Source organism: Neisseria animaloris (genome assembly GCF_900637855.1).
Lineage (GTDB): Bacteria > Pseudomonadota > Gammaproteobacteria > Burkholderiales > Neisseriaceae > Neisseria > Neisseria animaloris.
The window spans coordinates 1663927-1721597 of record NZ_LR134440.1 but is presented as its reverse complement, the minus strand read 5'-3'; the positions used below and the strand labels follow the sequence as shown (position 1 = coordinate 1721597).

The 57671-nt window shown below is 48.7% G+C and carries 51 protein-coding genes, 4 tRNA genes and 1 pseudogene (2 of these 56 only partly in view); 13 read left to right on the top strand and 43 right to left on the bottom strand.

What is annotated here, in order from left to right:
- A protein-coding gene (locus tag EL216_RS08050; protein WP_085390814.1) for an MFS transporter crosses the window boundary here: on the top strand, positions 1–1065 show its 3' portion. Its footprint begins 312 nt before the window's first position; only the last 1065 of its 1377 coding nucleotides appear in the window; its start codon lies beyond the left edge, outside the window; it ends in the stop codon at positions 1063–1065.
- 85 nt (positions 1066–1150) lie between these two features.
- Here the strand turns inward: EL216_RS08050 and EL216_RS08045 are convergent, their stop codons facing one another.
- A complete protein-coding gene (locus EL216_RS08045) occupies positions 1151–1822 on the bottom strand; it encodes a helix-turn-helix transcriptional regulator (RefSeq protein ID WP_164713861.1) in 672 nt (223 codons plus the stop codon).
- Between the two features lie 449 nt (positions 1823–2271).
- Complete coding sequence (locus EL216_RS08040) at positions 2272–2577, bottom strand: porin (RefSeq protein WP_085390812.1); 306 nt, start codon at positions 2575–2577, stop codon at positions 2272–2274.
- Between the two features lie 119 nt (positions 2578–2696).
- Between EL216_RS08040 and EL216_RS08035 the strand changes: the two genes are divergently transcribed.
- Positions 2697–3500, top strand: a complete 804-nt coding sequence (locus EL216_RS08035; protein ID WP_085390811.1) for a carbon-nitrogen hydrolase family protein — start codon at positions 2697–2699, stop codon at positions 3498–3500.
- Positions 3501–3584: 84 nt separating this feature from the next.
- On the opposite strand, the gene glnE is transcribed toward EL216_RS08035, so the two are convergent.
- Positions 3585–6278 (bottom strand): bifunctional [glutamate--ammonia ligase]-adenylyl-L-tyrosine phosphorylase/[glutamate--ammonia-ligase] adenylyltransferase, encoded by a 2694-nt coding sequence (gene glnE, locus EL216_RS08030; protein ID WP_085390810.1) that lies wholly within the window; start codon positions 6276–6278, stop codon positions 3585–3587.
- A gap of 161 nt (positions 6279–6439) precedes the next feature.
- Positions 6440–6898 carry a c-type cytochrome gene (locus EL216_RS08025; protein WP_085390849.1) on the bottom strand — a complete coding sequence of 153 codons (459 nt, stop codon included), beginning with the start codon at positions 6896–6898 and terminating at the stop codon, positions 6440–6442.
- 151 nt (positions 6899–7049) lie between these two features.
- On the opposite strand from EL216_RS08025, the gene EL216_RS08020 reads away from it, so the two are divergent.
- Positions 7050–7880, top strand: coding sequence for an SDR family oxidoreductase (locus EL216_RS08020; protein ID WP_085390809.1), 831 nt, complete (start codon positions 7050–7052; stop codon positions 7878–7880).
- A 103-nt stretch (positions 7881–7983) separates the two neighbouring features.
- Here the strand turns inward: EL216_RS08020 and EL216_RS08015 are convergent, their stop codons facing one another.
- Positions 7984–9039 (bottom strand): metallophosphoesterase, encoded by a 1056-nt coding sequence (locus tag EL216_RS08015; RefSeq protein WP_085390848.1) that lies wholly within the window; start codon positions 9037–9039, stop codon positions 7984–7986.
- A 262-nt stretch (positions 9040–9301) separates the two neighbouring features.
- Here EL216_RS08015 and EL216_RS11085 point away from each other — a divergent pair, with 262 nt between their 5' ends.
- Positions 9302–9667, top strand: a complete 366-nt coding sequence (locus tag EL216_RS11085; RefSeq protein WP_126305037.1) for a glycine zipper domain-containing protein — start codon at positions 9302–9304, stop codon at positions 9665–9667.
- Between the two features lie 114 nt (positions 9668–9781).
- On the opposite strand, the gene rlmH is transcribed toward EL216_RS11085, so the two are convergent.
- The 4 genes from rlmH to EL216_RS07990 all read right to left on the bottom strand — a co-directional run bounded on the left by rlmH (position 9782) and on the right by EL216_RS07990 (position 13026).
- Complete coding sequence (rlmH, locus tag EL216_RS08005; protein WP_085360044.1) at positions 9782–10252, bottom strand: 23S rRNA (pseudouridine(1915)-N(3))-methyltransferase RlmH; 471 nt, start codon at positions 10250–10252, stop codon at positions 9782–9784.
- Between the two features lie 83 nt (positions 10253–10335).
- Positions 10336–10551: a SlyX family protein gene (locus EL216_RS08000; protein ID WP_085390807.1), complete on the bottom strand. Its 216-nt coding sequence runs from the start codon at positions 10549–10551 to the stop codon at positions 10336–10338.
- Positions 10551–11897, bottom strand: a complete 1347-nt coding sequence (locus tag EL216_RS07995) for a Na+/H+ antiporter family protein (RefSeq protein WP_085390806.1) — start codon at positions 11895–11897, stop codon at positions 10551–10553. The genes EL216_RS08000 and EL216_RS07995 overlap by 1 nt, the downstream gene beginning before the upstream one ends.
- Positions 11898–12150: 253 nt before the next feature.
- Entirely contained in the window at positions 12151–13026 is an 876-nt protein-coding gene (locus tag EL216_RS07990; RefSeq protein ID WP_085390805.1) for an NUDIX hydrolase, read from the bottom strand.
- A gap of 194 nt (positions 13027–13220) precedes the next feature.
- Here EL216_RS07990 and parC point away from each other — a divergent pair, with 194 nt between their 5' ends.
- The 7 genes from parC (at position 13221) to rsfS (ending at position 21668) form a co-directional block, all read left to right on the top strand.
- Positions 13221–15530, top strand: a complete 2310-nt coding sequence (gene parC / locus EL216_RS07985) for a DNA topoisomerase IV subunit A (protein WP_085390804.1) — start codon at positions 13221–13223, stop codon at positions 15528–15530.
- Between the two features lie 151 nt (positions 15531–15681).
- Positions 15682–17277, top strand: a complete 1596-nt coding sequence (locus EL216_RS07980) for a two-component system sensor histidine kinase NtrB (RefSeq protein WP_085390803.1) — start codon at positions 15682–15684, stop codon at positions 17275–17277.
- Positions 17264–18952, top strand: a complete 1689-nt coding sequence (locus EL216_RS07975) for a sigma-54-dependent transcriptional regulator (protein ID WP_085390802.1) — start codon at positions 17264–17266, stop codon at positions 18950–18952. Before EL216_RS07980 ends, EL216_RS07975 begins: the two co-directional genes overlap by 14 nt.
- A gap of 113 nt (positions 18953–19065) precedes the next feature.
- A complete protein-coding gene (locus tag EL216_RS07970; RefSeq protein ID WP_085390801.1) occupies positions 19066–19845 on the top strand; it encodes a class I SAM-dependent methyltransferase in 780 nt (259 codons plus the stop codon).
- Between the two features lie 133 nt (positions 19846–19978).
- Complete coding sequence (locus EL216_RS07965; RefSeq protein WP_085390800.1) at positions 19979–20557, top strand: beta-class carbonic anhydrase; 579 nt, start codon at positions 19979–19981, stop codon at positions 20555–20557.
- A gap of 22 nt (positions 20558–20579) precedes the next feature.
- Entirely contained in the window at positions 20580–21191 is a 612-nt protein-coding gene (nadD, locus tag EL216_RS07960) for a nicotinate-nucleotide adenylyltransferase (protein WP_085390799.1), read from the top strand.
- An 81-nt stretch (positions 21192–21272) separates the two neighbouring features.
- A complete protein-coding gene (gene rsfS, locus EL216_RS07955; RefSeq protein WP_085390798.1) occupies positions 21273–21668 on the top strand; it encodes a ribosome silencing factor in 396 nt (131 codons plus the stop codon).
- Positions 21669–21880: 212 nt separating this feature from the next.
- Here the strand turns inward: rsfS and lysA are convergent, their stop codons facing one another.
- Positions 21881–23101, bottom strand: a complete 1221-nt coding sequence (lysA, locus tag EL216_RS07950; RefSeq protein ID WP_085390797.1) for a diaminopimelate decarboxylase — start codon at positions 23099–23101, stop codon at positions 21881–21883.
- 6 nt (positions 23102–23107) lie between these two features.
- Positions 23108–23269, bottom strand: coding sequence for an LPS translocon maturation chaperone LptM (gene lptM / locus EL216_RS07945; RefSeq protein WP_085390796.1), 162 nt, complete (start codon positions 23267–23269; stop codon positions 23108–23110).
- A 74-nt stretch (positions 23270–23343) separates the two neighbouring features.
- On the opposite strand from lptM, the gene cyaY reads away from it, so the two are divergent.
- Entirely contained in the window at positions 23344–23667 is a 324-nt protein-coding gene (gene cyaY, locus EL216_RS07940) for an iron donor protein CyaY (RefSeq protein ID WP_107929242.1), read from the top strand.
- Positions 23668–24179: 512 nt separating this feature from the next.
- On the opposite strand, the gene dnaJ is transcribed toward cyaY, so the two are convergent.
- The 11 genes from dnaJ to EL216_RS07885 form a co-directional block, all read right to left on the bottom strand.
- The gene (gene dnaJ / locus EL216_RS07935) at positions 24180–25307 is read right to left on the bottom strand and encodes a molecular chaperone DnaJ (RefSeq protein ID WP_085390795.1); all 1128 of its coding nucleotides are present in this window, start codon (positions 25305–25307) and stop codon (positions 24180–24182) included.
- Positions 25308–25636: 329 nt separating this feature from the next.
- Complete coding sequence (locus tag EL216_RS07930) at positions 25637–26062, bottom strand: F0F1 ATP synthase subunit epsilon (RefSeq protein WP_085390794.1); 426 nt, start codon at positions 26060–26062, stop codon at positions 25637–25639.
- 10 nt (positions 26063–26072) lie between these two features.
- Positions 26073–27470, bottom strand: a complete 1398-nt coding sequence (gene atpD / locus EL216_RS07925; protein WP_085390793.1) for a F0F1 ATP synthase subunit beta — start codon at positions 27468–27470, stop codon at positions 26073–26075.
- 36 nt (positions 27471–27506) lie between these two features.
- Positions 27507–28382: a F0F1 ATP synthase subunit gamma gene (gene atpG / locus EL216_RS07920; RefSeq protein WP_085390792.1), complete on the bottom strand. Its 876-nt coding sequence runs from the start codon at positions 28380–28382 to the stop codon at positions 27507–27509.
- A gap of 23 nt (positions 28383–28405) precedes the next feature.
- Positions 28406–29953 carry a F0F1 ATP synthase subunit alpha gene (gene atpA / locus EL216_RS07915; protein WP_085390791.1) on the bottom strand — a complete coding sequence of 516 codons (1548 nt, stop codon included), beginning with the start codon at positions 29951–29953 and terminating at the stop codon, positions 28406–28408.
- A gap of 10 nt (positions 29954–29963) precedes the next feature.
- Positions 29964–30497, bottom strand: a complete 534-nt coding sequence (locus tag EL216_RS07910; protein WP_085390790.1) for a F0F1 ATP synthase subunit delta — start codon at positions 30495–30497, stop codon at positions 29964–29966.
- A gap of 4 nt (positions 30498–30501) precedes the next feature.
- Entirely contained in the window at positions 30502–30972 is a 471-nt protein-coding gene (locus EL216_RS07905; RefSeq protein WP_085390789.1) for a F0F1 ATP synthase subunit B, read from the bottom strand.
- 73 nt (positions 30973–31045) lie between these two features.
- Positions 31046–31279, bottom strand: a complete 234-nt coding sequence (atpE, locus tag EL216_RS07900; protein WP_004284425.1) for a F0F1 ATP synthase subunit C — start codon at positions 31277–31279, stop codon at positions 31046–31048.
- 74 nt (positions 31280–31353) lie between these two features.
- Positions 31354–32220: a F0F1 ATP synthase subunit A gene (gene atpB / locus EL216_RS07895; protein WP_085390788.1), complete on the bottom strand. Its 867-nt coding sequence runs from the start codon at positions 32218–32220 to the stop codon at positions 31354–31356.
- Complete coding sequence (locus tag EL216_RS07890; RefSeq protein ID WP_085390787.1) at positions 32210–32563, bottom strand: ATP synthase subunit I; 354 nt, start codon at positions 32561–32563, stop codon at positions 32210–32212. Before EL216_RS07890 ends, atpB begins: the two co-directional genes overlap by 11 nt.
- 294 nt (positions 32564–32857) lie before the next feature.
- Positions 32858–33718 carry a ParB/RepB/Spo0J family partition protein gene (locus EL216_RS07885; protein WP_085390786.1) on the bottom strand — a complete coding sequence of 287 codons (861 nt, stop codon included), beginning with the start codon at positions 33716–33718 and terminating at the stop codon, positions 32858–32860.
- 115 nt (positions 33719–33833) lie between these two features.
- Between EL216_RS07885 and EL216_RS07880 the strand changes: the two genes are divergently transcribed.
- The gene (locus tag EL216_RS07880) at positions 33834–35087 is read left to right on the top strand and encodes a BaiN/RdsA family NAD(P)/FAD-dependent oxidoreductase (RefSeq protein ID WP_085390846.1); all 1254 of its coding nucleotides are present in this window, start codon (positions 33834–33836) and stop codon (positions 35085–35087) included.
- A 74-nt stretch (positions 35088–35161) separates the two neighbouring features.
- Here the strand turns inward: EL216_RS07880 and rpoC are convergent, their stop codons facing one another.
- From rpoC to def, 21 genes and pseudogenes are all read right to left on the bottom strand, one after another.
- Positions 35162–39340, bottom strand: a complete 4179-nt coding sequence (gene rpoC / locus EL216_RS07875; protein ID WP_085390785.1) for a DNA-directed RNA polymerase subunit beta' — start codon at positions 39338–39340, stop codon at positions 35162–35164.
- 119 nt (positions 39341–39459) lie between these two features.
- Positions 39460–43638, bottom strand: coding sequence for a DNA-directed RNA polymerase subunit beta (rpoB, locus tag EL216_RS07870; RefSeq protein ID WP_126300855.1), 4179 nt, complete (start codon positions 43636–43638; stop codon positions 39460–39462).
- Positions 43639–43851: 213 nt separating this feature from the next.
- Positions 43852–44226, bottom strand: coding sequence for a 50S ribosomal protein L7/L12 (rplL, locus tag EL216_RS07865; RefSeq protein WP_085390783.1), 375 nt, complete (start codon positions 44224–44226; stop codon positions 43852–43854).
- 63 nt (positions 44227–44289) lie between these two features.
- The gene (rplJ, locus tag EL216_RS07860; protein ID WP_085390782.1) at positions 44290–44790 is read right to left on the bottom strand and encodes a 50S ribosomal protein L10; all 501 of its coding nucleotides are present in this window, start codon (positions 44788–44790) and stop codon (positions 44290–44292) included.
- 244 nt (positions 44791–45034) lie between these two features.
- Complete coding sequence (rplA, locus tag EL216_RS07855; RefSeq protein WP_085390781.1) at positions 45035–45730, bottom strand: 50S ribosomal protein L1; 696 nt, start codon at positions 45728–45730, stop codon at positions 45035–45037.
- Positions 45730–46161, bottom strand: a complete 432-nt coding sequence (gene rplK, locus EL216_RS07850) for a 50S ribosomal protein L11 (protein WP_085390779.1) — start codon at positions 46159–46161, stop codon at positions 45730–45732. The genes rplA and rplK overlap by 1 nt, the downstream gene beginning before the upstream one ends.
- 139 nt (positions 46162–46300) lie before the next feature.
- Positions 46301–46834, bottom strand: a complete 534-nt coding sequence (nusG, locus tag EL216_RS07845; protein WP_085390777.1) for a transcription termination/antitermination protein NusG — start codon at positions 46832–46834, stop codon at positions 46301–46303.
- Positions 46835–46836: 2 nt separating this feature from the next.
- A pseudogene (secE, locus tag EL216_RS11325) lies at positions 46837–46998 on the bottom strand (preprotein translocase subunit SecE); the annotation flags it as partial.
- A 449-nt stretch (positions 46999–47447) separates the two neighbouring features.
- Positions 47448–47523 (bottom strand) — tRNA-Trp (locus EL216_RS07835).
- Between the two features lie 7 nt (positions 47524–47530).
- A complete protein-coding gene (tuf, locus tag EL216_RS07830) occupies positions 47531–48715 on the bottom strand; it encodes an elongation factor Tu (RefSeq protein ID WP_085390775.1) in 1185 nt (394 codons plus the stop codon).
- A 50-nt stretch (positions 48716–48765) separates the two neighbouring features.
- Positions 48766–48840: transfer RNA gene (locus EL216_RS07825), tRNA-Thr, on the bottom strand.
- 12 nt (positions 48841–48852) lie between these two features.
- A tRNA-Gly gene (locus EL216_RS07820) sits at positions 48853–48926 on the bottom strand.
- Positions 48927–48964: 38 nt separating this feature from the next.
- Positions 48965–49048 (bottom strand) — tRNA-Tyr (locus EL216_RS07815).
- A gap of 98 nt (positions 49049–49146) precedes the next feature.
- Positions 49147–49398 carry a YfhL family 4Fe-4S dicluster ferredoxin gene (locus EL216_RS07810; protein WP_085390773.1) on the bottom strand — a complete coding sequence of 84 codons (252 nt, stop codon included), beginning with the start codon at positions 49396–49398 and terminating at the stop codon, positions 49147–49149.
- A 179-nt stretch (positions 49399–49577) separates the two neighbouring features.
- Positions 49578–50984, bottom strand: a complete 1407-nt coding sequence (locus EL216_RS07805) for an OmpP1/FadL family transporter (RefSeq protein ID WP_085390771.1) — start codon at positions 50982–50984, stop codon at positions 49578–49580.
- 269 nt (positions 50985–51253) lie between these two features.
- Entirely contained in the window at positions 51254–52546 is a 1293-nt protein-coding gene (locus EL216_RS07800; protein WP_085390769.1) for a sigma-54-dependent transcriptional regulator, read from the bottom strand.
- Positions 52536–54662, bottom strand: a complete 2127-nt coding sequence (locus tag EL216_RS07795; protein WP_085390767.1) for a sensor histidine kinase — start codon at positions 54660–54662, stop codon at positions 52536–52538. The genes EL216_RS07800 and EL216_RS07795 overlap by 11 nt, the downstream gene beginning before the upstream one ends.
- A 5-nt stretch (positions 54663–54667) precedes the next feature.
- Positions 54668–55261: a DUF4390 domain-containing protein gene (locus EL216_RS07790; protein WP_085390765.1), complete on the bottom strand. Its 594-nt coding sequence runs from the start codon at positions 55259–55261 to the stop codon at positions 54668–54670.
- Entirely contained in the window at positions 55227–56486 is a 1260-nt protein-coding gene (rsmB, locus tag EL216_RS07785; protein WP_085390763.1) for a 16S rRNA (cytosine(967)-C(5))-methyltransferase RsmB, read from the bottom strand. Before rsmB ends, EL216_RS07790 begins: the two co-directional genes overlap by 35 nt.
- On the bottom strand, positions 56483–57406 hold the full coding sequence (gene fmt, locus EL216_RS07780; RefSeq protein ID WP_085390761.1) for a methionyl-tRNA formyltransferase: 924 nt from the start codon (positions 57404–57406) through the stop codon (positions 56483–56485). The genes rsmB and fmt overlap by 4 nt, the downstream gene beginning before the upstream one ends.
- 26 nt (positions 57407–57432) lie before the next feature.
- A protein-coding gene (gene def / locus EL216_RS07775) for a peptide deformylase (protein ID WP_085390760.1) crosses the window boundary here: on the bottom strand, positions 57433–57671 show its 3' end. The gene runs 265 nt beyond the window's last position; 239 of the gene's 504 nt are visible here — the last part of the coding sequence; its start codon lies beyond the right edge, outside the window — the gene reads right to left on this strand; it ends in the stop codon at positions 57433–57435.

Here is a 57671-nt window from a genome sequence, read left to right as displayed (position 1 = left end):
TCGGCTGCAACCTTCTGTATCGCTTTTCTGCCGACTTACGAACAAGTCGGATTCGTTGCTCCCTTGTTGCTGTTGATCATCCGTTTTGTACAAGGCTTCTCCGCATCGGGAGAATATGCAGGAGCTGCGGCATTTCTTGCCGAATACGCACCGCCGCATCAACGCGGGCTTTATACCAGTTTGGTTCCCGCCAGCACGGCCAGCGGCTTATTGCTCGGCTCTTTGCTGGTTGCTTTACTGTATGCCATTTTAAGTGATGAACAACTGCATAGCTGGGGGTGGCGTTTGCCGTTTTTATTGGCCGCACCTTTCGGCTTGGTCGGACGGTATATCCGTCTGCACCTTGAAGACACTCCAGTGTTCCGTGAAATGGAAGAGCGCCTCGGACACCGCCAACAACGGCGTTTGCCGATTTACCGTTTGGTTATCGGTTACCGCCGCCAAATCCTCATCGCTTGCGGTGTCGTAGCTTTGAACGCCGTTGCTTTTTATACCACTTTAAGCTACATGCCCACTTATCTGAGCGCCGAATTGCATATGAGCGAAACTTCTTCGTTTATCGCTTCCAGCGTATCACTTTTAACTTATATCGGTTTTATTTTCATGATGGGGCATTTATCCGACCTTTACGGACGGAAAACCATGCTGACTTGCGCCTGTGTTGCCTTCATCGTGTTATCCGTGCCGCTGTTTATGTTGTTAGAAACGGGAAGTTTTATTTTGACTTTGGTGGTTATGGTGGTGTTTGGTGCCATATTGGCCATGAACGACGGTACTTTGCCCGGTTTCTTAACCGAAATCTTCCCCACTTCATTACGTTTCAGCGGTTTTGCTTTGTGCTTCAACCTCGGTAACGCCTTGCTCGGCGGTACGGCACCTTTGGTTGCCACAACATTGATTTACGAAACCGGCAACCAACTTGCGCCTGCATGGTATTTGGCGGGTATTGCAGTCATTGCACTCATAGCGATTATGTTCAGTAAAGAAACCGCCAATGATGAATTATTGGGAGAGGAAGTGGAAATAGACGATGAAACCGGCAAGGTGATTAACGCACCCGAATAAACCTTAATAATAAAAGACAGACAAATCACGAACAAGGCGGCAGGCTTTTTTGCCTGCCGCCTGTTTTTATAAATACATAAACGAATCAGTTTTTCAACCGCATCGCCTGAGTACGGTAGGCTCCCGGAGTTGTTTGACGGTGCTGCTTGAAAATAACGGTAAAGTGGGAGGGGGAATTGAAATTCAACTCTTCCGCAATTTCGGCCACCGTCATCGACGTGGTCGATAACAGGTTGCAGGCCAAATGAATCTTTTGTTTTAACAAATAGCTATGAAACGACTCTTTGAAATGCTGGCGGAATTTCTGATGGAAACTGGATACCGACATATGCGATTGTTTGGCTATTTCACTGACCATGCCTTTGCAATTCAAGTGTGAATAAATATATTCGTTGGCAGTTTGGCAAAAATGCAAATTGTTCTGATGAATATCGCACAGCTTATCCACGATGCTGTTTTGCGGCATACAGGTCGTCATATGGTCTAAAAGCTCAATGATTTTAGACAAATTTTTAAGGTCGAATCCATTTTCGATTTCATCATAAACCCGATAAATAAAATCGGATTTGTCTTCAGGATAATGCAGGCCCGATTTACCGCTTTCCAAAAGTCCGCGGACATTTTCCCAGAAAGGAGATGCGGTAACATTCAAACCGAAAGAGCAGAGATTAAGTAATAAACTGTCGGTTTTTTCCCGGCGGGGCAAGATGCTGTAGAGCATATAAGGTGATAAAAACAAAACGGTTTTGGGCGGCAAAGTAAATTCGTTATCCCCGCCGACCGTTACCGGCAAAGAGCTGTTTCCCGAAAAAATCAGCCGGCTATAAGGATGGAACCGGTTCTGCAACCCTTTGGCCGGTATTCCTTCCTTATGAAAAAGTATAAATTCATTTCCCATATCATAGACATGCCGGTATTGCTGTTTGGCGTGATAATCTCTCATGCGCAATACTCCCATTTTTTGTTTTATTAGAATTAATCTGATGGGATTACACGGTAAAAGTTTCGGTTTGGCAAACTAACTTTACGTTCAAAAAATCTAATAATCTTTGTTTTTACAATATCTTAAAAAATCTATAGGTATATTTTTATGCGCAACGATTGAGTCTGTATCAGCCCGAAGCCTTAACAGGATTGCCCGCAGATACAATCGAGGCCGTCTGAAATCCCTTTTCAGACGGCCTCTTAACCATTACACACCCGCATTCAATTCCGCGTCCGCAGCACGCTGTTTTTCTTTTTCTCACGGAAATATTCCCGCAACGAACCGCTTTTACCCACCGGCGTATCCTGTTCAAACTGCCAGATCACATTATTGCCGCCGCCAATCGGATGCGAACCTTTGAAACCGATGTAGCTGCCGAAATCATCAACCGACGTGCGTGTGTAGCGTTGGGTATCCGTTTTCACCTGCGACACGCTCACTCCGCTGCGGATGTTGCCGTAAAGCTCGACATCCGCCAGCGCAAACACCGGTAATGCCGTCACCAGAATCAGAATGGATTTTTTCATGGTTGCATATCCCCTCTCGATAAATTGAAAAAGTGTAACAGAATTGCCGTAAATAAATCATAATAAAAGCAAAAGATGAACGTGAAGCCGTCAGGCCGTCTGAAAAAAAGGAGAAAACCATGCATACCGTTCGTATTGCCGCCGTTCAAATGGTTTCGGTTACCCGCCCCGAAGAGAATCTGCAAACCATGCGCCGTTTGGTATCCGAAGCCGCCGCACGCGGGGCGGCATGGGTGCTGCTGCCCGAATACTGGCCCCTGATGGGCATAAAAGACACAGACAAACTCGCTTTTGCCGAGCCTTTGGGCAACGGTGTTTTTCAGACGGCCTTAAGCGAAGCCGCCCGACAAAACGGCATCGTGCTGTTCGGCGGCACCATACCGCTGCAAAGCCCGGATAAAAGCAAAGTATTCAACACCATGCAGGTTTACGACCGCAACGGCGAATGCATCGGTGCCTACAACAAAATGCACCTGTTCGGCTATTCCGGCTTGGGCGAAAGCTATGCCGAAGCCGACACCATCGCAGCAGGTTCCAACGCGCCCGAACTGTCTGCCGATGGCATCCGTTTGGCGGCAGGCATTTGCTACGACATACGCTTTCCTGAATTTTTCCGTGCCCAACTGCCGTTCGACGTGCTGCTGTTGCCCGCCGCTTTCACCTACACCACCGGACAGGCACATTGGGAACTGTTGTTGCGTGCCCGTGCGGTGGAAAACCAATGCTATGTCATTGCCGCGGCACAAGGCGGTTTGCATGAAAGCGGGCGACGCACATTCGGACACAGCATGATTATCGACCCGTGGGGTGAAGTGCTCGACGTGCTGCCCGAAGGCGAAGGCATGGTGATGGCCGAGTTGGAAGCCGCACGGTTGCAAAGCGTCCGCAACCGTTTGCCCGCACTGAAACACCGCTGCATGTAAACAGGGCGGGCACTTCTGCCCGCCGCTTATCTGCACGTGCAAAATTATGCGGCAGGCAGCAATGCCAGCCCTGCCGTCGGGTTTTCAGACGGCCCCAAACCTGACCTCTTCGCCAAACACCTGTTCCCACAGTTTTTTCACGCTGCCGTAATACGCCTGAACCTGTTCGTTGACTGCCAATTTGCCGACATCGCGCAGCTTGGCGTTGTGTTGCTGTTGGCGGTAGAAACGGTAGGCGGTTTGCGATTGTTCGGCCAGCGTTTTATCTATCAAACCGGCATCGGCGGCGATGTTGAGCAAGGCGATGTTGCCGTAGTTGTCGAGCAGTTGCGGATGTTTGCCCGCATAAGCCAGTATCAGGTATTGCACGATAAATTCCACATCGACCACGCCGCCGCGGGCGTATTTGACGTTGCTGTCTTCGGGCGGGTGGGTGGCGAACATTTTTTCGCGCATGGCGATGATTTCGCGGGCAAGTTCGGCTTGGTTGCGCGGACGGGTGAGGATTTCGGTGCGCAGTCGGTCGAAGGATGCGCCGGTTTCGGGCAGGCCGCAGATGAAGCGGGCGCGGGTGAGCGATTGGTGTTCCCATGTCCACGCGTTTTCGCGCTGGTATTTTTCAAACGCGGCGATGCTGTGGGTAAGGAAGCCGCTGTCGCCGTTCGGCCGCAAGCGCAAATCGACTTCGTAGAGCGTGCCTGCGCCGGTGGCGGCGGAAAGCCAGTTGGTGAGGCGGCGGGCGAAGCGGGCGTATACGTCGGGTGCGTCGGGGTGCGGATCGTCGTACACATACACCAAATCCAAATCGGAGGTGTAGCCCAACTCTTTGCCGCCAAGTTTGCCGTAGCCGATGATGCCGATGCGCGGGGCATCAGTATGGGTTTTGGGGGTATCTGCCCATACGGCGGGCAGGGCGGCGGCGAGGATGGTGTCGGCGAGTGCGGAAAGTTCGTCGGACAGCGATTCGACCGTCCATAATCCGGCCAAGTCCTGCACGGCGAGGCGGAACACTTGGGCGTGTTGGAAGCGGCGCAATACGTCCATTTGCGCTTCGGTGTCGCCCGCTGCATTGTTGAGGCCGTCTGAAAGCTCGGCGGCGAGTTTCGGCCAATCGTTGCCGGTGTCCATCAATTGTGCGCTGAGCAACTCGTCGAGCAGAATCGGGTGCTTCGTCAGGTAGCCGGACACCCACGAGCTTTGCCCCATGATGTCGGCCAGCCGTTGCAGGGCTTGCGGGTGCTCGTGCAGAAAGGCGAGATACGACGAGCGGCGGCTGATGTTTTCGAGAAAATCCAACAGGCGCAGCAGGGTTACGGTGCGGTTGGGTTGGGATGCGGCGGCCTGTATCAGCAGCGGAATCACGGCATCGAAACGCGGCTGGGCTTGGGCGGAAAGGTGGCGGTATTTGCCGCTGTTGCGGAGCTGGTCGAGCCGGCGTGCAATCGGTGCTGCGTCGAAACCGTGTTCCGCCAAGCGGTTGAAACGGGCTTCTTCATCGGCGTTTTCCTGCCAGATGTCTTGCCAGCCGTCGGCGTGCGCTTGGGGTTGCCCGTCCGGTTCGGCAAGGATTTGGTTAAACACGGTGTTCACTTGGCTGCGGTATCGGTTGAGGCCGTCTGAAAAGGCGGCGTAGTCGGCAAAACCCATGCTTTCGGCCAGCCGCTGTTGCTGTTCGGGGTTGTCGGGCAGGGTTTGGGTTTGTTGGTCGTCCCAATATTGCAGGCGGTGTTCGACATCGCGCAAAAAGCGGTAGGCTTCGAGCAGCATGTTAACGGTTTCGTGCGGGAGTATGCCCAGTTCGGCAAGTTTGAGCAGGGTTTCCTGCGTGCCTTTCAGTTGCAGCGCACGCACTTGGCCGCCGCGTATCAGCTGGAAAATCTGGGCGATGAATTCGATTTCGCGGATACCGCCCGCGCCGAGCTTCACGTTGTCGGCCATACCCTTGCGGCTGACTTCGCTGCGGATTTGCCGGTGCAGCCCGCGCATGCCTTCGTAGGCGTTGAAATCGAGGTATTTGCGGAACACAAACGGCCGCACCAATGCGCTGATTCCGTTGGCGTGCGGCGTAACCACGCGGCCTTTGCACCATGCGTAACGCTCCCACTCGCGCCCCTGCTGGATCAGGTATTGTTCCAACGCGGTTTCGCTCAACACCAGCGCACCGCTGTCGCCGTCGGGGCGCAAACGCATGTCGATGCGGAACACCTGTCCGTCTGCGGTAATGTCGTTCAACAGCGCAATCAGCTTTTGGCCGACTTTGGTAAAAAATTCCTGATTGCTGCGCTCGCGCCTGCCGTCGGTGTCGCCCGATTCGGGATAAATAAAAATCAGATCAAGGTCGGACGACACGTTCAATTCGTAACCGCCCGCCTTGCCCATCGCCACCACGCTCAGAAACTGCGGCTCGTTGCTGTAACGGCCGATCGGCGTGCCGTACATATCCCGATAATAAGCATGGGCGAAATCCAACGCGGTGTTGACGGCAAAATCGGCAAACAGCGTAATCGTGCGGGTAACTTCGGCCAAATCGCTGATGCGGTTGATGTCGCGCACGATAATCTGCGCCATCACATAGCGGCGCAAACGGCGCAGCTGGTGGGCGAGTTCGGCTTCTTTTTCCTCGGCTTGGATTTGCCCCCAATCGGCGAAGGCTGCGAAATCGGCGGTTTCCAGCACTTTTTCCAGCATCGGGTTGAGAATGTTCGGGTTCAGGTTGCCGTTGTCGAGATGACGGGCGAGATATTGGGAATGGCGGCGGGCGTTTTCGATAGGGTTCATGACGGGCGCAAACAGGTTTCAGACGGCCTATCATAGCAATGTTTGAGGCCATCTGAAAGCGTGGCTGCAGTGGGGAAACGGCCTGATGAAAGTATGCAAAGAGGCCGTCTGAAAAACGGTTTTCAGACGGCCTCGGGCATCATTCAAGATTCAGCACATCGTTATTTAGGACGGCGGAAGGTGTCATGGCAGGATTTACAGTTGGCTCCCACTTCGCCGTAAGCCACTTTGATTTCTTCCAGATTGCCGCCTTGGGCTTTGGTGTTCAACTCAGCCACCGCCGCATGGAATTTCTCTTCGGCAGCTTTGAACTCTTCGGGTTTTTCCCAAGTTACCGGCAGCGTATCGCCGTCGCCCTGTTCGTCTTTTTGGAAATGTTCAAACGGCTTTTTACTCTCTTCCAAAAAAGCAGCGGCAGCCGTTTTGAATTTTTCCACATCATAAGCCTCTTCGCCCTTAACCATTTTGCCCATCGTGCTGAAATTCGGCATCATAGACTTAAATGCAGTGGTACGCGCTTCGGAAATCGGACCTTTGGCAACGCCCGATTCGGCAGAGCCGCCGCATGCGGACAGTGCCAACACGGCAACGGAAGCTGCGGCCAGCAGAGTGGTTTTGATTTTCATGATAGTGTTCCTTTTCATTGTGGTAATATTGTTTGAATTGTTCAAACATCATACCTGAAACCTGTAGCGGGGACTACACCGGCAATTTATTTTCGATTTGCAGTGTGAAAAATAAACAATCCGCATTCTTGAAGGAGTGAACCAAATGGCGATCTTGATTACCGGCGCATCAGCCGGATTCGGCGAAGCAATGTGCCGCGCTTTTGTAGCGGCCGGTTACAACGTTATCGGCGCGGCACGCCGCATCGACAAGCTGGAAGCATTGCGGGTCGAGCTGGGCGAACGGTTTTTGCCGCTGGAAATGGACATGACTTCCACCGCGTCGATCGACAACGCCTTGCAAGACATGCCCGAGCCTTTCGACAAAATCGACTGCCTCATCAACAACGCCGGCCTCGCCCTCGGGTTGGACAGTGCCGACAAAGCCGATTTCGGCGACTGGCAAACCATGATCCAAACCAATATCGTCGGCCTCACCTACCTCACCCGCAAAGTGCTGCCGCAGATGACCGAACACAAAAACGGTTACATCATCAATATCGGCTCGATTGCCGGTACCTACCCCTACCCCGGCGGCAATGTTTACGGTGCCACCAAAGCCTACGTGCGCCAATTCAGCCTCAACCTGCGGGCTGACTTGGCCGGCACCGGCGTGCGCGTGAGCAACATCGAACCGGGCTTGTGCGGCGACACCGAATTTTCCAACGTGCGCTTCAAAGGCGACGAAGAACGGGTGGCCAAGCTGTATGAAAACGTGCAGTTCATCCGCCCGCAAGATATTGCCAACACCGCTTTATGGCTCTACCAACGCCCCGTGCACATGAACGTGAACAGTATCGAAATCATGCCGGTGGCGCAAAGTTTCGGCGCGCTGCCGGTACACCGCGAAGCCGCCGTGCCCGCCGCCATGGTGGAAAACGGCTTCGACAGACAAAGTATGTCGCTGTTTCAAAAAATCAAATCTTGGTTCAAATAAGCCGTCTGAAAAACCTGAAAGGCCGTCTGAAATGTTTTCAGACGGCCTTTGTTTATCTAGGTCGATAAACACAGTAGGGCGGGCATCCCTGCCCGCCCTACTGTTAACCCTGCACCGTGGGCGCCGTTTCCCCGTTATCGAAGACCAGCACCCGTTCCGGCCAGCGCAAAGCTGCAAGGCGGAATTCGGAACGCTCGGGCGGCGTGCCGTTTTTACGGTCGCGCCAGCGTGCGCCGACGGAAAAGTCGATACAAAACACATTATGCCGCGCCCCGTGCCATGCCGCGCCTTCTGCGGGCAACAGGTTTTCGCGGTGCGGCGACGGCGGTTGCGGCAGCCACGAACGCCAATAATGGCCCACAACCACCGGCACATCGTCGCGATAATTGTTCCACCACGCGCAACGGGCGGTAAAACGCCAACGCCCGCTCGCATAAAACGGTGCGGGGGCGATCTGCTCCACGCCGCTGGTCAACGCCCGTATCGGGTGCATACGGCTGCGGTTGAGTTCGTATTGCGCCGTGGCGGGCATAGGCGGCGGCGGGAAATGCGGGTTTTCGACAACTTCGGCGTAACGCTGCTGTTCGTCGAGATAGTCGGCATACCAAGAGGCCGTCTGAAGATGCCGTTTCAGCCTGCCATCAAAGCGGCGGTATTGTTCGACCAATCTTTCGCCGGCGGCGGCTTCCAGCGCGGCAAACTGCTGCGGCAACCATGCGGCGTGTACCACGCGCAGATCGGGGCGTTCCAAAATCAGCGGCTGCTCCGCCAACCAGCTTTCCAGCATAGGTTTTTCAGCTTCGGGCAACACGTTCCACGGCGCGTATTGAACGGCATCTTTGGCTTCCCGTTCGGGAAAAAGCCAGCCGGAGCCGTCTTTCGGGTCGCGCACGAGCGCATTCAACTCGTGGTTGCCCAGCACCATGAAAGCATGGCCCGCATCGTAAGCCTGTTTGAACCACGCCAGCACCGCAGGGCTGTTTTGCCCGCGGTCGCACAAATCGCCGACAAACACCAACCTCCGCCCCTGCGGATGCGCTCCGTTATCCCGATAGCCGAGATGGTGCAGCAGCGATTGCAGGGCTTCGAGTTCGCCGTGCACGTCGCCCACGATATCCAATGCAGTATCGGGCAGGGTTTGGCGGTAGGAATAAGTCATAACGGGCTTTCGATGTTCCGAATTCAAAATACGGCGGCAACGCGGCAACGGCATTTTGCAGGGCGGCCGCGCAACTTCGGGGCGGTTGCAGAATATTACATTATCCTCAAAAACCTTTAACCGTTTTACCGCTCTCAGCATTATGGCGGTTGCTGCAACAGCCAAGTGTTTGCAGCAACCGTGTTTCCGAATATTGCCACATCTTTCGCGGTTGTGTGGTAAAAGGCGAATTATTCTTCCTGATATAACTCGGAGACTTCTGATGAACACCATCCGTAAAACCCTGATTGCCGTGCTGGCGGCAGTGGCGCTCTCGTTCGGCACCACCGCCCAAGCACGCATGACCGACCGCACGGAAGCGACGATTGTGGGCGCAGCCGTCGGCGGCGTTATCGGCAAAGTGGCCGGCAACAATATGGAAAGCACGCTTATCGGCGCGGCCATCGGCGGCACCGCCGGCAACCTGTATGCCAAGCGCAACCAGAAAAAAGAAGCGGCCGAACAAGCCCGCCATCATCATGCTTCGGGCAAACACTGCAAAAAAAGCTGTTATTGCGACCATTACCGCAAGGGCAAGAAATACCGCTGTAAAAAATACCGCGAAGATGATGATGACGATGACGATTAATACCCGTTTCGCCCTCTACACGATATGAAAGATGCACCGAGGCCGTCTGAAACTGTTTTCAGACGGCCTCGGTGTTTTGTTTTGATGCCTTAGTGATTTTTAAAGTATAAACCGCTACTCCCGATGGTAAGGATGGTTGTGCAAAATCGACACGGCGCGGTAAAGCTGTTCGGTAAGCAACACGCGCACCATGCCGTGCGGTAAAGTGAGGCTGGATAGGCGCAGCATCAGCCGTGCCTGCTGTTTGAGGCGGTCGGTCATGCCGTCCGCCCCGCCGATCACAAAGCAGACGTGTTCGCCGTTTTGCTGCCAGTTTTTCAGGTGCTCCGCCAGTTCCACCGAAGTGGGCGCTTTGCCGCGTTCGTCCAACACCACTAAAAATGCACCTTGCGGCACCGCTTCGAGAATGCGTTTTTCTTCCGCCGCCATGCCCTGCGCGGCATTCACGCCTGCGCCACGTTTTTCGGGCTTGATTTCTTTGAGAGTGTAGTTCACGTCGCGCCCGAAACGCTTGGCGTATTCGTTTACGGCTTCGTCCACCCAGCGCGGCATTTTGGTGCCGACGGCTAAAACGGTAATATTCATGGCTCTTTCTCTTGCGGAAAATCCGCTGTGATAATGATGAGGCCGTCTGAAAACTTTTTTTTCAGACGGCCTCATCATTAAGGTTAATAATGCGGCGGTATCTCATCAAGCAGGCTGTACGGCTCGCCGTCGCCGCTGCTTTTTTCCTGCATCCGCTGATACAGCAAGCGCAACTGCCCCTGCTGTAAATCAAGCGTTTGCTGCATCTTGGCAATGGTGTCGTTCAAGCTGGCAATCAAGTCTTCCTGTAAGGCCGTCTGAATTTCCAACTCGGTAACGCGCGCTTCCAAATCATTCATCACAACACCATCGCGGCAATCCAGCCGGAAACCATCAGCGGCAGGTTATAGTGCAGGAAGGTGGGAATCACCGTATCGCGCACATGGTCGTGCTGGCCGTCCACATTCAAACCGGCGGTGGGGCCTAAAGTGGAATCGGATGCTGGCGAACCGGCATCGCCCAATGCGCCTGCCGTACCGATTAACGCCAAAGTAGCCATCGGTGAGAAGCCCATGCTGATGCACAGCGGCACATAAATGGTGGCGATAATCGGCAAGGTGGAAAACGAGCTGCCTATGCCCATCGTAACCAGCAAACCCACCAACAGCATAATCAATGCCGCCATGCCTTTGTTGCCGGCAAACATTTCGGCCGAAGCTTTCACCAGCGGCTCAATCTGGCCGGTGGCTTTCATCACTTCGGCAAAACCTTGCGCGGCAATCATGATAAAGCCGATCATCGCCATCATTTTCACGCCGTTGTTAAACACCGTATCCGCTTCGCCCCAGCGCACCACGCCCGCCGCCATAAACACGGCAAAACCGACCATCGCGCCCAGCAGCAGCGAACCCGCCCATAACTGCACCACAAAAGAAATCACAATCGCCAGCAAAGCCACTATGCTGCGGTAGGTAGAAATTTTCGGCTGTGCCGCGGCCTGGTGGTTAGCTTCCACATCTGCTGCAGTATTTTGATAAATACGGGGACGGCGGTAGCTGACGAACACCGCAACCAACAAGCCCGCAACCATGCCCAAAGCGGGAATAGTCATGGCTTGAACCACATTGATATTGTCAACATTCAAACCGGCCTTATTGATGTTGCCGACCAAAATCTGTTTCAAGAAAATTTCGCCGAAACCCACCGGCAGCCACATATAAGTGGTAACCAAACCGAAAGTCATCACACAGGCCAGCAAGCGGCGGTCGAGTCGGATGCGGTTGAATACCAGCAGCAGCGGCGGAATAATCAGCGGAATAAACGCGATGTGGATGGGAATCAGGTTTTGACTCATCACGCTCATGGCAAGCAAGGCCAGCAGCAGCCCCCATTTCACCACGTTGACGCTGCCCGGCACATTGTCGCGCACGTGGCTGTTATCCAAACGGCGGATAACGGCATTGGCCAGCGTTTGCGGCAAACCCGAATGGGCAATGGCCACGGCAAACGCCCCCAGCATGGCGTAGGAAAGCGCAATCTGCGCACCGTTGGCCAAACCGGTTTGAAATACTTCCATGGTTTTCGCCAGCCCCAAACCACTGGTCAAACCGCCCGCCAGCGCGCCCAGTAGCAGGCTCAACACCACATGCACCCGCGCCAACGACAATATCAGCATCACGGCAACGGCAATCACAACGGCATTCATCCCTACTCTCCATAAAAATCACGGCCTTGAGGCCGTCTGAAATATCATAACCTGACATGATTTTACATGTGAGTTTGATTGTTTACAAATTAAGGCCCGCGCCGAACCGCCCGATTCGAAAACCGTTCGAGATGCGGCACCCCGGCCCGAGTCAGGCACGCAACCGAACCATGCCGCCCTTTTCCTTCCATCATCGTGGTGAGGCCGTCTGAAAAACGATTTTCAGACGGCCTCAAATGCCATTGAATATGACTTACCGATTTTCGTCCAACCATACCGCCAGCGGATGCTGTCTATCCAGCAGACCGTAGCGGTTGAATGCGTCCAAAGTGGCCAGAAACGCATCGTTCATCAGCAAACCGCTGCACATGGCTTCGGTCAGCTCGGGAATACGCATCCGCCTGAATTCGGCCACTTCGCCGTCTTGGTTTTCCGGCAGCACATCCGGCGGCAGCACGATATCGAAGATAAACAGTTCTTCATTGTGCAGGCCGCGCGATACGGGGCGGCAACTGCGACGGCGGCTTTGTCCGCTCAAATTCTGCAATAAGGCCTCATCCAATCCCGCTTCTTCCATGCCCTCGCGCAACATCGCTTCGCGTATGCTTTCTCCGCTGGCAATGCCGCCGCCCACGAGGTTGTCGAGTTTGTTGGGGTCGACCGCCTTATACGGGCTGCGCCGACCGATCCAAAACACCCATTCGCCTTCATATTCGGTCAGTCCGTTGATGTGCACCGCCCTGCTCAACAAACCGAGCGGCCTGAATGCGGAACGCTCCAATGTAAACAACGGCCGGCCTTCCGAATCGTTGACATCAAATTGTTCGTTGCGCCAACCGCTCAAGTAACCGAACTGTTTCCAGCCTTGTGCCATGTGTTGCAGACTGTCGCCCATAGCCAGCCAGCCGTCGGTATGCAAATGTATGCCTTCCGGCATTTCCGTTATGCTTTCCGTCCAATCCAACCGCACCTGTTCCAACCATTTTTCGTTCAAACTTCCTAATTTCAAACCATTAAGCCATAAAGGTTTCCATATAGACGACCCCCAGTCGAAATGACTTTGCAGACACTCCCATAAACGGTTTTGCTCAAGCTCTCCCAAACAGTAGGTAAATCGCGGTCGGTTCATCAGCGGCGCATCCGGAAAAATGATAAAAAAACGGCTGCATTGTAACAGTACACCGTCTTATATGCTCAATCATATTAAATATGATTGGCATCATGCAGAATGGTTCGAGCCGTCCGAAACCGTGCCGACCGAGCAAATACCGTTAAATTGCTTTACAATAATTACCCTTTCCCCTTCAGTATCTTCTGATTGCAATGAACGAACACATCTCCCAACCCGCCGTCGGCGACGACTACCTGCTGCTCGGCCAATACGCCGAACGCGCCTATCTCGAATACGCCATGAGCGTGGTTAAAGGCCGCGCCCTGCCCGAAGTTTCAGACGGCCAAAAGCCCGTGCAGCGGCGGATTCTCTACGCCATGCGCGACATGGGGCTGACGCACGGCGCGAAGCCGGTGAAATCCGCCCGCGTGGTGGGGGAGATTCTCGGTAAATACCATCCGCACGGCGATGCTTCGGCCTACGATGCCATGGTGCGTATGGCGCAGGATTTTACCCTGCGCTATCCCTTAATCGACGGCATCGGCAACTTCGGCTCGCGCGACGGCGACGGCGCGGCGGCCATGCGTTATACCGAAGCGCGGCTCACGCCGATTGCCGAGCTGCTGCTTTCCGAAATCAATATGGGCACGGTGGATTTCGTGCCGAACTACGACGGCGCGTTTGAAGAGCCGGTGCATCTGCCCGCCCGCCTGCCGATGGTGCTGCTCAACGGCGCATCGGGCATTGCCGTCGGTTTGGCCACCGAAATCCCGTCGCACAACCTGACCGAAGTGACCCAAGCGGCCATCGCCCTCTTGAAAAAACCGTCGCTGGAAACGGCCGACCTGATGCAGTATATTCCCGCGCCCGATTTTGCCGGCGGCGGCCAAATCATCACATCTGCCGCCGATTTGCAGCAGATTTACGAAACCGGCAAAGGCAGCGTGCGCGTGCGTGCGCGTTACGAAATCGAAAAGCTGGCACGCGGACAATGGCGCGTTATCGTAACCGAACTGCCGCCCAACACCAGCGCGCAGAAAATTTTGGCCGAAATCGAAGAGCAAACCAATCCCAAACCCAAGTCCGGCAAGAAAAACCTCACGCAAGACCAGCAAAACACCAAAGCCTTGATGTTGTCGCTGCTGGAAAAAGTGCGCGACGAAAGCGACGGCGAATCGCCCGTGCGTTTGGTGTTCGAGCCGAAATCCAGCCGCATCGAACCCGAAAACTTCATCAACACGCTGATGGCGCAAACCGGTTTGGAAGGGAACGTGCCGATGAACTTGGTGATGATGGGCTTGGACAACCGCCCCGCGCAGAAAAACCTCAAAACCATTTTGCAGGAATGGCTGGATTTCCGCGTCATCACCGTAACACGCCGTCTGAAATTCCGTCTTGCCCAAGTGGAAAAACGCATCCACATTCTCGACGGGCGCATGATCGCCTTTTTGCATATCGACGAAGTGATTAAGGTTATCCGCGAATCCGACGAACCCAAACCCGACCTGATGGCGGTGTTCGGCCTCACCGAAATCCAAGCCGAAGACATTCTCGAAATCCGCCTGCGCCAACTTGCCCGCTTGGAAGGCTTCAAGCTCGAAAAAGAACTCAACGAACTGCGCGAAGAGGAAGGCCGTCTGAAAATATTGCTGGGCGACGAAAACGAAAAGCGCAAATTGATTGTCAAAGAAATGCAGGCCGACATGAAACAGTATGGCGACGAACGCCGCACTTTGGTCGAAGAAGCCAGCCGCGCCACCCTCACGCAAACCACCGCCGACGAACCGGTTACGCTGATATTGTCGAACAAAGGCTGGATACGCAGCCGCGCCGGCCACAACGTCGATTTAAGCCAAACCACCTTCAAAGAAGGCGACGGGCTGAAACAGGTGATCGAAGGCCGCACCGTGTGGCCGGTGGTAGTGCTGGATTCGCACGGCCGCACCTACACGCTGGACGCGGCGGAAATCCCCGGCGGCCGCGGCGACGGCGTACCCGTAGCCTCGCTCATCGAACTGCAAAACGGCGCCGAAGTCGTCGCCATGATGACCGGCCTGCCCGAACAGCATTATTTATTGAGCAACAGCGGCGGCTACGGCTTTATCGCCAAACTCGGCGATATGGTCAGCCGCATCAAAGCCGGTAAAGTGGTGATGACGCTCAAAGCCGGAGAGCGAACCCTGCCGCCGGTCAGCATCTATGCCGTTTCACTCATCAACCCCGAGTGCAAAGTGCTGCTGGCCACCGACGAACCGCGCCTGCTGGCGTTTACCATCGGCGAATTGGAAGTGATGGCCAAAGGCCGCGGTTTGCAGTTGATCAGCCTTTCAGACGGCATCAGGCTCGAACATGTCGCCGTTACCTCGTCGCCCGAATTTATCGTAGAAAGCACCGGCAAACGCGGTGCAGCGCACAAAGAACGCCTGCGGATTCAAGATATAAACAACAAACGCGGCAGAAAAGGCAAAGTTTTAGAGATTTCAGGCCGTCTGAAAAGATTATCCGGCACAGATTCGGTATAATATAATAAGAGGAATATTGAGTGTTATGATAATAACCATATTGCATGGGAGCATCGGCTATCCGAAGAAACAAAAATACCGCCGTAGAATGCAATTATGTATATGCCTTAAGGCATAAAATAAATAAGAAAACGAAAAGGGCATACGTTGAATGAGCGTAAATAAGCTATTTGTTAAACAAGACTGGGAAAGTTTAAATGACCGGATACCCGGGTTGGTTAATATCGCCCGAACGTCGATTGTATTGTCATTGCTGGTTTTTCATTTGATCAGCACCTACTCTGGCGGAGGAACAGGTAAGGAAATGTTTTCTCCGGTGGAGTTTTACAGCTGGGCGGCAGTATATGCATTTCTGATTTTACTCACCGTATTTAAACCCGACTGGCAACTGCAAAACCTTGACCTGCCCAATGCCAGTGCTGTTGTCGACATCACCATGATCATGCTGCTGACTTACATTGCCGGCGGCGTTGATTCCGGCTTCGGTATTTTGGTGCTGCCTTTTATCGCCACCTCTTGTCTGCTCAGCCACGGGCGCTACCCGATACTTTACGCCAGCTATGCATTGTTGCTGATTTTGCTGAACATGTTCTTTACCGGACAGATTCGACTTACCCCTTTCCAATGGGAAGACCGCACACTCGTATCCTCAGCCCTGCTTGCAGGTGCGTGCTATCTGGTTGCCGCCCTTACCGCTTTTTCGGCCACCTACCTCCAAGCCGCCACCGAATCCGCCACTAAACACCAACTTGCCTACCGCCGTGTGAGCGGCTTGAACCGCTTAGTGTTGAACCGTGTTCAAGAAGCCGTTATCGTTATCGATGCTTCCCAACGTGTGTGGCTGTTTAACCGTCAGGCCAAAACCTATTTTCCCGGACTGGCCGTCGACAAACAGGAAAACGTATTCGGTGAATTGATTTCGCGCTGGCAATACCAACCCGATAAAGCCTTTGAAACCGACATCCATATTTTCCAGCACTCCATGCACGTGCGCGCCGTACCGCTGATTCAAGAAAAAACCGAACTGCTTATCCTTTATGTGCGTTCATTACGCGAAGTAGCCGCCGAAGCCATGTCTACCAAACTGGCTTCTCTCGGCCAGCTTACCGCCAATCTTGCCCATGAAATCCGCAATCCCATGTCGGCCATCCGCCATGCCAGTGATTTACTGTATGACGAAAACAAAATGGATCCGACCAAAACCAAATTGCACAACATCATCGACAGTAACATTCAACGCATCGATAAAATGCTGGAAGACGTATCGCTGATCAACAAGCGCGACGGGGTAAGCCGCGAACCGATTAATCTGATGAAGTTCTGGCTGGAGTTCAAACAGGAATTCACACTCAACAATCCCGATGCCGTAGGCTGCCTGCGCATGAACATGGACGGCAACAATCTCAGTGTTTTAGCCGATTCCATGCACTTGCAGCAGATTATGTGGAATTTGTGTAATAACGCCTGGCGGCACAGCCGAAAAGACCGCCATGCGATTACCGTATTAATCAAACCGAGCGGCCGCATCCATATTTCCATCGTAGTAGCCGACAACGGCACCGGTGTTCCGCCCGATATACGCAACCACTTGTTTGAACCTTTCTTTACCACCGACAAACAAGGCACGGGGTTAGGGCTTTATGTTGCCCGCGAACTTGCACACGCCAATATGGGTCAGTTGCACTATCATCCCGAAATGAATGGCTTTGAACTGATTTTACCGAGAGAAACCCATGAGCAATCATAAATTGCAAGACCCAGTTTTGGTTGTGGATGATGAAGCCGATATCCGCGATTTGATGGAAATGACCCTCATGAAAATGGGGTTGCGCGTAGAAACGGCGGTCGGCGTAGAAGATGCTAAAGACAAACTCGATAACAACGACTATTCGCTGGTACTGACCGATATGCGTATGCCCGACGGCTCGGGCTTGGAAGTGGTGCAATACATTAACGAGCTGACGCTGGATACGCCCGTTGCCGTTATTACCGCTTTCGGCAATGCCGACCAAGCCGTCGAAGCATTGCGGGCAGGCGCTTTCGACTACCTGCAAAAACCGATTACCCTGTCGCAGCTTCGTTCGTTGGTAAAATCCGCTATCAAAATCAATGAGCCGCCCGAAAGCATGAAGCATGAAGCTGCGGCTCCCTCCGCGGCCGAGCCTCCGGCACCCCGCCCCACTCCGGCCAAGCAGCCGCCGGCTGCGGCGCAACCGCCTTTTTCCGCAATCCGCCGTGCCGTTCCCTCGCCTTTTGTTCCTGTATCGAACCAACCTGTGCGTAAAGGTTCCGCCCTTACCCAGCCGACTGGTATACCGGAAAGCCTGCGCTCTCTGAAAGACCGTTTTTCAAGCGGCGAACTTACCGCCCGCATCTTGTCGGGGCACGACGTCCCCTTACGTGGTGATGAGGATATGCCGCGCCTGCTCGGTATATCGCCGCAAATGGTAGAAGTACGCCACCTCATCCGCCGTCTTGCCCGTAGCGGCGTGCCCGTTTATATCTCCGGCGAATCCGGTACCGGTAAAGAGCAGGCGGCACGTACCATACACGAATTATCGGAGCGTGCTGACAAATCTTTCATTGCCGTGAACTGCGGTGCCATTCCTGAAAACCTCATGGAAAGCGAATTTTTCGGCTATAAAAAAGGCAGCTTCACCGGCGCGGACAGCGACCGATTGGGCTTTTTCCAACACGCCGACGGCGGCACACTGTTTCTCGACGAAGTGGCCGACCTGCCGCTGGCGATGCAGGTTAAACTGCTGCGTGCCATCCAAGAAAAGGCCGTGCGCCGCATCGGTGATGCCCGTGAAACTTATGTGGATGTCCGCATCATCTGCGCCACCCATAAAAATCTCGAAGCCCTGGTAGAATCAGGTGCATTCCGCCAAGACTTGTACTACCGCCTGAATGTGGTTTCCCTCAACATGCCGCCATTGCGCGAAATGCGGGAAGACTTAGGCGGCTTGATCATGCACCTGCTTCACAAACACCGCACAGGCAGCGAAAATTACAAACTCAGCCCCAAAGCTCAAGAAGCATTGCTGCATTACAGCTACCCCGGCAACTTCCGCGAGTTGGAAAATATTCTCGAACGCGCCGTAGCCTTAACCGTCGGACAGGTTATCCAATTGGACGACCTGCAAATCAACACCAGCCATAACGCATCGTCCGACAAACCCAGAGAACTGTCGTTTGACGAAATTTCCGAACCCGATCCCGACAGAGTAAACCCCGGCGGTCTGTTGCCCGATTTCATTCCCGGAAAGATGCAGATTCAGGATTATCTCGATCAGATCGAGCGTGAAATTATCGAGCAGACTTTGAAACAAACCCGCTACAACCGTACGCAGGCTGCCAAGCTGCTTGGCATCAGTTTCCGTTCCATGCGCTACCGTATGGAACGGTTGGACATCCATTAAACAAAACCATACTTTTTTCAGACGGCCTCCCGACACCGGCATAAAGCATGAGGCCGTCTGAAATATTGCCACACCGCCCAACCCGTGCCTGACAAAACAGGCCATCTGAAACCATGACTTCCGTTTACCTTACCGATACAGCCGACGAAACCGCCCGCGAACTCATCAACCGCTTCGGCCTGCCCGTATGCGCCTGCCCGCCGGGGCAAGGAGAATACCTGCTGGCGGATTCAGACGGCCTCTCTCTTTGCAAAGCCAAAGAAAAAGGACGGGTACGAGTGGATTTCGTCAGCGGGGCAGCGCAATACCGGCGAACCAAAGGCGGCGGCGAACTGATTGCCAAAGCGGTCAACCACACTGCCCGACCCACCGTCTGGGACGGCACGGGCGGCTTGGGGCGCGATGCTTTCGTGCTGGCCTCCCTCGGCTTGCAGGTGGATGTATTCGAACAAAACCCCGCCGTTGCCTGCCTGCTTTCAGACGGCCTTAAGCGTGCTGCCGAATCACCCGATACCGCCGCCGTTGCCAAGCGCATTACCCTGCACTTTGGCGATACCGCCGCCTTATTGCCTGAACTGGCCGCCGCCCGAGGCCGCCCCGATGTGGTGTATCTCGACCCGATGTACCCCGAGCGGCAGAAATCCGCCGCCGTAAAAAAAGAAATGGCCTATTTTCACGGTCTGGTCGGTACCGCACAAAACGAAGCCGCTTTACTGACCGCCGCCCGCGCCGTGGCGAAAAAACGGATTGTCGTCAAACGCCCCCGCCTCGGAGTCTTTCTCAACAACGAAAAACCTGCCTATCAATACACGGGTAAAAGCACGCGATTTGACGTTTACCTGCCGTATCATCCCGTTTCGGAAGATACTCCCGAAAGCGGTCAATCCGACTAACCCAAAGGCATTCCCCACACCCGTCATCCGATCATGTCAGGCCGTCTGAAAACACCGCTTTCAGGCAGCCTTTACAGCACGCCTTAGCCGAAACCGTTATAATGATTGTGTGAACACAAAAAATCAGGGCATTATGAGCGAACTTAACAATATTTTGACATTCAACGAGGAATTCGTAGATTCGGGCGAATACGCCCAATTTTTCAGCAATAAATTTCCCGAACGCGAATTAGCCATCTTATCGTGCATGGATGCCCGCATGGTTGAATTGCTGCCGCGAGCTATGGGCTTGAAAAACGGCGATGCCAAGCTGATTAAAAATGCAGGAGCCGTCGTTACCCACCCGTGGGGTTCCGTGATGCGCAGCCTGCTAGTGGCCGTGTTTGAACTGAAAGTGAAAGAAATCATGGTGATTGCCCACTACGACTGCGGCATGCGCGGCCTCCATCCCGATTCTTTTCTCAACCACGCCCATCAAAACGGCATCCCCGACGACCGCATTACCACCCTGCGCAACGCCGGTATCGACCTTGACGGCTGGCTCACCGGCTTTGACGATGTCGAAGACAGCGTACGCCATACGGTCGGCATTATCCGCCGCCACCCGCTGATGCCCGAAAACGTTGCCGTACACGGTTTGGTTATCCACCCCACCACCGGCAAACTCACCGTGATCGTCAACGGCAACAACGAATGCCCCATTAACAAATAGCCTTTTCAGACGGCCTCAACCCATGAAAAAAATCGGACTTTTCGGCGGCACCTTCGACCCTATCCACAACGGCCACTTGCACATCGCCCGTGCGTTTGCCGACGAATCGGGTTTGGACATGGTGGTTTTTCTGCCCGCAGGCGACCCTTATCACAAAGAAGAAGCCACCCGCACGCCTGCACACCACCGTCTTGCCATGACCGAACTGGCAATCGCCGACGATGAACGTTTCGCCGTCAGCGATTGCGATATTGTGCGCGAAGGTGCCACCTACACTTTCGATACGGTACAGATTTTCCGCCAGCAATTCCCTGCCGCCCAATTATGGTGGCTGCTCGGCAGCGACAGCCTGCTTCGACTCCACACATGGAAAAAGTGGCAAACATTAGTCAAACAAATCAACATCGCCGTAGCCGCCCGACAAGGTTTCAGCCTTCATCAGGCCCCGCAAGAAATCCATGCATGGCTGGGCGAAGCCCTGCAAAACGGCCGCCTGAAACCGCTGCAAACGCCGCTGTACGACATCAGTTCCACCGAACTGCGCCGACGCATCGGCCGTAACGAACCGGTGTCCGATTTTTTAGACCGCCGCGTAGAAAACTACATCCGGCAGCACAAGCTGTATAAACCGTGATTTCAGACGGCCTCGGAAAAAAGGCCGTCTGAAAACCCTTCCCCCGATCTTTTATTAACAAAATCACCAACAGGAAAGCTAATGAACGAACAAGAACTGCAAGACTTGCAAAAAATGGTCGATGTCGCCGTAAACGCATTGGAAGACATCAAAGCCAAAGACATCACCGTGCTGGAAACCCAAGAAAAAACCTCTCTGTTTGCCCGCATGATTATCGCCAACGGCGACAGCTCCCGCCAAGTAAAAGCCTTGGCCAATAATGTGGCGGTTGATTTGAAGGCCGCCGGTTTTGAAATTCTCGGCAGCGAAGGCCAAGACAGCGGCGAATGGGCATTGGTCGACGCAGGCGATTTGGTTGTACACGTTATGCTGCCTGCCGTGCGCGATTTTTACGACATCGACAGCCTGTGGGGCGGCGAAAAACCCTCATTCCATGCCGGCGCACAAAAACCGTGGCACGCTGCTGATGCCGATTAAAACCGGCTATCTTGAAACCTATGCTTTGATGCAATCGAAATTCAGCACCGTTGCATGCGGATAGCCGCTCCGTTCCTATCTATCCCGAAGCGGAACACCGAAAACAGTTCGACCAACAAAACAACGCCTCTCATCTTGAATGTGCCGTAAAAAAGGCCGTCTGAAAGCAAAAGCTACTTTCAGACGGCCTCTCCGTCATCCGCTACCGGTTGTTATAAGCAAGCTGTTTCATTGGCCAATTGCTGTTCAATCGTTTCGCGTTGCCGAATCAACTTCACTTCGCTGCCGTCCACCAACACCTCCGCCGCGCGGTTGCGGGCATTATAATTGCTCGCCATGCTGCTGCTGTATGCTCCGGCACTGCGAACGGCCAACAGATCGCCCGCTTCACAGGCCAATACGCGTTCTTTAGCCAGAAAATCACCCGTTTCACAGATAGGGCCGACCACATCGGCGGTAAACGGTGCAATATCTTTTGATTCAACTGCTTCGATACGGTGGAAAGCACCGTAAAGTGCCGGACGCATCAAATCATTCATTGCCGCATCAACAATCACAAAATTTTTCTCTTCGCCCTGCTTCACAAACTCGACACGGGTAAGCAGAGTACCGGCATTTCCGACCAAACTGCGCCCCGGTTCCAATACCAATTTCAGCTTGCGTCCGCCCATCAATTCCGCAACGGCGTGCGCATAAGATGGCAAATCGGGTACTTCTTCATCATCGTATACAATACCGACACCGCCGCCCAAATCGATATGCTCCAGCACAATACCTTCGGCCGCCAACGTATCGACCAGCTTCAACGTACGTTCGCATGCCTCTACCAACGGGCTTAAATCGGTCAACTGCGAACCGATATGGCAATCGATACCGACGATTTTCAGACGGCCCAAACCGGCCGCATAGCGGTAAGCATCAAGCGCATCGGCGTAGGCAATACCGAATTTGTTGGATTTCAAACCGGTAGAAATATAAGGATGGGTTTTCGCATCCACATCGGGATTGATACGCAATGAGACGGGAGCTGTTTTGCCCAACCGCCCGGCCACCGCCTGTATGCGGTCAAGTTCAGGCAGGCTTTCCACATTGAAACACAACACGCCGGCATTCAACGCGAATTCAATTTCCGCCTCACTCTTACCCACTCCTGAAAAAATGGTTTTACCCGCATCGCCGCCCGCCGCCAGCACCCGTACCAATTCACCGCCCGATACAATGTCAAAGCCGCTGCCGAGGCTGGCAAAATGTTTGAGGATACTCAGATTGCCGTTCGCTTTAACGGCGTAGCAAACCAACGGTTCCAGCTTGTCAAACGCATCGGTATAAGCGTGAAAAGCCTCGGTAAGCGCAGCTTTGCTATACACATATAAAGGCGTGCCAAACTGGTCGGCAAGATGGGTAAAAGAGGTTTGTTCGCAATGTAAAGTCATTATGGTTTATTCCGAGGGAGCGGTAGGTTCTTTGGATTCAAACTGCAAACCGGTTTGGATAACTCCAAAACGGGCTTTATCGTTCTCTTTAGGCAGATACAGATCGCCTTTGTAACCGCAGCCGGCCAAAAATACGGCAGCTACCAGTAAAAGTGCGGTGGACTTCATGATCGTCTTCCTTCAGGCACGGTAATATGGCAAGATTCGGTATCTTAAACAAAAACGCAGCAATGCACAAAACCATCATGACTGAAAGCGAATTTTTACAACATTCCGATGCCCTCTTCGCCCATATTGAAGACCAAATCGACGAAGGCGGCTGGGATTTCGACTGCCGGTTCAGCGGCAACGTCCTTACAATCGAAGCAGGCGACGGCACGCAAATTATTGTTAACCGCCACACCCCCAATCAGGAATTGTGGATTGCAGCCAAAAGCGGCGGTTATCATTTTTCCGAAAAAAACGGCCGATGGCTGGCTACTCGCGATGGCAGTGAATTTTTCTCCGTATTAAATGCAGCATTGAGCGCAGCCGCCGAAGAAACGGTTAATATCGAAACCTTGTGATATGACAACACCGGAGGCCGTCTGAAATTAGGTTTTCAGACGGCCTCCGGTGTTTATGGCGAGCAAGATAAAATGGCGGTTCAATAACGGGGCAAACCGGTTCTGCTTACTTTTACTGCGGTTGGAGTCATTCGGCCATAACAAGGAATACCGGTTCACATTGCGCCATCTCCACCGTACTGCTTGCGGTTTACTGCCTTGTATGAATTTTGATGTTCACCGCCATATGCTTGCAACTCCTAGTGAATAGTTATCCCCGTTTTGCTTGTTAGAGCCACTATATACTCAATCGACCTTACCCTTATTACGGTGTTGCTGCACTTTGCCGCCTTATCAGATTGGCTATCTCGTTCAATCTTTTAAGGCCATCTGAAAAGCATGTCCATCGGCATCCGGCTTGTTTGAAAACAAAAACGGACAGTCAAAAGACCATCCGTTCTGCTATCTTAAATATATTTTTCAGACGGCCGTCTGAAAAAACAGATATTGGCTACTACATCCGATTAATCAGCTTAATCAAAAATATCGCGTACTTTATCGAAGAATGATTTTTGCCGCGGCGTTTGCGAACGCTCCATACCGGTAGAAATTTTCTCAAATTCTTCCAACAGCTCTTTCTGACGATCGGTCAGATTCACAGGTGTTTCTACAACCACATGACAATACAAATCACCTACGGCACTGGAACGCAACGATTTGATTCCTTTCCCTTTTACCCGCATACGGCGGCCGGTTTGCGTTTCTTTGGGAATACTCAGCTTCACCTTACCATCCAATGTAGGCACTTCCACTTCTCCGCCAAGCGCAGCAATCGCAAAACTAATGGGCATCTCGCAATGCAAATCCAAGCCGTTTCGCTCAAATGTTTTGTGTTCTTTCACATGCACCACAACATATAAATCACCATTCGGCGCACCGTGCATACCCGGTTCGCCTTCGCCGCTCAAACGGATACGCTGGCCGTCATCAATACCGGCAGGAATATTTACCTCAACCGTTTTGCTGGTTTTCACGCGGCCTTCGCCACGGCATTTCATGCAAGGATCTTTAATTTGCTTACCCGTACCGTGACAGGTCGGGCAGGTTTGCTGCATTTGAAAAATTGCTTGGCGGACATGAATCGTACCGCTTCCATGACAGGTGGAACAGGTTGTTGCAGATGTTCCCGGCTTGGCACCGCTGCCGTGACAAACATCACATTCTTCATGAGTCGGAATGGTAATGCGTTTTTTGATACCTTTGGCAGCCTCTTCCAGCGTGATTTCTACGGCATACTGTAAATCCGCCCCTTGGTAGCTCTGTTGGCGGCCACCTGCTCCACCACCAAACATTTGGCTGAAAATATCACCAAAATCAAACCCTTGAGCTCCACCAAATCCTCCAAAGCCACCGAAACCGCCGCCTCCCATATTGGGATCGACACCGGCATGACCAAATTGATCGTAGGCAGAACGTTTTTCTTTATCAGACAAAATATCGTATGCTTTTTGAACTTCTTTAAATTTTTCTTCGGCATCTTTATCATCCGGATTACGGTCGGGATGATATTTCATAGCCAATTTACGATAGGCTTTTTTAATTTCATCATCATTTGCACTGCGTGCAACGCCTAAGGTTTCGTAAAAATCTTTGTTACTCATAATACTTATTTTGAAGGGTTTATGAAAATTGACAATTAGATTAGGGCAGCCGTTAAAAACTCAAGAGTTAAAAAATAATTTAACTGCAATGGCTTGTGTTGCGAAACCAAGTATTTCACATTACTTTGTTTGTCCTTGTCGTACTATTTCATTTCTTATTTCTGCAACCGATTGTTTGCGACACAAGATTTGATTTCACTGCCATGCATTATCGGGTATGCTGTTATTTAATTCAGGTAACTCAAAATAATAAGTGATTATGCCAATTCTAAATAACAAAAAAGCACAGCCATAAAGCTGTGCTTTGATTGATTTATTTAAAACAAAATTTATTTGTTCTTTTGTGCACGAATATAATCCAGGGTTTTGAGTTGGGCAATCGCAGCAGCCAACGCCGCATGTGCTTTAGCCAAAGCTTCATCGTCTTGAGCTTGAGAAATACGGGCCTCTGCCGCTTTTTTAGCCTCTTCCGCACGCGCCTGATCCATTTCACTGCTGCGGACGGCAACATCTGCCAATACCGTCAATTTATCAGGCTGCACTTCCAAAAGACCGCCGGAAACGGCAACTAATATTTCCTCAGCCTGCCCGGGACTTGTCAAACGCAAAGTACCCGGACGAACTAAACTCATGATCGGTTCATGTCGCGGATAAATACCAAGCTCTCCGGTTACAGTAGGCACTACAACAAACGTTGCCTCTCCTGAATAGATATGTTGCTCGTTACTTACCACTTCAACTTGCATGATGTTCATGCCGATCTCCTTAGTTTACAGCTTTCGCTTTCTCTACGGCCTCTTCGATACCACCAACCATATAGAAAGCTTGCTCCGGCAGATGGTCATATTCACCATTCAAAATTGCCTTAAAGCCGGCAATCGTATCGCGCAATGAAACATATTTACCTGGAGAACCGGTAAATACTTCCGCAACATGGAATGGCTGAGACAGGAAACGTTGAATCTTACGTGCACGCATCACGGTCATTTTGTCTTCATCAGACAGTTCATCCATACCCAGAATTGCAATGATATCGCGTAATTCTTTATATTTTTGCAGAGTGGATTGTACACCACGGGCCACATCGTAATGCTCTTGACCCAAAACCATCGGATCCAACTGACGTGAAGTAGAGTCCAACGGATCCACTGCAGGATAAATACCCAAGGAAGCAATATCACGGCTTAACACCACGGTCGCATCCAAGTGGGCAAAAGTAGTCGCCGGTGACGGGTCGGTCAAGTCATCCGCAGGTACGTAAACCGCTTGGATAGAAGTAATGGAACCTGTTTGAGTAGAAGTAATACGCTCTTGCAGACGGCCCATTTCTTCGGCCAATGTAGGTTGATAACCTACTGCAGAAGGCATCCGTCCCAACAATGCAGATACTTCGGTACCGGCCAGAGTGTAACGGTAGATATTATCTACAAAGAATAATACGTCACGACCTTTACCGTTCTCGTCTTTTTCGTCACGGAAATATTCGGCCATCGTCAAACCTGTTAAAGCAACACGTAAACGGTTACCCGGAGGTTCATTCATTTGGCCGTAAACCATGGCTACTTTATCCAAAACGTTGGAGTCTTTCATTTCATGATAGAAGTCGTTACCTTCACGGGTTCGCTCACCTACACCGGCAAACACAGACAAACCGCTATGTGCCTTCGCGATGTTGTTAATCAACTCCATCATATTTACAGTCTTGCCTACACCGGCACCACCGAATAAACCTACTTTACCGCCTTTTGCAAACGGGCACAGCAGATCAATCACTTTAATACCGGTTTCTAACAACTCGGTGGCACTAGACAACTCATCAAATTTAGGGGCTGACTGGTGGATCGCTCGGGTTTCTTCGGCTTCAACGGGACCGGCTTCGTCCACAGGGTTGCCCAATACGTCCATAATACGTCCCAACGTGGCTTTACCCACTGGCACGGTAATAGGCGATCCGGTGTTAGTTACGGCCATTCCGCGTTTCAGGCCGTCTGAACTACCCATTGCAATAGTACGAACAACACCATCACCCAAAAGTTGCTGAACTTCTAAAGTGAGATCGTGATCGACTAATTTCAAAGCATCGTATACATGCGGAATTGCATCACGTGGGAATTCCACGTCAACTACCGCACCGATGATTTGTACGATTTTGCCTTGGCTCATTATCGTATCCTATTTTAAATGCACACTACCACGACCTTAAACGGCCGCAGCACCTGCAACAATTTCTGACAATTCTGTAGTAATAGCAGCTTGGCGCGATTTGTTGTACACCAAACGCAACTCTTTAATGGCATTACCCGCATTATCGGTTGCAGCTTTCATTGCTACCATACGTGCGGCTTGCTCAGATGCCATATTGTCACTTAATGCTTGATAAACCACAGACTCTAAATAGCGGCGGACTAAGTATTCCAAAACAGTAGCAGGACTCGGTTCGTAGCGGTAATCCCAACTGTAATCTTTACTCTCGCTAACACCTTCCATCGTGTTTTGCCCGATAGGCAACAAGGTTTCCATACGCGGCTCTTGACGCATCGTATTGATAAACCCTGAATAAACCAAATGGATGGCATCTAATTGATGTTTTTCATAGCGTTGGAAAATCTCGGTTAACGCCCCCAGTAATCTTTCCATTTTAGGGGTATCGCCCAAATTGGTTACACTGGCAATAACATTTAATCCGATACGTTGACAAGCAGCCAAACCCTTGCTACCTAAGCATACAACATCAATTGCAACACCTTGTTCCTGATACTCTTGAACTTGAGCCAAAAACTTCTTCAGCACATTAGCATTTAAGCCGCCGCACAAACCTTTATCGGTAGTAATCAGAATGAATCCGGCACGTTGCATCGTGCGGTGTGGTTCCAATAATTTGATACCGTGATCAGAATGGGTTTGCGCCAAATGGCTCATAACCAACCGTACTTTTTCGGCATACGGACGCGCCAATCGCATCCGCTCTTGAGTCTTCCGCATTTTAGAGGTTGACACCATCTGCATCGCTTTAGTGATCTTTTGGGTATTTTGAACACTTCGGATTTTGGTGAGAATCTCTTTTCCTACTGCCATTTCAGACTCCTTTCTCTCTAATCTTAAGCCTGATAGCTATAAGAAGATTTAAAGGATTTCATGGCTTGAGCCAATATCTGTTCATTCTCGTCAGACATTGCCCCAGAAGCATTGATGGCATCTAATACATCCGGATGTTGGGTGCGTACATGGTTTAAAAACTCAGCTTCAAACGCCAATGCTTTAGCTACGGGAACATCTTCGTAAGAACCGTTATTGATGGCCCAAAGCGTTAAAGCCATTTCCGCCGTACTCAAAGTACTGAATTGTTTTTGCTTCATCAATTCAGTTACCACCTCACCGTGTTCCAACTGCTTACGGGTAGCTTCATCCAAATCGGAAGCAAATTGCGAAAATGCTGCCAACTCACGATATTGGGCCAGTGCCAAACGAATACCACCACCTAACTTCTTAATAACTTTAGTTTGAGCGGCACCACCTACACGGGATACTGAAATACCGGCATTGATCGCTGGACGGATACCAGAGTTAAACAAGTCAGTTTCCAAAAAGATCTGGCCGTCTGTAATAGAAATTACGTTGGTCGGCACGAATGCAGATACGTCACCGGCTTGTGTTTCGATGATAGGCAATGCAGTTAAAGAACCTGTCTTACCTTTCACTTGGCCGTTGGTTAGTTTTTCAACTTCGTCCACATTGATACGTGCAGCTCGTTCCAGCAAACGGGAATGCAAATAGAATACATCACCAGGATATGCTTCCCGACCGGGAGGGCGGCGCAACAGCAAAGAAATCTGACGATAGGCCACCGCCTGTTTAGACAAGTCATCATAAACAATCAAAGCATCTTCGCCACGATCACGGAAGAATTCGCCCATAGTGCAGCCCGCATATGGAGCAATAAACTGCAATGCTGCCGCTTCAGAAGCTGTGGCGGCAACAACGATAGTATGTTCCATTGCACCATGCTCTTCCAATTTGCGCACGACGTTCGCAATAGAAGATGCCTTTTGACCAACAGCAACATAAATACAGATAACACCAGTGCCTTTTTGGTTAACAATCGCATCCAAAGCAACGGCTGTTTTTCCGGTTTGACGGTCGCCAATGATTAATTCACGTTGTCCACGGCCAATCGGAACCATTGAGTCAATGGACTTCAAGCCCGTTTGCATCGGCTGGTCAACTGATTGACGGGCAATCACACCAGGAGCAATCTTTTCAATTGGAGCGGATAAGGTTGTATTAATTGGCCCTTTACCGTCAATAGGACGGCCTAAAGCATCTACTACTCGACCTACCAGCTCACGACCAATAGGAACTTCCAAAATGCGCCCGGTACAAGTAACGGTATCGCCTTCTTTAATGTGCTCATATTCACCCAGCACTACGGCACCAACAGAGTCACGCTCCAAGTTCATGGCCAAACCGAAAGTATTGCCGGGGAATTCAAGCATTTCACCTTGCATAACGTCTGACAAGCCGTGAATACGAACGATTCCGTCAGTTACAGAAATTACGGTTCCGCGGTTACGAACCTCTGTGTTTACAGACAGATTTTCGATTTTAGCTTTAATCAAATCGCTAATTTCAGCAGGATTAAGCTGCATGAAAACTCTCCTAATTTATCATAGCCGCGTACAAGGCATTCAATTTACCTTGTAACGACAAATCTAACACCTGATCACCCATTTCAACTTTTATACCGCCTATCAACTCAGGATCAACTTCGGTAGTAATTTCCAAACTTGTACCAAATCGCTCTTGAAGCTCTGCAACCAGATCCTTCAATTGAGCATCTGTTAATTCATAAGCACTATAAATAACAGCTCGTTTTGTGTGATTTAGTGTCAGACTTAAATCTTGAAATTGTGCATAAACTTCAGGCAAAAGCTGCAAGCGTTTTTGTTCAGCCAAAACATGTACGAAATTTTTCAAACTCGCATCGTTCAACTCAACCAATCCAACCAAAACTTCTGCTTTATCAAAAGCACTTTTTTCGGGCTGTTCAATCAATGCAGCAATCTTCACCTGCTGTACAACGGATGACAGCTCTTTCAGTCCGCCCAACCAAGACTCAATTTGATTTTTCTCTTGAGCCAGGCCAAATAATGCTTTTGCATACGGTCTGGCAATTGTTGCGAACTCAGCCATAAGATCACAGCTCCTGTTTTAAAGCACTAAGCATTTGCGCATGCTTCTCAGCATTGACTTCACTACGCAAAATTGACTCGGCACCTTTTACTGCCAATGCAGCTACTTGTTCGCGCAAAGCTTCGCGCGCACGGTTAGCTTCTTGCTCGACATCGGCTTTGGCCTGCGCTGTAATGCGGGCAGCTTCTGTTGAGGCTTGTGTTTTAGCTTCCTCTACGATTTTAGCTGCACGTTTTTCGGCATTAGCTACTATTTCAGCAACTTGGTTCCGACCTTCGGCCAAGAGTTCTGCAACTTTCTTTTCTGCCTGTTCAAAATCGCTTTTACCCCGTTCGGCGGCAGCCAAACCTTCTGCGATTTTGTCGGCGCGCTCATCCAATGCTTTTGCGATCGGTGGCCACACAAATCTCATGGTAAACCATACCAAACCGAAAAAGACGATTAACTGCGCAAATAAGGTTGCATTAATATTCACTTTACTTAACCTTCGTATTAGGGTTAATCATACACATAGATGTTTCGCTTATTCGAAACAGCTTCTGTTCGGATTAGCCTGCAAACGGGTTAACGAAGGCGAACAGCAGTGCAATAGCCACACCGATCAAGAAGGCGGCATCAATCAAGCCGGCAATCAGGAACAGTTTGGTTTGCAGCGGGCCAATTAACTCAGGTTGACGGGCAGAAGACTCCAAATACTTGGAACCTACCATAGCAATACCGATAGAAGCACCCAAAGCGCCCAAAGCCACGATCAAACCACATGCGATAGCAATCAAACCCATTTCAAAACTCCTTAATAAAAACAAAGGTTAAAACCACGTTAAAAATACTACTTTATCAAATTGCAATATAGTAACTAGTGTGCATCATGTGCTTGACCGATATAAACAAAGGTCAAAGCCATAAAAATGAAAGCTTGCAAGGTAATAACCAAGATATGGAAAATGGCCCAAACCAAACCGGCGAGTATGTGGAATACAAACATAACCGGATCGAGCACGCCTACGCTGCCAGATACAGCCCATGCGCCACCTAACAGGGCGATAAGTAAGAACACCAACTCACCGGCATACATATTGCCGAATAACCGCATACCGTGAGAGATGGTTTTGGATATGAACTCTACAATATTTAAAATAAAATTGGCAGGTGCAAGTTTCACACCAAAAGGAGCACTGAATAATTCATGCATCCAACCGCCAAAACCTTTGATTTTGATATTGTAGAAAATACAGATCAATAAAACTCCGAGAGCTAAAGCCAACGTAGTATTTAAGTCTGCAGTAGGAACAACGCGAAGCAGCGCATGATGCTCACCTGTCGCAGCCTGCCAAGTCAAAGGCAACAGGTCAACCGGCAACAAGTCCATCGCGTTCATTAAGAAAATCCATACAAAGAGCGTCAAACCCAAAGGAGCGACAAATTTACGGGATTTCTCGTTGTGAACGATGTTTTTACACATATCGTCCACAAACTCGAACAAAATTTCTACTGCGGCCTGAAAACGACCGGGAACACCCGGAGTGGCCTTTTTTGCAGCACGCCATAAGAAGAAGCTACCCAAAATGCCCATTACGATAGCAAAAAATATAGCGTCAAGGTTGATAAATGAAAAGTCGGCAATATTTTTCAAACCCTGCCCTTGGGTTACATCCTGCAAACTCGTCAAGCTTTGCAAGTGGTGCTTGATATAGTCTGCAGCAGTCATTGATTCACCTGCCATAATTTCTAACTCTCAACAATGCTAAAAAAACCAGATGGCTGACAGCAAATAACCCCGCCAAGAAGGGAATAAATGTTAGTGACGCATGCCAAAAATAAAATACTATCAGCATCAACACCAGCGACAGCACTACTTTTAAGCTCTCTACAAACAAAAAAGCCTTTGCGGCTACTTGCGGGTAACGCTTTAGAAAACTTAAAAGTAATACTGCAACTGCAGAAGGCAATAAATAACATAAGCCGCCGGCCCATGAAGATAAAAAGCCTTTTATTCCACTTACAAGCGTACATATAACGGATGTGACTGATAACGCACTTAACTGTATATACAGAATCTTATTCATTCAGTTCAGCCACAGGTAATATAGGCCGAGCTACTATAATGAACTTACTAGGGTGCGTCAAGAAAATTGTTAATCTTTGTGAATTAAGTTTTCGGGCTGTTACCTGCCTGTTTTAGGACCTTTCGGAAAGGCTCTCGCTATGAATTACATAATACTACACAATTCAAAAAGTTATACAGCAAATTCTTCCCTTATCCGTTCATAATCTGCCCTATTTTCTCTTAAATAGAAATGGTTTATACCAAAACACAGGCCGTCTGAAATTTCAGACGGCCTCAAAATACTTTCCTTCCATTACCCCCCGTATTCGATACCGAATTGCTTTAACAAATTATCCAATGTTTCGGGATTATCAAAATACAAAACAATTTTGCCTTTTTTTTGGTTAACTGTTTGTACTTCTGCATTTACACCGAGTTTCTCGGTAATCGCATCATTAAGACGGCGGATATCGGGATGGATGGTTTTAGGTGCTTCTGCTTTTTTGCCTTGCTGGAGTACTTGACTGCGACGCTCCACTTCGCGCACCGACCAACCATTTTTTACTGCCTTTTGTGCTAATTCCAATTGTTCGACCACAGGTAATGTCAGTAATGCCCGGGCATGTCCCATTTCCAAGCGGCGCTGATAAAGCATATCCTGCACAGGTTCGGGCAACCCCAACAAACGCAGACTGTTTGAAACGCTGCTGCGGCTGCGTCCTACCGCTTTGGCAACGGTTTCATGGGTAAGTCCGAATTCATCGACCAACCGTTTCAAACCTTGTGCCTCCTCAATCGGATTGAGGTTTTCACGTTGGATGTTTTCAATCAAACCCATTGCGAGCGCCGCTTCATCGCTGATACTTTTGATGACCACCGGAATTTCCGTCAACCCTGCCAACTGGCTTGCCCGCCAACGGCGTTCGCCCGCAATCAGCTCGTATTGGGACAATCCGCGTTCCCGCACGATTACCGGCTGGATAACGCCTTGCGCTTTAATCGACTCCGCCAGTTCTTGCAAAGCCTCATCGTCCATCTGCACACGCGGTTGATAGCGGCCCGGTTGGATGTCGGACACGGCTACCGTAGTCAGGCGGTCGTTGCCGCCGTCGTCTATATTATTGGAAATCAGAGAATCTAAGCCGCGGCCCAAGCCGCCTTTGGGTTTTGCCATATCGGTATCCTTTTTTCAGACGGCCTATTTTATCGGATATTGTGTTTTACCGCACGACTTCGCTTTCAGACGGCCTGAATCCATTACAATGCTGTTTTCAGAACAGTATTCCACTATGGCTACCATTTACCCGTTTCATACCGTCATCATCGGTGCAGGTGCAGCAGGGATGATGTGCGCTGCCCGTATCGGGCAACACGGACACCGTGTCGCGTTACTCGACCATGCAACAAAAATAGGTGAAAAAATCCGTATTTCCGGCGGCGGCCGCTGCAACTTTACCAACTGCCACCTTGATGGCCATGATGCTTCTCCATATTTCGTCTCACAACATCCGCGCTTCGTCCGCCACGCTTTATCGCGGTATTGCGCCGAAGACTTTATCCGCCTGCTGGACAGCTATTCCGTTGCTTACCACGAAAAACACAAAGGACAAATGTTTTGCAGCAACAGCGCCCAAGACATTATTTCCGTATTACAAAGCGAATGCGAAAAGGGTAAAGTCGAATGGCACACCGGATGCCGCGTTGATTCCGCCACCCTTTTTCAGACGGCCTCCGAATCACGGTTTGAAATCCGTACCGACCACGGTATTTTCCATTGCCTCAATTTAGTAGTTGCTACCGGAGGATTGGCGATACCGGCTATCGGTGCCGGCCCTTTCGGTTATGAACTGGCCAAGCAGTTCGGACACACCGTTATACCTCCCGAAGCAGCGTTGGTTCCGCTGCGCTTCGAACATTGGGCGCAACACGGCTTCGACTGTTTGTCGGGGATCGCCCTACCCGTCATCATCAGCACCGGAACAGGCAAACAGAAAATCAGCTTCCATGAAGATTTACTTTTCCGCCACCGGGGACTGAGCGGCCCTGCCATTTTGCAGATATCCAGCTACTGGCGCGCCGGCACAACCCTTACCGTGAACTTTGTTCCCGAAGTGAATCTTGCAAACTCATTATGCGAGGAAAAAATCAGACAAAAAATACAACTCAACACCGCCTTGAAACAACTCTGTCCTACCTTACCCGACCGACTGCTCGAATTTTGGCTAAACCAACCTGATTTCGCTGCATTCGCCACGCAAAAATGGGCGGATATTCCCGACTCCCTGTTGCAAAAGCTCGGTAACAGCCTGAATCATTGGACACTGCTTCCCAGCGGCAGCGACGGCCACAAAAAAGCCGAGGCCACCCGCGGCGGTGTCAATGTAAAGGAAATTGATTCGAAAACCATGCAAAGCAAACTATGCGACGGCCTTTATTTTATTGGCGAAGTGATGGATATCACCGGCTGGCTCGGCGGCTATAATTTCCAATGGGCATGGTCTTCCGCCGTATGCGCAGCAGATGCAATCAACCATGCAGATTGATCGTCTGAAGTGTGAGGCCGTCTGAAAAAACCGCCGACTGCATTCACAATCGGCGGTTTTTTGTTTGTGACAAATTACTCGGCTTCTTTAACCTGTTCGGCTACTTCGGCTTCGTGATGCGCCTGCCATGCTTGGCGACGGGTACGGTGGTAAGTCAAGCCCGTACCTGCCGGAATCAGACGGCCGACAATCACGTTTTCTTTCAGACCACGCAACTCGTCTTGTTTGCCCATAATTGCGGCTTCGGTCAATACGCGTGTGGTCTCTTGGAACGATGCGGCTGAGATGAAGCTGTCGGTAGACAACGAGGCTTTGGTAATACCCAGCAATACGTTTTCGTAACGTGCCGGTTCTTTATCCTCGGCCAACGCCTTCTCGTTAGCCAATGTAACATCGCCGCGCTCCACTTGTTCACCGGTAATGAAACCTGTTTCACCTGCGTCGGCAATGTTCACTCGACGCAGCATTTGGCGGATGATCACCTCGATGTGTTTGTCGGAAATCTTCACACCTTGCAAGCGGTAAACCTCTTGCACCTCTTGTACGATGTAGCGAGCCAACGCTTCGATACCTTGCAAACGCAGAATATCATGCGGGTCAACCGCGCCGTCGACAATGGTTTCACCACGGTTTACCACTTGGCCGTCATGGACAAGAATCTGTTTCTCTTTGGAAATCAGGGTTTCGTAAGCCACACCGTCCACATCGGTAATAATCAGGCGTTGTTTGCCTTTGGTTTCTTTACCGAAAGACACTGTACCGGTTACTTCGGCCAACATGCCGGCATCTTTGGGCACGCGTGCTTCAAACAGTTCGGCTACACGCGGCAGACCACCGGTAATATCACGGGTTTTGGAAGAGGCTTGCGGAATACGCGCCAATACGTCACCCTTGCCGACTTCCTGACCTTCACGGATGGTAATTACCGCACCTACCGGGAACGCCATCGAAACGGCAGTGGTTGTGCCGGGCATGCATACTTCTTCGCCGTTTTCATCCAACAGTTTCACGGTCGGGCGCAACAGTTTGGAAGTAGATGCCGAACGGCGTTTGCCGTCGATTACTACCAATGTAGACAAGCCGGTTACATCGTCGGTTTGTTTGGCAACGGTCACGCCTTCTTCCACGTTTTCAAAACGCACCTGACCGGCATGCTCGGTAATCATCGGACGGGTATGCGGATCCCATGTAGCCAAGGTTTGGCCGGCTTTCACCGCCGCACCGTCTTGTACCAACAGAATCGCACCGTAAGGCACTTTATGGCGCTCACGCTCACGACCGATTTCATCGTGAATCACTACTTCGCAAGAACGACCGATTACCACCAGTTCGCCTTTGTTGTTGGCAACATAACGCATTTGGCTGCTGAAACGTGCGGTACCGTTTGACTTAGCTTCCACTTGGCTGGCGGCGGCGGCACGCGATGCGGCACCACCAATGTGGAAGGTACGCATCGTCAGCTGAGTACCCGGCTCACCGATAGACTGAGCGGCAATCACGCCAACAGCTTCGCCGGTATTAACCAATTTGCCTCGCGCCAAGTCGCGGCCATAACAGTGGGCACACAAACCGTAGCGGGTTTTACAGGTAATCGGGGTGCGGACTTTAACCTCATCGACACCCGATTGGTCAATCAGATCAACCAGTTGCTCATTCAGCAACGTACCTGCTTCAACAAGCGTTTCGCCGCTTGAAGGATCAACCACGTCACCGGCAGTTACGCGGCCTAAAATACGGTCGCGCAACGGTTCGATCACATCACCGCCTTGCACCACGGCTTTCATTACAAAACCGTCAGTTGTGCCGCAATCGTCTTCTACCACGACCAAGTCTTGGGTAACGTCTACCAAACGGCGGGTCAAGTAACCTGAGTTTGCCGTTTTCAAGGCGGTATCCGCCAAACCCTTACGCGCACCGTGTGTCGCAATAAAGTATTGCAATACCGTCAAACCTTCGCGGAAGTTTGAGGTAATCGGCGTTTCGATAATCGAGCCGTCCGGCTTGGCCATCAAACCACGCATACCGGAAAGCTGTTTAATCTGCGCTGCCGAACCACGGGCACCCGAATCGGCCATCATGTAAATGGAGTTGAACGATTCTTGGTCTACTTCGTTACCTTCGCGGTCAATGACTTTCTGTTTGGAAAGGTTGTCCATCATCGCTTTAGCGATTTTATCGCCGGCACGCCCCCAAATATCGACCACTTTGTTGTAACGCTCGCCGTTCGTTACCAAACCTTGGCGGTATTGGTCTTCGATTTCTTTAACTTCGCTTTGCGCCTCGGCCAGCAATGCGGCTTTTTCTTTCGGAATTTCCATATCGTCGACACAAATTGAGATACCGCCTTTGGCTGCGAATGCAAAACCGGTATACATCAAGTGGTCGGCAAAAATAACGGTATCACGCAGGCCGCACAAACGGAACGATGCATTAATCAGCTTGGAAATTTCTTTCTTTTTCAGCGCTTTATTAATGTATTCGAACGGCAGGCCTTTGGGCAGAATCTCGCTGAGCAAAGCACGGCCTACTGTGGTTTCATAACGTTTTACCACCGGCTCCAACTCGCCTTGGGCATTTTTCTCCCATTCGCGCAAACGCACGGTAATTTTCGTACCCAACTCTACTTGTTTGGTGTGGTAGGCACGATGCACTTCTTTCACATCGGAGAACAAGCTGCCTTCGCCTTTGGCATTGATGCGGTCGCGGGTCATGTAGTACAAGCCCAATACGATATCTTGCGACGGCACGATAATCGGTTCGCCGTTGGCGGGAGACAATACGTTGTTGGAGGCCAGCATCAAAGTGCGCGCTTCCATTTGCGCTTCCAAGCTCAACGGAACGTGTACGGCCATTTGGTCACCGTCAAAGTCGGCGTTGAACGCGGCACAAACCAGAGGATGCAGCTGAATGGCTTTACCTTCAATCAGAATCGGCTCGAATGCTTGAATACCTAAACGGTGCAGCGTCGGCGCACGGTTAAGCATGATGGGATGTTCGCGGATCACTTCTTCCAAAATATCCCAAACTTCCGGCACTTCCTGCTCTACCAGCTTTTTAGCTGCTTTTACGGTTGAAGCCAAACCTTGTTTTTCCAATTTGTGGAAAATAAACGGTTTGAACAATTCCAAAGCCATTTTCTTCGGCAAACCGCACTGATGCAGACGCAGGTAAGGGCCTACGGTAATCACGGAACGGCCTGAATAGTCCACACGTTTACCCAACAGGTTTTGACGGAAGCGGCCGCCTTTACCTTTAATCATATCCGCCAATGATTTCAGCGGACGTTTGTTGGCGCCGGTCATGGCTTTACCGCGACGACCGTTATCCAGCAGCGAATCTACCGCTTCTTGCAGCATACGTTTTTCGTTGCGTACGATAATATCCGGCGCATGCAATTCCAACAAACGTTTCAAACGGTTGTTACGGTTGATCACGCGGCGGTACAAATCATTCAGATCGGAAGTGGCGAAACGGCCGCCGTCAAGCGGTACCAACGGACGCAAATCAGGCGGCAACACCGGCAGCACATCCATAATCATCCATTCGAGCTTCATACCCGAGCGTTGGAAGGCTTCCAATACTTTCAAGCGTTTGGCGATTTTTTTGATTTTGGTGTCCGAGCCGGTAGATTCGAGCTCTTGACGCAATACTTCTACTTCTGAAGCAATGTCTAAGCTGCGCAATAATTCGCGAATACCCTCGGCACCCATCTTGGCATCGAAGTCGTCGCCGTATTCTTCCAGCTTGGTGTAGTAATCATCTTCAGTCAGCAATTGGCGGCGTTGCAGAGGTGTCATGCCCGGGTCGGTAACCACATAGGCTTCGAAATACAACACGCGTTCAATATCGCGCAGGGTCATGTCTAAAACCATACCCAAACGTGAAGGCAATGATTTTAAGAACCAGATATGGGCAACGGGTGCGGCCAACTCGATATGACCCATGCGCTCGCGGCGCACTTTAGACAAAGTAACTTCCACGCCGCATTTTTCACAGGTTACGCCTTTAAATTTCAGGCGTTTGTATTTACCGCACAAACATTCGTAGTCTTTCACCGGACCGAAAATCTTGGCGCAGAACAAACCGTCGCGCTCGGGTTTGAAGGTACGGTAGTTGATGGTTTCGGGTTTTTTCACTTCGCCGTAAGACCATGAACGGATGGTTTCAGGTGAAGCAATGCCGATTTTGATCGCATCAAATTCTTCTTCTATGCCGGCAGACTGCAACGGATTAAATAAGTTTAACAAATTCATTTTTGCTCCTTGTGGAACGGTAGTTTTCAGACGGCCTCATTAAGAAAGCCTATTCATTTGAAAATCTTTTTTCAGACGGCCCGAATGTTTTGGAGGCCGTCTGAAAACCGGTTCCGATATTAGTAACGTTCCAGATCGATATCCAAGCCCAACGAGCGAATCTCTTTAACCAATACGTTGAAGGATTCGGGCATACCGGCATCGATTTTGTGCTCGCCTTTAACAATGTTTTCATACATTTTGGTACGGCCGGCAACGTCATCCGATTTCACGGTCAACATCTCTTGCAGCGTGTAGGCGGCACCGTAAGCCTCCAGTGCCCACACCTCCATCTCACCGAAACGCTGACCGCCGAATTGGGCTTTACCACCCAGCGGCTGTTGGGTAACCAGACTGTACGGGCCGGTAGAACGGGCGTGCATTTTCTCGTCAACCAAGTGGTGCAGCTTCAGGTAGTGCATCACGCCGACGGTTACTTTGCGGTCGAACGGTTCGCCCGAGCGGCCGTCATACAAAGTGATTTGGGTTTTGCTGTTGTTGAAGCCGAGTTTTTCTACTTCGGGATCGTCGCTCGGATAAGCCAAGTCGAGCATCTCGTAGATTTCGTTTTCTTTGGCACCGTCAAACACCGGCGAGGCAAAGGTGGCTCCGCGCTTCAGGTTTTCTGCTAAAGCTAAAATATCTTCATCGTTCAGCTCGTCCAGATTTTCCTGCTTACCGCTGCTGTTGTAGAGTTTGTTCAGGAACTCACGGATTTCGCCTACTTTACGCTGCTCGGCCAACATGCGGTCGATACGCTCGCCGATACCTTTTGCCGCCCAACCCAAATGCACTTCGAGAATCTGGCCGATATTCATACGGGACGGTACGCCCAACGGGTTCAATACGATATCTACGGGGCGGCCGTCTGCCATATAAGGCATGTCTTCCACCGGCAGAATGCGCGATACCACACCTTTGTTACCGTGACGACCCGCCATTTTGTCACCGGCTTGCAGGCGGCGTTTAATGGCGATGAATACTTTTACCATCTTCTGAACGCCCGGCTGCAGCTCATCACCTTGTGTCAGTTTTTTCTTCTTCACTTCATACAAGGCATCGGCTTCTTCGCGTTTTTGTTGCAGGCTGACTTTGATCAACTCCATTTGTTTAGCCAATGATTCATCAGCCAAACGGATATCGAACCAATCGTGCTTGCTCGGCAAAGATGCCAGATATTCGGCAGTAATTTCGCTACCTTTAGCCAACTTCATCGGGCCGCCATTGGCTTTTTGGCCGACAATCATGCGCTCGATACGGCTGAATGCGTCGTTATCAAAAATACGCAATTGGTCGCCCAAATCTTGGCGGTAACGTTTCAGCTCGGAATCAATAATCGATTGCGCACGTTTATCGCGTTGGATGCCTTCGCGGGTAAATACCTGCACGTCGATTACGGTACCGCTCATACCGGTAGGCATACGCAATGAAGTGTCTTTCACGTCCGATGCTTTTTCACCGAAAATGGCACGCAGCAGTTTTTCTTCTGGTGTCAGTTGGGTTTCGCCTTTAGGCGTTACTTTACCTACCAGCACATCGCCTGCTTCAACTTCTGCACCGATATAAACGATACCGGATTCGTCCAAACGGTTTTGCATGCGCTCAGATAAGTTAGGGATATCGCGGGTAATGTCTTCCGCGCCCAATTTGGTATCACGTGCCACTACATTCAATTCTTCGATATGGATAGAAGTGTAGCGGTCATCTGCTGCCACTTTTTCAGAAATCAAAATCGAGTCTTCATAGTTATAACCGTTCCACGGCATGAAAGCGATGGTCATGTTTTGACCCAAGGCCAATTCACCTAAATCGGTAGAAGCGCCATCGGCCACGACGTCGCCGCGTTGCAGCAGATCACCGGCTTTCACGACAGGACGTTGGTTAATATTGGTTGATTGGTTTGAGCGGGTAAATTTCACCAAGTTGTAAATATCCACACCCACTTCACCAGCAGTCGCTTCATCATCGTGTACACGAACAACGATACGGTTGGCATCCACATATTCCACAACACCACCGCGGCGGGCAACGATTGCAGTAGCAGAGTCCACGGCTACCGAACGCTCAATACCGGTACCTACCATCGGTTTTTCCGGGCGCAAGCATGGTACGGCCTGACGTTGCATGTTGGCACCCATCAAGGCACGGTTCGCATCGTCATGCTCCAAGAAAGGAATCAAAGAAGCAGCCACGGAAACCACTTGACCGGTCGCCACGTCCATATATTGAACGCGATCGGCAGTCGCCATAATGGTTTCACCTTTTTCACGACAGGTAATCAAATCGCCTGTCAAGCGGCCGTCTGAATCTAGTTCGGCGTTTGCCTGTGCAATCACATAACGGCCTTCTTCGATGGCAGACAAGTAATCGATTTCATCGGTTACTTTTCCATCTACTACGCGACGGTATGGTGTTTCCAAGAAACCGTATTCATTGGTTCGTGCGTAAACAGACAACGAGTTAATCAAACCAATATTCGGACCCTCAGGTGTTTCAATCGGGCAGACACGGCCATAGTGGGTCGGATGTACGTCGCGCACCTCAAAGCCCGCACGTTCACGTGTCAAACCGCCCGGACCTAAAGCAGACACACGACGCTTATGGGTAATTTCTGACAGTGGGTTGGTCTGATCCATAAATTGGCTCAACTGGCTGGAACCAAAAAACTCTTTAATTGCAGCAGAAACCGGCTTGGCATTAATCAAATCGTGAGGCATCAGATTTTCAGATTCTGCCTGATTCAAACGCTCTTTCACCGCCCGCTCAACACGTGCCAAGCCGCTGCGGAACTGGTTCTCCACCAATTCACCTACTGAACGCACACGACGGTTACCCAAATGATCGATGTCGTCCACTTCGCCATGACCATTGCGCAATTCAACTAAAGTAGCAATAGAAGCAACAATATCTTCCACGCTTAATACAAAACCACCTTTTTCAGCTGCTCCGGCAAAAGTTTGGTTCAATAAGCGCCCGTACCATGATGCTGTTTGTTCTGCATCCAGTTTTTGTTCATAAGTGCGGGTATTGAATTTCATACGGCCCACACGTGATAAATCATAACTATCTTCGTTAAAGAACAATCGATTAAACAAAAGCTCAACCGCCTCTTCGGTAGGAGGCTCACCGGGGCGCATCATACGGTAAATCGCCACTCGAGCGGCTTGTTGATCAGCAGTTTCATCAGTACGTAAGGTATTGGAAATATAACCACCTTGATCCAACTCATTGATATACAGCGTTTCAACCTTATCAACGCCATGAATATCTAACTTAGCCAATAATTCTTCTGCAATTTCTTCATTGGCAACAGCCAATACCTCGCCGGTATCGGACACAATCAAATCAGTTGCTAATATCTTACCCAACAAGTTTTCAGGCTCAACATCCAAACGAGTTAAGCCTGCATTGCTAATATCACGTATATTTTTTGCAGTAATACGTTTACCTTTAGCGACTAAAACATTACCGTCTTTATCTACAATATCCAGTTTCGCTGTATCGCCTTTCAGACGGCCTACAATTAAGTCAGTTTGAACGCCATCTTTAGAAAGATAAAAAGTTTCTTTATCGTAAAAAGTATCTAAAATTTGCTCATTGTTATAACCTAAAGCCTTCAGCAAAATCGTAACCGGCATTTTTCTACGGCGGTCAATACGGAAGAAAAGCAGATCTTTCGGATCAAATTCGAAATCCAACCAAGAGCCACGATAAGGAATAATGCGAGCAGAGAATAACAATTTCCCGGACGAATGCGTTTTGCCTCTATCATGCTCGAAGAATACACCCGGAGAACGATGTAACTGAGAAACAATTACCCGTTCTGTACCATTAATTACGAAAGAACCACTTGGTGTCATCAAGGGTATTTCTCCCATATACACTTCATTCTCTCGAACCTCTTTTACTGTGGGTTTAGAAGATTCTTTATCCAAAATAACCAATCGAATACGGGCACGCAACGGAGCTGCGTAAGTTATACCTCGTAATTGACATTCTGGAATATCAAATAAAGGTTCACCTAGGGTATAGTGTACGAATTCCAAGCGTGCATAACCATTATGGCTCTCAATCGGAAAAATCGAATTAAATGCCGCTTGTAGACCATCATCAGTACGCTGATTGAATGGCTTTTCCAATTGCAAAAATTTTGCATAAGAATCCAACTGAGTAGCCAGCAGAAATGGCACCTCTAAGACATTGGCACGTTTTGCAAAACTCTTACGGATACGTTTTTTTTCGGTAAAAGAATAACTCATGAAAAACTCCAAAAAGGGGAGACTTTTAGAATAATTGCGCACAGATGAACTAAATCTCTTCATATATCTAGTGCTACTTAAAAATTACTCACTTACATTTATTAACTAAATTTTAATTTACAAATGTAATTAAATGTAAATAAACTATTTTTAATCATAAAAAAGCAAAACAAGGCTGGCAGTGAACTGCCAGCCTTTAACAACAGAATAAAATTATTTAATTTCGACTTTAGCGCCAGCTTCTTCCAATTGTTTTTGGATATCTTCGGCTTCAGCCTTAGAAACACCTTCTTTAAGAGTTTTAGGCGCTCCGTCAACCATATCTTTAGCTTCTTTCAATCCTAAACCGGTAATAGCGCGAACCACTTTAATTACACCTACTTTTTGATCACCGGCAGAAGCCAAAATTACATCAAATTCAGTTTTCTCTTCAGCGGCAGTAGCAGCACCGGCAGCAGCACCGCCGGCAACAGCAAGAGCAGCAGCAGAAACACCAAATTTTTCTTCAAAAGCTTTAACCAGCTCATTCAATTCCATAACGGTCAAACCAGCAACCGCTTCTAAAATGTCTTCTTTAGTAATAGCCATGCTATTTAAACTCCTAAAATTGATATATTTAATAATTAAATGAATATAAATTGTTCAACAGTTTTATGCAGCTTCTTCTGCGCTTTTCTTTTCTGCCAAAGCTGCCAATGCACGAGCAAAGCCTGAAGCAGGCGCTTGCATGACACCTAACAACTTCGCAAGCAGTTCTTCCTGGCTTGGAATGGAAGCAAGTTCAGAGACTTGGGCAACATTTAACAGATCGCCATTATAAGAACCCGCTTTCAGAACAATTTTTTCATCTTTTTTAGAAAATTGATGCAGTACTTTTGCTGCTGCAACAGGATCTTCAGATGCTGCATATATTAACGGACCTGTCATTTGGTCTGCCAATGCAGCAAACGAAGTGCCTTCAACTGCACGACGAGCTAATGTATTCTTCAGAATACGCAGATATACGCCTTCTTTACGAGCATTAGCTCTCAGCTCAGTCATACTAGCAACACTGATACCGCGATATTCGGCAACAACCATAGTTTGAGCATTAGCAATGGCATTACTAATCTCTTCTACAGCAGCCTTCTTGGTTTCAATATTGAGACTCAAGGTCTACCTCCTACTGTTTAATAAAGAAATACAAAAAATGTATTCCACCAGCGCGGCAACCTAAAAAGACATTTAACAAGCAATCTTGCTATTCAATTCAGGACTACCGTCTGCGTAGGGTATAACTATTAAATCTTACGATCCCTACGGTCTTGGACATCTACTTAACAATAAGTAGCCCAAATCCAAACAGTCTACAAAGCATATTAACTTTACAGGCTGTCTGAAAATTCTATTTATCTATTTAACTGTTTACACTTGATGTATCAACACGAACACCTAAGCCCATAGTACTAGATACAGCTACTTTTCTCAGATATTGACCTTTTGCAGCAGCAGGCTTAGCTTTAACAATAGCATCCAATAATGCATTAAAGTTTTCACGCAAATCAGCCTCAGCAAATGAAGCACGACCAATAGTAGCATGAACAATACCTGCTTTATCTGTACGGTATTGAACTTGGCCAGCCTTAGCATTTTTTACTGCTTCCGCAACATTAGGTGTAACCGTGCCTACTTTAGGATTCGGCATTAGACCGCGAGGACCTAAGATCGTACCCAATTGTCCCACAATTCGCATAGCATCTGGAGATGCAATAACTACATCAAAATTCAGATTACCTTTTTTAACTTCATCGGACAGATCTTCAAAACCTACCACATCAGCTCCAGCCGCTTTCGCCGCCTCAGCATTGACTCCTTGTGCAAATACAGCAACACGAGTAGTTTTACCAGTCCCCTTAGGAAGAACTACAGAACCACGAATAACTTGATCAGATTTACGAGGATCAACACCCAAATTAAACGAAACGTCTACAGACTCATCAAATTTAGCAGTAGCGGATTTTTTAACTAACGCGATTGCTTCATCAATTACATACAGTTTATTAGCCTCAACAGCACTACGTAAAGCACTTAAACGCTTAGATAATTTAGCCATTACACACCCTCCACATCCAAACCCATAGAACGGGCGCTACCTGCAATAGTACGAACAGCCGCATCTAAATCCGCAGCAGTCAAATCAGGTTCTTTGGTTTTTGCGATCTCTTCCAATTGAGCCCGAGTAATCTTACCTACTTTATTAGTCAAAGGATTTGAACTGCCTTTTTGTAAGCCAGCAGCCTTTTTCAACAATATGGAAGCGGGGGGCGTCTTCATCACAAAAGTGAATGACTTATCCGCAAAAGCAGTGATTACCACAGGAATTGGCAATCCCGGCTCCATGCCCTGCGTTGCGGCATTGAATGCTTTACAAAATTCCATAATATTCAAGCCACGTTGACCCAAGGCAGGACCAACTGGAGGAGAAGGGTTGGCTTTTCCTGCAGGAATTTGCAGTTTAATATAGCCTACAATTTTTTTTGCCACTTTATAAAGCTCCTAAATCAATGGGTATAACGCGAAAATCGCTCCCCACACATAAAACATAAAAGTTAATTTTTTATTATAGATTCTATTAAATATTTTTTCAATAAAATTTAACAACCTAAACAGCAGTTCAATTTTATTAAATCTTTTCTACTTGGTTAAACTCCAGCTCAACAGGTGTTTCTCGCCCAAAAATCTGCACGGAAACACGTAATTTATTACGCTCATAATTGACTTCTTCAACAATTCCATTAAAGTCAGCAAATGGGCCTTCATTTACTCGAACTTGTTGCCCTACTTCAAATTCAACTTTCGGCTTAGGCTTCTCTCCCCCCGATTGAACTTGTTGCAATATGGTATCAACCTCTTTTTGAGATATAGGCATAGGCTTATTAGCAGTACCCCCAATAAATCCTGACACACGAGGTGTACTTTTCACCAAATGCCAAGAATCATCTGTCATTTCCATTTCAACTAACACATAACCTGGAAAAAACTTACGCTCACTAATTGTTTTTTTTCCATTTTTTATATCAACCACTTCTTCCACAGGCACCAAGATTTGCCCAAAATAATCATCCATATTTTCACGGGCAATACGTTCTTTCAAAGTCTTTTGAACATTTTTTTCAAAGCCGGAATAAGCCTGTACAACATACCAACGTCTAGACATTTTTATCCCCTCTTTAATAGCAAATCAAAAAATAACCACGATATCAGACTATCTGTCGCATAAATAAACATAGATAAAACAGTCACAAAAATAACAACAAAAATAGTCATACGAATTGCATCATTTTTAGGCGGCCAAACAACCTTTTTAAACTCGGTCACAGAATCACGCACATATCTAACCAACTGACGCCCAAAATGACACCAATAAAAAACTATTAATAATCCTAAAATAATACCTACAATTGGAAACAATGTTCGTAGATATACAGGTATATCTTGCATAGTATAAAAAACCCAAATACTACTGGCAATTAACAACACAACAATCAGGAGCTTAAGGAAATCAGCACCTTGCAGCATAGTATCATTTTTTGGACTAACTAATTGATTTACAGATTTCACAAGCTGACTAGAGCCTTCTCTATCTTGCGGTAATTTCTCAGCCATCTCTTATCCAATATCAGAAATTAAGCAAATAGTAATATAAAATTTTAAATTTCATACTGATTCAGTATAACTTTCTTGAGTTAACCACTCCAAGGAATAAAACATTATATAAATATAAACAATAAAAAATTAACCGACCCTTAGGCCGGTTAATTTTTACTATTTGGCAGGCCAGGAGGGTCTCGAACCCCCAACCCTCGGTTTTGGAGACCGATACTCTACCAATTGAGCTACTGGCCTCTAAATATTAAGCGATAACAGAAGACACCACACCGGCACCTACCGTACGACCACCTTCACGAATCGCAAAACGCAGACCTTCTTCCATCGCAATCGGCGCAATCAATTCAACAGTAATCGCCACGTTCTCACCAGGCATTACCATTTCAACTCCCTCTTCCAGTGTAACCGCACCAGTAACGTCAGTTGTACGGAAGTAGAATTGAGGACGGTAGTTTGCAAAGAACGGTGTATGACGACCACCTTCTTCTTTACTCAACACATACACTTCAGCTTTAAATTTAGTGTGCGGAGTGATGGTACCGGGTTTTGCCAATACTTGACCACGCTCAACTTCTTCGCGCTTAGTACCGCGCAGCAGTACGCCCACGTTATCACCTGCTTGGCCTTCGTCCAGCAGTTTGCGGAACATTTCCACACCGGTACAAGTGGTTTTTTGAGTATCTTTCAAACCAACGATTTCAATCTCGTCACCTACATGAATGATACCGCGCTCTACACGACCGGTAACTACCGTACCACGCCCAGAAATCGAGAATACGTCTTCAATCGGCAACAGGAACGGTTTGTCTACTGCACGCTCAGGAGTCGGAATGTAGCTGTCCAATGCATCAGCCAATTCGAAGATTTTTTCTTCGTAAGCAGCATCGCCTTCCAACGCTTTCAATGCAGAACCTTGTACGATCGGGCAATCGTCACCGGGGAAATCGTAGCTTGACAGCAAGTCACGAATTTCCATTTCAACCAATTCCAGCAACTCAGCATCATCAACCATATCACATTTGTTCATGAATACGATGATATAAGGTACACCTACTTGGCGGGCCAACAGAATATGCTCGCGGGTTTGCGGCATAGGACCGTCCGCAGCCGAACATACCAGAATAGCACCATCCATTTGGGCGGCACCGGTAATCATGTTTTTAACGTAGTCGGCGTGCCCCGGACAGTCTACGTGAGCGTAGTGGCGGGTTGCCGTTTCGTACTCTACATGCGAGGTGTTAATGGTAATACCACGGGCTTTTTCTTCCGGGGCATTGTCAATTTGGTCGTAAGCTTTGGCCGCACCACCGAATTTTTTTGACAAAATTGTTGTCAGTGCAGCTGTCAAAGTGGTTTTACCATGGTCAACGTGACCAATGGTGCCAACGTTTACGTGCGGCTTGCTCCGCTCGAATTTCTCTTTAGCCATGGCAATTTCCTATCCTAAGCTTTAAAGTTTTGGGTAAAAATCAATAGAAATGGTGCCCATAGGCAGATTTGAACTGCCGACCTCTCCCTTACCAAGGGAGTGCTCTACCCCTGAGCTACATGGGCGGATTATACATATGGAGCGGGTGAAGGGAATCGAACCCTCACCGTAAGCTTGGAAGGCTTCTGCTCTACCATTGAGCTACACCCGCATACTTACTGTAATCTCTGCTCCAAGTAAGATTGGATTTGGTGGAGGGAGAAGGATTCGAACCTTCGAAGCTTTCGCAACAGATTTACAGTCTGCCCCCTTTGGCCGCTCGGGAATCCCTCCAAAAGAGAAATACAATCTTAGATAGTTCTCTAAAATACGTCAAGCTGCTTTTGTTATTTTTTTTAGTATTTTTTTTAACACAATCATTTTAAATGATTTTATTTTCCAGCAACAATCCGCTCATACTTAGCTTGCAGCTCCTCTTGAGTTTCAGGATTTTCTTCATCTATTAAAATACAATCTACTGGACACACTTGTTGGCATTGCGGCTCATCATAATGCCCTACGCACTGAGTACACAGACTAGGATTGATTTCATAAATCTCATCACCCTGGGAGATGGCATCATTAGGACACTCTGGCTCGCAAACATCACAGTTAATGCACTCATCTGTAATAAAGAGCGACATCGTTTTTCCTTTACTTTTTCAAAACCGAATTTTATTAATTATAGCACAAACCATTTCAGACAATTCGGCTCTATAACATCTATGCACACTATAAAAATTTCATCATCAAATTCACAGGCCGTCTGAAATTTACTTCAGACGGCCTACATCATTTATAAAACTCACTGAACAATCTCGTTTTAAAATTTGTAGTTATACTGCACCCCTACAATGTGCGCATGGCTTTTGAATCGTGCAGAAGAAGAGACATTGCTATCAACCGTATTAACTTCGGCATTTGAAGGTTTTGCTCGCACATTTGCTTTGGCATTTTGTACATAAATATAGCTGTAAGCGGCATTAATACTATGCTTTTTAGCAAAATCATATTTACCGCCTAAAGAATACCAAATACGGTTGTTATCAGGCATAGTTACCAAACGATCGGTAGCATTCCGCACTGGTGATTGATCATAAGCTATGCCAAATCGAAATTGCAACGGATCACTATACTGATAGGCTGCACCTAAAGCTACTTTATAAGTATCCCGCCAATTAGGCGTTATAACAGTTTGATTAGAAAGCTGTCCACTAACTGTATGCTTAGGATTTTCAAAATTCAACTCTGCTCGACTGAAGCGTGAATGACGCGTCCATGTTACATCACCGAAAAGATTCCATTTTTGCGAGGCTTGATACATAGCATGCAAAGATAAAGACTCTGGTGTTGTAATCTTTAAATTAGCTTTCTCATGGGGAACATAGCCCAAACCATCCTCTGCAATGGTTTTACCAATTCGTCCCGCATAAATTTGTTTTGCGGCAGCACCATCTGCGGTCCAATCCGCCGTTCCTTCCAAGTTATGTTTTACCCGAGAACGGTAATTGACACCTACACGAGTGCGATCATTGATATCCCACATCCATGCCAAATGATAACCATATCCCCAATCCTTCCCCTTTACTTCGGCATGGCCATCCATTAAACCGACACCATTAGGATCAATAGGCATACTAGGACGAAGAGATGCAGCCCAATCCGCATATTTACGCAATCCTGCGGTACTGTACTGTGCAATAGCACCTACCGCAACTGAATGTTTTTCATTTAACTTCAAGGCAATTGCCGGCTCAACAGCAATAGTTGTAAGTTCGGTTTTATTTAAGTTATAGCGCAATACAGAATCGACTGCATATTCGGTCTTTGAACCAAACGGTACATACACTCCCAAACCGGCCGTTACATTATCATTAACTTTATAGGCACCATAAAGATGAGGAGCAAAAATAAGATTTTCAGCAATCTTGCCACTATTACTGCTATTAGCTACTGTTTTACCGCCGTTATATTTAGCTTTAGCTTCACTGTATTTTACACTTGGAGAAACCAGGTTTAATGAAGCAGAAATTTCATGTCCATCCAATTTCGTTAAACCGGCCGGGTTGTAAAACAATGTAGAAGCATCTGATGCTTCAGCAGCAGATGAGTTTGCTGTTCCCTGTGCAGCTACAGATTGCGTACCAAAATGATAGCCTGATGCTTGAGCCGCTTGGGCAGCTAACGCCGTACTAACAAATAAAACAAGATAACGGAATTTGTGTTTCATATAATTAATCAAAACTTAAAGTAAAAAGTAAGAAACATTCGCTCACACACGATCACTCGAAAGCAACCTATGAATACTAAAATATTTAACTAATCTTTAGTACATATACTCAATTTTACAATAATTCACCTTAATGGTCGTTATATTTTTTATTGACAACCGCCTTGCATGTAAAATATGTTGCTTTTTGAGCTTATTTTTAATTTTATTACTTTCAAGTAATTATAAAAAGGCCGTCTGAAAATGCTTTCTCAGACGGCCTAACAAACCTAACTTGATGACTCGTCCCCATTTTTATCTGCGCCTCTTCGGGAAAAATTGATACCAAGTTGCTTAAGCTTACGGTATAAGTGTGTACGCTCCAAGCCTACTTTTTGAGCCACACGACTCATATTGTGATTTTCTTGAACAATATGATATTCAAAGTAACGACGCTCTAACTCTTCACGCAACTCGCGTAATGGCATATTAAAGTTGAAGCCTCCGACCATTTCAGAAACAGGCATTTGAGTCATTTGACCTAAAATATTATTAACAGTCTGTTCTTCCACTTCACTGTTTTCTGCCACCAACGCAAGGTTTTTAACAACACCACGCAACTGTTCCAAATTACCCGGCCAATCATATTGACGGAGAATATTCAATGCCGCCGTACTAAATTTTACCATGGGAATCTTTTGAGTTTCAGCCAATTCGGTCAGAATTTGATTCACCAAGAACACAATATCATCTGGCTGACTACGCAAAGGTGGAATTTGAATAGTAAAAGCGGAAAGCAAATCAATCAACTTAGCATCCAGCATGGTATTTTCAGCCGGATCAGTTTGTGGACGACTAGTGGAGCATACAATACGTACATTATTACGTTCAGCTTTACTTAATAAAAAAGCAATACCTTGTTGGATACTTTTGCTATATTGTGCAATATCACCTAAATACAAAATACCGCCTGTAGCCTTCTGCAACAACTCAATAGGAATATCGACAATATGCTCGGTCTTACTCGGTTCCACCCAAGGAGTACCGTTTTTATGGAAATAACGGGCTACTAATTCAAATGGGGAACCGGGCTCACCACTTAATAAAACAGGCTTACTTTGCTTAACGGCCGCTTCCAATGTGCGGTTAAGCTCTTGAATAGAAGGGCTATTACCCAATTTATCAAGCGATAAACCTGAAGCCGCCTGCATTTCACCGTATTTTAAAGCACGGTCAACTGTACTTAAAAGTTTCTGTAATGCAATCGGTTTTTCCAAAAAGTCTAATGCACCGATTTTAGTAGCTTCGACCGCAGTATCAATACTGGCATGCCCGCTCATCATTACCACAGGCATGTTGAGCTGACCATTTTTAGCCCATTCTTTCAAAAGGGTAATACCGTCGCAATCAGGCATCCATATATCAAGAAGCACCATTGCAGGGCGTGTTTGATGGCGGAGTTGGCGGGCTTCTTCCGCATTCTCGGCAAGTGTTACTGTATAGCCTTCATCTTGAAGGATTTCCGATAATAAATCACGGATACCAACTTCATCATCTACGATTAAAATGTCACTACTGCGCATAAGCTTCTACCAGTTCGGGTAAGACTATTCTGACACACGCACCGCCTTCCGCAGGATTGCTCAAACTAATCCGGCCGCCGTGCTCTTCAATGATTTTTTTCACCACCGGCAAGCCTAAACCTGTACCCGTAGGTTTGTCGGTTACATAGGGCTCGAATGCGTGATGCAGCATTTCTTTGCTGAAACTTTTACCGTTATTGCTAACGATTAAGACGGCCTGCCCGTCATCAGACTGCCGCGTATTCACTTGAACATGTGGTGAAGGTGCATCTTCCGCTGCTTCTGATGCATTTTTGAATATATTATGCAATACCTGCCTCATGGCAGTAGTATCGGCAGCGATGAAAATGGGTATATTACTCAAATCGGCGGTAAATGTACACTTACTGGCCTCATATAACAGCAAAACTTCTTCGACAATTTTGTTCAAATCATGCCGTTCCAATTTAAGCGAAGGAGCGCGAGCATAATTTCGGAAAGCCTCTACCATTTCTTTCAACGCAGCAACCTGTTTGATAATTGTATCGGTAGAACGGGTTAAAATCTTAGCATCTTGCTCGGCGAGTTTATCATGCAATTTCCATGCCAGTCTTTCAGCAGAAAGTTGGATAGGGGTGAGCGGATTACGAATTTCATGTGCCAACCGCTTAGCCACCTCCCCCCACGCGGCTTCTTTTTGGGCGCGTACCAATGCGGTAATGTCGTCAAACACCATCACAATCCCATTATCGTTATCATCAGGTAATAACGTAGCTTTTGCCAGCAGAATACGGGCATCGTCAGGAGCCGCATAGCTGAGCTGAACAGGTTTGTCGGCCGACGCCGTATCCACAATTGCCGCAAAAGTTTCAGCCAATACCGCTTGCTGTGGTTCCTGCTTTGGCCAATCATAACAATTGGTGCCAATCAGATTTTCCAGGGAAATACCCAAAATACGCTCGGCACTCTTATTATAAGTTTTCAGACGGCCTGTATCGTCCAAAGTAATCACGCCGGTAGTCAAACTTTCCAGCACACACTCTAAATAATGACGCGCCGCTTCCTGCTGCTGACGGTTTCGCTCAGATGCAGCTTGTGCGATGCCGAGTTGTTCGGTCATATGATTAAACAGATGAGTCAACCGGCCAAACTCATCATTACGGAAAATCGGACGCTTTTGCGAAAAATCGCCTTGTGCTACGGCACGGGCTCCCTCTGCCAATGATAAAACCGGTTCAACAAAACGACGTGCAAAATATAAAGCCATTACCAATGCCAGCATGATTGCCAACAGCGTTGCCACCAACAATGTAACCAAGAAGAATGTCTGCAAGCCTTGTTTGGCGTAACTTAATTCTGCATATTTGGCGCGCGCCGCTTCGATCAGCGTAGCATCTTTTGCTACATTTTCAGGAATAGGTTGCCTGAAAAACAGCGCACGGCGTTGGTTTTGCCGACTATCCAACATCAACCAACCTTGCGCATAGAGAATATTGTTCAGATTTTCTATATCGCGGGCAGACCCTGATTGCTCAAGCACTTCCCGGGTGGCATCATCCAACACTGGCGGAGGCAGTTTGCGCGGATTACGTACGATATCGCTTCTTTTACTATTAAGATCATAAATGGCAAGCTGAGTGAACTCTTTAGCATTCGGGGAAGATGTTAAAGTTTTATGCAGACTGTTGCCTAAAGATGCGGTACTAATCAAATCTACTTGAATCGGCGCGGCATTTCGTACTGTATTGTCCAAAGCCAGATTCAAAGCGGATTTACTCAGATTCAAACCGCGCTCAAGCGCCTCGTGTGTATCGTTTCCAAACCAAGAGTTAATACTATTGGAAATAAACTGCGCCGACACACCGAAAAGAAACAATCCCGGCAGAACCGCAACTAATGTGAACATTCCAGCCAAACGGCGGGCAATTTGCGAACCGAAAATCCGGCGACGGCTGTCGCGCAGCAAAAGCCATAGATAACGCAACAATACCGCCAACAATAAGCCGATTAATACGGCACATGCTGCAATAATCCACCAAAAATAATCACCCAAGCTGCTGGTATAACCAGTCGCAATGGTAAGCGTATAGAGAAAAACTACTGCAAGAAAGCCGGCAACAAGGAGAAAAGACCGCATCAGGATTACTCCTTCAAGATATTTAAAGATTTCCAGCCTGAATCAAGCTGCCAGATTCTTGAAGTTAGTGCATTGATTTGAAAAGGTTTAGGTAATTGTGCTGTACTTAGCTCCAAACGGATTTCAGCTTTAGCTTCAGAAGCTGACACGCCACTCAGCATTCCACTGCTCAATACTTTCCAATTGGCGATCGCTCCGATACCGCGCAAAGCCGTTTCGAGTGAATTATATTCGGTAGAAAATGTACCGACTGCCACACGGTAACGGTTGGTTAACGGATGATATGACAATTTATACTGTATAGAATTATCGTTGCCGACAATTTGACCGAGTTTGAAACGATACGCAGCCACCGTTGGCGCAGAAAGCTGGTAACTCAAGGTGAAATTCAACGGCACTCCTTGAGAAAGCACCTCCTTAAGCTGATCAGGCAAATGAATTTGAAAACGGCTGCTAACCGACAACTGGCCCGACGATGTGAGTTTAGCCTGCGCACGGGTTGCACTGATGCCTTCTGCGGCCGTCTGAAAAGACACGGCCAGCAAAATAGGCAACAGTAGCAATCTACTGTTTCTGAACAAGCGCGTAATAAAAGCCATCTTGGTGTTTATTCGGTAAAAGCACATGTGTTTCCAAAAATTTGGCATCAACATGGCGGTTTAAAAATTTCTGTAATTGTTGTTCGTTTTCTTCCACAAAAATAGAACAAGTCGCCAACAGCATCCTGCCGTTTTTCGTCAGGGTCTGCCAGAGTGCGTCTAACAGGGCTTCTTGCTGACGGGCCGTTTTGGCTGCATCGCCCAGACGGCGTAACCATTTGATATCGGGATTTCGCCGTACAACACCGGAAGCCGTACAAGGCACATCGGCTAAAATGGCATCAAACGGTTTTCCATCATACCATGCACCCAAGTTTTTCGCGTCGGCACAACCCAAAGAGGCCGTCTGAAAACCCAAGCGATCAAGGTTGCTTTGCACTCGGGCAAGGCGGGTTTCATCAATATCCAATGCCGTAACATGACAGTCGGCCAACTCTAAAATATGGCCTGTTTTTCCGCCGGGCGCTGCGCAAGCATCAAGAATCCTCTCGCCGTTTTGCGGATTCAAAAGATAAGCGGCCTGCTGAGCACCGAAATCTTGTACGGATACAAGGCCGTCTGAAAAACCGGGCAGTTTCCCAACCGGCACAGGCTCCAGCAACGTTACCGCATAATCATCCAATGCCTTGGCCTGAATGCCGACAGCATTCAAAACCGCCAAATAACTTTCAGCATTACCTCGGCGGCGGTTAACACGCAGGGTCATCGGCGGATGTTGTTGCAACACAGCGGCAATATTGTGCCAATGTTTTGGATAATGGCTTTGCAGATAATCTATCCACCATTCAGGAAGATTATGCTTGGCTGTTGCATTTTTGTTACACAAAGCTGCCAATTTTTCACGTTCACGTAAAAAGCGACGCAAAATAGCATTAGCAAACGAACGGTATTTCCCCTTCTCTATTTTTGCAATGGCATCTACCGCTTCGTTTACAACGGCATGAGGTGCATTGCGGGTGTAATGCAGTTGGTAGAGCGCTGCCAACAATAAACTTTCAAGCTGTGGATCGGTAATCGGTTTATTGAGCATCTTTCCAAGTATAAAATGCAAACTGCCGCCATAACGCTGGCAACCATAGGCAATATCTTGCAACGCACCGCTTTCCTGCGTGCTCAGGTCGGGATGCCTGTCTCGGATTTCAGCCAATACGTCTTGCAAATTCCGGCCGGCAGCAACTGTGACAACGCTTTCCGCCGCAAGCTTTTGCGCCAGCGCCATACTCATAAAAAAGTTCCTTCTTCAACTCGGTTTCCGGCAGCAAAAGCCGCTACCGTCATCCGCTTGCTGCCGGCAGGCTGCAATTCTGTAATACGCAAGGCTTTTTCTCCGCAAGCTACCACCAGGCCGTCTGAATTACATAGCAACACTTCTCCAGCCTTACCGTTTTGCGATACCACTTCCGCTTGCCAGATTTTCATCGGTTTGCCTTGATACTCCGTCCAAGCTACCGGAACGGGATTGAAAGCACGAATTTTGCGTTCGATGGTTTCGGCAGATTCGCTCCAATTGATTCTTGCCTCTTCTTTGCTTAATTTTTGTGCATAAGTTACGCCATTTTCAGGCTGTGGTACGCTTTTCAGACGGCCCCTCTGTTGAAATTGTTGTAAATCAGCAACAATCGCTCTCGCTCCCAATTCGGCCAATGCATCATGCACATTTTGAGCCGTATCCGTTTCCTGAATCACATAACGATGCTCACTAACCACACCTCCCGTGTCCAATCCGGCATCCATTTGCATGATACACACACCGGTTTCTGCGTCGCCTGCCTCAATCGCACGCTGAATGGGAGCCGCACCGCGCCAGCGCGGGAGTAAAGAAGCATGGATATTCAAACAGCCGTAGCGCGGAATATTTAAGACGGCCTCAGGCAGAATCAGCCCATAGGCAGCCACGACCATCACGTCTGCATGCTGTTCGCGCAACAATGCCTGTGCTTCTTCGTGCCGTAACGAAGGCGGTTGGGCAACAGTCAGCCCCAACGCTTGCGCCGCCTGCTTTACTGGGCTGGCCTGAAGCTGCATTCCACGCCCTTTCGGACGGTCGGGCTGAGTTAACACCAGCGGAATTTCAAATCCGGCAGCGGCAATAGCTTCCAATGCAGAAGCTGCAAAATCGGGGGTTCCTGCAAAAATAACTTTCATATCAATACAATAGGCTGTCTGAAAAATTACAGATTGTGCTTGGCACGCTTCTTCAATTTAGTTTTGATGCGGTTTTGCTTCAATGTGGACAAATATTCCACAAATACTTTGCCTGCCAAATGATCCAGTTCATGCTGAATACAGATCGCCAGCAACCCATCAGCCTCCAAAGTGAACTTTTCACCTTTTTCATCAAGGGCTTCCACCGTAACTCTCTCGGCACGGGTTACCGTATCGTAAATACCCGGTACCGACAGGCAGCCTT

Excerpts from the sequence above, each read along its gene's own strand:
- EL216_RS07890 (WP_085390787.1), bottom strand. The coding sequence starts at position 32,563 with ATGAATAAGATTCTGTATATACAGTTAAGTGCGTTATCAGTCACATCC.
- EL216_RS08035 (WP_085390811.1), top strand. The coding sequence starts at position 2,697 with ATGCATACCGTTCGTATTGCCGCCGTTCAAATGGTTTCGGTTACCCGC.
- rplL (WP_085390783.1), bottom strand. The coding sequence starts at position 44,226 with ATGGCTATTACTAAAGAAGACATTTTAGAAGCGGTTGCTGGTTTGACC.
- EL216_RS07990 (WP_085390805.1), bottom strand. The coding sequence starts at position 13,026 with ATGAACCGACCGCGATTTACCTACTGTTTGGGAGAGCTTGAGCAAAAC.
- EL216_RS07810 (WP_085390773.1), bottom strand. The coding sequence starts at position 49,398 with ATGTCGCTCTTTATTACAGATGAGTGCATTAACTGTGATGTTTGCGAG.
- rpoC (WP_085390785.1), bottom strand. The coding sequence starts at position 39,340 with ATGAATTTGTTAAACTTATTTAATCCGTTGCAGTCTGCCGGCATAGAA.
- EL216_RS07795 (WP_085390767.1), bottom strand. The coding sequence starts at position 54,662 with ATGCGGTCTTTTCTCCTTGTTGCCGGCTTTCTTGCAGTAGTTTTTCTC.
- EL216_RS07965 (WP_085390800.1), top strand. The coding sequence starts at position 19,979 with ATGAGCGAACTTAACAATATTTTGACATTCAACGAGGAATTCGTAGAT.
- atpA (WP_085390791.1), bottom strand. The coding sequence starts at position 29,953 with ATGCAGCTTAATCCTGCTGAAATTAGCGATTTGATTAAAGCTAAAATC.
- EL216_RS07885 (WP_085390786.1), bottom strand. The coding sequence starts at position 33,718 with ATGGCAAAACCCAAAGGCGGCTTGGGCCGCGGCTTAGATTCTCTGATT.
- rlmH (WP_085360044.1), bottom strand. The coding sequence starts at position 10,252 with ATGAATATTACCGTTTTAGCCGTCGGCACCAAAATGCCGCGCTGGGTG.
- lysA (WP_085390797.1), bottom strand. The coding sequence starts at position 23,101 with ATGACTTTACATTGCGAACAAACCTCTTTTACCCATCTTGCCGACCAG.
- EL216_RS08020 (WP_085390809.1), top strand. The coding sequence starts at position 7,050 with ATGGCGATCTTGATTACCGGCGCATCAGCCGGATTCGGCGAAGCAATG.
- EL216_RS07975 (WP_085390802.1), top strand. The coding sequence starts at position 17,264 with ATGAGCAATCATAAATTGCAAGACCCAGTTTTGGTTGTGGATGATGAA.
- atpE (WP_004284425.1), bottom strand. The coding sequence starts at position 31,279 with ATGGGTTTGATTGCTATCGCATGTGGTTTGATCGTGGCTTTGGGCGCT.
- atpB (WP_085390788.1), bottom strand. The coding sequence starts at position 32,220 with ATGGCAGGTGAATCAATGACTGCTGCAGACTATATCAAGCACCACTTG.
- EL216_RS07800 (WP_085390769.1), bottom strand. The coding sequence starts at position 52,546 with ATGCGCAGTAGTGACATTTTAATCGTAGATGATGAAGTTGGTATCCGT.
- nusG (WP_085390777.1), bottom strand. The coding sequence starts at position 46,834 with ATGTCTAGACGTTGGTATGTTGTACAGGCTTATTCCGGCTTTGAAAAA.
- EL216_RS08000 (WP_085390807.1), bottom strand. The coding sequence starts at position 10,551 with ATGAATGATTTGGAAGCGCGCGTTACCGAGTTGGAAATTCAGACGGCC.
- EL216_RS07980 (WP_085390803.1), top strand. The coding sequence starts at position 15,682 with ATGAGCGTAAATAAGCTATTTGTTAAACAAGACTGGGAAAGTTTAAAT.
- dnaJ (WP_085390795.1), bottom strand. The coding sequence starts at position 25,307 with ATGAGTAACAAAGATTTTTACGAAACCTTAGGCGTTGCACGCAGTGCA.
- rsfS (WP_085390798.1), top strand. The coding sequence starts at position 21,273 with ATGAACGAACAAGAACTGCAAGACTTGCAAAAAATGGTCGATGTCGCC.
- atpD (WP_085390793.1), bottom strand. The coding sequence starts at position 27,470 with ATGAGCCAAGGCAAAATCGTACAAATCATCGGTGCGGTAGTTGACGTG.
- tuf (WP_085390775.1), bottom strand. The coding sequence starts at position 48,715 with ATGGCTAAAGAGAAATTCGAGCGGAGCAAGCCGCACGTAAACGTTGGC.
- EL216_RS07805 (WP_085390771.1), bottom strand. The coding sequence starts at position 50,984 with ATGAAACACAAATTCCGTTATCTTGTTTTATTTGTTAGTACGGCGTTA.
- parC (WP_085390804.1), top strand. The coding sequence starts at position 13,221 with ATGAACGAACACATCTCCCAACCCGCCGTCGGCGACGACTACCTGCTG.
- EL216_RS07970 (WP_085390801.1), top strand. The coding sequence starts at position 19,066 with ATGACTTCCGTTTACCTTACCGATACAGCCGACGAAACCGCCCGCGAA.
- atpG (WP_085390792.1), bottom strand. The coding sequence starts at position 28,382 with ATGGCAGTAGGAAAAGAGATTCTCACCAAAATCCGAAGTGTTCAAAAT.
- nadD (WP_085390799.1), top strand. The coding sequence starts at position 20,580 with ATGAAAAAAATCGGACTTTTCGGCGGCACCTTCGACCCTATCCACAAC.
- EL216_RS07995 (WP_085390806.1), bottom strand. The coding sequence starts at position 11,897 with ATGAATGCCGTTGTGATTGCCGTTGCCGTGATGCTGATATTGTCGTTG.
- lptM (WP_085390796.1), bottom strand. The coding sequence starts at position 23,269 with ATGAAGTCCACCGCACTTTTACTGGTAGCTGCCGTATTTTTGGCCGGC.
- EL216_RS07790 (WP_085390765.1), bottom strand. The coding sequence starts at position 55,261 with ATGGCTTTTATTACGCGCTTGTTCAGAAACAGTAGATTGCTACTGTTG.
- rsmB (WP_085390763.1), bottom strand. The coding sequence starts at position 56,486 with ATGAGTATGGCGCTGGCGCAAAAGCTTGCGGCGGAAAGCGTTGTCACA.
- EL216_RS11085 (WP_126305037.1), top strand. The coding sequence starts at position 9,302 with ATGAACACCATCCGTAAAACCCTGATTGCCGTGCTGGCGGCAGTGGCG.
- EL216_RS07880 (WP_085390846.1), top strand. The coding sequence starts at position 33,834 with ATGGCTACCATTTACCCGTTTCATACCGTCATCATCGGTGCAGGTGCA.
- rplA (WP_085390781.1), bottom strand. The coding sequence starts at position 45,730 with ATGGCTAAATTATCTAAGCGTTTAAGTGCTTTACGTAGTGCTGTTGAG.
- EL216_RS08040 (WP_085390812.1), bottom strand. The coding sequence starts at position 2,577 with ATGAAAAAATCCATTCTGATTCTGGTGACGGCATTACCGGTGTTTGCG.
- fmt (WP_085390761.1), bottom strand. The coding sequence starts at position 57,406 with ATGAAAGTTATTTTTGCAGGAACCCCCGATTTTGCAGCTTCTGCATTG.
- EL216_RS07930 (WP_085390794.1), bottom strand. The coding sequence starts at position 26,062 with ATGAACATCATGCAAGTTGAAGTGGTAAGTAACGAGCAACATATCTAT.
- EL216_RS07910 (WP_085390790.1), bottom strand. The coding sequence starts at position 30,497 with ATGGCTGAGTTCGCAACAATTGCCAGACCGTATGCAAAAGCATTATTT.
- EL216_RS08015 (WP_085390848.1), bottom strand. The coding sequence starts at position 9,039 with ATGACTTATTCCTACCGCCAAACCCTGCCCGATACTGCATTGGATATC.
- rpoB (WP_126300855.1), bottom strand. The coding sequence starts at position 43,638 with ATGAGTTATTCTTTTACCGAAAAAAAACGTATCCGTAAGAGTTTTGCA.
- glnE (WP_085390810.1), bottom strand. The coding sequence starts at position 6,278 with ATGAACCCTATCGAAAACGCCCGCCGCCATTCCCAATATCTCGCCCGT.